This is a genomic window from Micrococcus luteus (genome assembly GCF_022664405.1).
GTDB lineage: Bacteria > Actinomycetota > Actinomycetes > Actinomycetales > Micrococcaceae > Micrococcus > Micrococcus luteus.
Map to the genome: position 1 here is coordinate 1 of NZ_JAKRLB010000003.1, position 56,694 is coordinate 56,694.

General features: G+C 74.8%; 52 protein-coding genes and 1 tRNA gene (1 of these 53 only partly in view). 15 read left to right on the forward strand and 38 right to left on the reverse strand.

What is annotated here, in order from left to right:
* The first annotated feature begins 70 nt into the window (after window positions 1–70).
* Window positions 71–655, forward strand: a complete 585-nt coding sequence (locus MF605_RS01700) for a hypothetical protein (protein WP_063190369.1) — start codon at window positions 71–73, stop codon at window positions 653–655.
* Here MF605_RS01700 and MF605_RS01705 read toward each other — a convergent pair.
* From MF605_RS01705 to MF605_RS01725, 5 genes are all read right to left on the reverse strand, one after another.
* Window positions 642–986, reverse strand: coding sequence for an AzlD domain-containing protein (locus tag MF605_RS01705; RefSeq protein ID WP_036312787.1), 345 nt, complete (start codon window positions 984–986; stop codon window positions 642–644). The genes MF605_RS01700 and MF605_RS01705 overlap by 14 nt on opposite strands.
* Window positions 983–1,810: an AzlC family ABC transporter permease gene (locus MF605_RS01710; protein ID WP_231866374.1), complete on the reverse strand. Its 828-nt coding sequence runs from the start codon at window positions 1,808–1,810 to the stop codon at window positions 983–985. The genes MF605_RS01705 and MF605_RS01710 overlap by 4 nt, the downstream gene beginning before the upstream one ends.
* Window positions 1,811–1,896: 86 nt before the next feature.
* Window positions 1,897–1,970: transfer RNA gene (locus MF605_RS01715), tRNA-Val, on the reverse strand.
* A gap of 15 nt (window positions 1,971–1,985) precedes the next feature.
* Window positions 1,986–2,492 carry a redoxin domain-containing protein gene (locus tag MF605_RS01720; protein ID WP_036312792.1) on the reverse strand — a complete coding sequence of 169 codons (507 nt, stop codon included), beginning with the start codon at window positions 2,490–2,492 and terminating at the stop codon, window positions 1,986–1,988.
* Window positions 2,485–2,916: a DUF3052 domain-containing protein gene (locus MF605_RS01725; RefSeq protein ID WP_036340159.1), complete on the reverse strand. Its 432-nt coding sequence runs from the start codon at window positions 2,914–2,916 to the stop codon at window positions 2,485–2,487. Before MF605_RS01725 ends, MF605_RS01720 begins: the two co-directional genes overlap by 8 nt.
* A 254-nt stretch (window positions 2,917–3,170) precedes the next feature.
* On the opposite strand from MF605_RS01725, the gene aceE reads away from it, so the two are divergent.
* The 6 genes from aceE to fabF all read left to right on the forward strand — a co-directional run bounded on the left by aceE (window position 3,171) and on the right by fabF (window position 11,092).
* Window positions 3,171–5,921, forward strand: a complete 2,751-nt coding sequence (aceE, locus tag MF605_RS01730) for a pyruvate dehydrogenase (acetyl-transferring), homodimeric type (RefSeq protein WP_134416685.1) — start codon at window positions 3,171–3,173, stop codon at window positions 5,919–5,921.
* A 124-nt stretch (window positions 5,922–6,045) separates the two neighbouring features.
* Window positions 6,046–7,248: a PucR family transcriptional regulator gene (locus MF605_RS01735; RefSeq protein WP_095353762.1), complete on the forward strand. Its 1,203-nt coding sequence runs from the start codon at window positions 6,046–6,048 to the stop codon at window positions 7,246–7,248.
* Between the two features lie 107 nt (window positions 7,249–7,355).
* Complete coding sequence (locus MF605_RS01740; protein WP_134416683.1) at window positions 7,356–8,279, forward strand: ACP S-malonyltransferase; 924 nt, start codon at window positions 7,356–7,358, stop codon at window positions 8,277–8,279.
* Window positions 8,280–8,311: 32 nt separating this feature from the next.
* Entirely contained in the window at window positions 8,312–9,364 is a 1,053-nt protein-coding gene (locus tag MF605_RS01745; protein ID WP_134416681.1) for a beta-ketoacyl-ACP synthase III, read from the forward strand.
* 61 nt (window positions 9,365–9,425) lie between these two features.
* A complete protein-coding gene (locus MF605_RS01750) occupies window positions 9,426–9,671 on the forward strand; it encodes an acyl carrier protein (RefSeq protein WP_010078906.1) in 246 nt (81 codons plus the stop codon).
* A gap of 176 nt (window positions 9,672–9,847) precedes the next feature.
* Window positions 9,848–11,092, forward strand: coding sequence for a beta-ketoacyl-ACP synthase II (gene fabF, locus MF605_RS01755; protein ID WP_095353759.1), 1,245 nt, complete (start codon window positions 9,848–9,850; stop codon window positions 11,090–11,092).
* Window positions 11,093–11,126: 34 nt separating this feature from the next.
* On the opposite strand, the gene MF605_RS01760 is transcribed toward fabF, so the two are convergent.
* The 17 genes from MF605_RS01760 to ftsY form a co-directional block, all read right to left on the reverse strand.
* The gene (locus MF605_RS01760; protein WP_060974028.1) at window positions 11,127–11,630 is read right to left on the reverse strand and encodes a DUF3145 domain-containing protein; all 504 of its coding nucleotides are present in this window, start codon (window positions 11,628–11,630) and stop codon (window positions 11,127–11,129) included.
* Between the two features lie 170 nt (window positions 11,631–11,800).
* The gene (locus tag MF605_RS01765; RefSeq protein WP_060974133.1) at window positions 11,801–12,841 is read right to left on the reverse strand and encodes a tyrosine recombinase XerC; all 1,041 of its coding nucleotides are present in this window, start codon (window positions 12,839–12,841) and stop codon (window positions 11,801–11,803) included.
* Between the two features lie 57 nt (window positions 12,842–12,898).
* Window positions 12,899–14,167: a DNA-processing protein DprA gene (locus MF605_RS01770; RefSeq protein WP_036312818.1), complete on the reverse strand. Its 1,269-nt coding sequence runs from the start codon at window positions 14,165–14,167 to the stop codon at window positions 12,899–12,901.
* Complete coding sequence (locus MF605_RS01775; RefSeq protein ID WP_036312821.1) at window positions 14,164–15,768, reverse strand: YifB family Mg chelatase-like AAA ATPase; 1,605 nt, start codon at window positions 15,766–15,768, stop codon at window positions 14,164–14,166. Before MF605_RS01775 ends, MF605_RS01770 begins: the two co-directional genes overlap by 4 nt.
* On the reverse strand, window positions 15,765–16,184 hold the full coding sequence (locus MF605_RS01780) for a YraN family protein (protein WP_012750829.1): 420 nt from the start codon (window positions 16,182–16,184) through the stop codon (window positions 15,765–15,767). The genes MF605_RS01775 and MF605_RS01780 overlap by 4 nt, the downstream gene beginning before the upstream one ends.
* Window positions 16,185–16,318: 134 nt before the next feature.
* Window positions 16,319–16,642 (reverse strand): DUF2469 domain-containing protein, encoded by a 324-nt coding sequence (locus tag MF605_RS01785; protein WP_002853817.1) that lies wholly within the window; start codon window positions 16,640–16,642, stop codon window positions 16,319–16,321.
* A gap of 116 nt (window positions 16,643–16,758) precedes the next feature.
* Window positions 16,759–17,511 carry a ribonuclease HII gene (locus MF605_RS01790; RefSeq protein WP_134416679.1) on the reverse strand — a complete coding sequence of 251 codons (753 nt, stop codon included), beginning with the start codon at window positions 17,509–17,511 and terminating at the stop codon, window positions 16,759–16,761.
* Entirely contained in the window at window positions 17,508–18,107 is a 600-nt protein-coding gene (gene lepB, locus MF605_RS01795; RefSeq protein WP_134416677.1) for a signal peptidase I, read from the reverse strand. The genes MF605_RS01790 and lepB (MF605_RS01795) overlap by 4 nt, the downstream gene beginning before the upstream one ends.
* Window positions 18,104–18,847, reverse strand: coding sequence for a signal peptidase I (gene lepB / locus MF605_RS01800; RefSeq protein ID WP_134416675.1), 744 nt, complete (start codon window positions 18,845–18,847; stop codon window positions 18,104–18,106). The genes lepB (MF605_RS01795) and lepB (MF605_RS01800) overlap by 4 nt, the downstream gene beginning before the upstream one ends.
* A gap of 36 nt (window positions 18,848–18,883) precedes the next feature.
* Complete coding sequence (rplS, locus tag MF605_RS01805; protein ID WP_002853821.1) at window positions 18,884–19,237, reverse strand: 50S ribosomal protein L19; 354 nt, start codon at window positions 19,235–19,237, stop codon at window positions 18,884–18,886.
* A gap of 248 nt (window positions 19,238–19,485) precedes the next feature.
* A complete protein-coding gene (gene trmD / locus MF605_RS01810; RefSeq protein WP_134416673.1) occupies window positions 19,486–20,232 on the reverse strand; it encodes a tRNA (guanosine(37)-N1)-methyltransferase TrmD in 747 nt (248 codons plus the stop codon).
* A 3-nt stretch (window positions 20,233–20,235) separates the two neighbouring features.
* A complete protein-coding gene (gene rimM, locus MF605_RS01815; protein WP_134416671.1) occupies window positions 20,236–20,823 on the reverse strand; it encodes a ribosome maturation factor RimM in 588 nt (195 codons plus the stop codon).
* Window positions 20,824–20,927: 104 nt separating this feature from the next.
* Entirely contained in the window at window positions 20,928–21,167 is a 240-nt protein-coding gene (locus MF605_RS01820) for an RNA-binding protein (RefSeq protein WP_029248213.1), read from the reverse strand.
* Window positions 21,168–21,169: 2 nt separating this feature from the next.
* Window positions 21,170–21,616, reverse strand: coding sequence for a 30S ribosomal protein S16 (rpsP, locus tag MF605_RS01825; protein ID WP_020628324.1), 447 nt, complete (start codon window positions 21,614–21,616; stop codon window positions 21,170–21,172).
* 200 nt (window positions 21,617–21,816) lie between these two features.
* Entirely contained in the window at window positions 21,817–23,403 is a 1,587-nt protein-coding gene (gene ffh / locus MF605_RS01830; protein WP_134416669.1) for a signal recognition particle protein, read from the reverse strand.
* A 123-nt stretch (window positions 23,404–23,526) separates the two neighbouring features.
* A complete protein-coding gene (locus MF605_RS01835) occupies window positions 23,527–24,789 on the reverse strand; it encodes an ammonium transporter (protein ID WP_060973686.1) in 1,263 nt (420 codons plus the stop codon).
* Between the two features lie 194 nt (window positions 24,790–24,983).
* Window positions 24,984–26,192: a signal recognition particle-docking protein FtsY gene (ftsY, locus tag MF605_RS01840; RefSeq protein ID WP_208857718.1), complete on the reverse strand. Its 1,209-nt coding sequence runs from the start codon at window positions 26,190–26,192 to the stop codon at window positions 24,984–24,986.
* A gap of 71 nt (window positions 26,193–26,263) precedes the next feature.
* On the opposite strand from ftsY, the gene MF605_RS01845 reads away from it, so the two are divergent.
* Window positions 26,264–27,568 (forward strand): MFS transporter, encoded by a 1,305-nt coding sequence (locus MF605_RS01845; RefSeq protein ID WP_242821225.1) that lies wholly within the window; start codon window positions 26,264–26,266, stop codon window positions 27,566–27,568.
* Window positions 27,569–27,659: 91 nt separating this feature from the next.
* Here the strand turns inward: MF605_RS01845 and wecB are convergent, their stop codons facing one another.
* Window positions 27,660–28,805 carry a non-hydrolyzing UDP-N-acetylglucosamine 2-epimerase gene (gene wecB, locus MF605_RS01850; RefSeq protein ID WP_134416665.1) on the reverse strand — a complete coding sequence of 382 codons (1,146 nt, stop codon included), beginning with the start codon at window positions 28,803–28,805 and terminating at the stop codon, window positions 27,660–27,662.
* 170 nt (window positions 28,806–28,975) lie between these two features.
* On the opposite strand from wecB, the gene MF605_RS01855 reads away from it, so the two are divergent.
* Genes MF605_RS01855 through MF605_RS01865 form a run of 3 tightly spaced genes read left to right on the forward strand, consistent with a single transcriptional unit; the run spans window position 28,976 to window position 32,600 of the window.
* The gene (locus MF605_RS01855; RefSeq protein WP_043282761.1) at window positions 28,976–29,863 is read left to right on the forward strand and encodes an ABC transporter permease; all 888 of its coding nucleotides are present in this window, start codon (window positions 28,976–28,978) and stop codon (window positions 29,861–29,863) included.
* The gene (locus MF605_RS01860; RefSeq protein ID WP_081304984.1) at window positions 29,860–30,816 is read left to right on the forward strand and encodes an ABC transporter ATP-binding protein; all 957 of its coding nucleotides are present in this window, start codon (window positions 29,860–29,862) and stop codon (window positions 30,814–30,816) included. The genes MF605_RS01855 and MF605_RS01860 overlap by 4 nt, the downstream gene beginning before the upstream one ends.
* Window positions 30,813–32,600, forward strand: a complete 1,788-nt coding sequence (locus tag MF605_RS01865; protein WP_134416663.1) for a glycosyltransferase family protein — start codon at window positions 30,813–30,815, stop codon at window positions 32,598–32,600. The genes MF605_RS01860 and MF605_RS01865 overlap by 4 nt, the downstream gene beginning before the upstream one ends.
* Window positions 32,601–32,619: 19 nt before the next feature.
* Here MF605_RS01865 and MF605_RS01870 read toward each other — a convergent pair whose 3' ends face one another.
* Complete coding sequence (locus tag MF605_RS01870) at window positions 32,620–34,425, reverse strand: hypothetical protein (protein ID WP_065573637.1); 1,806 nt, start codon at window positions 34,423–34,425, stop codon at window positions 32,620–32,622.
* Window positions 34,426–34,475: 50 nt separating this feature from the next.
* Window positions 34,476–36,254: a glycosyltransferase family 4 protein gene (locus MF605_RS01875; protein WP_020628314.1), complete on the reverse strand. Its 1,779-nt coding sequence runs from the start codon at window positions 36,252–36,254 to the stop codon at window positions 34,476–34,478.
* A gap of 226 nt (window positions 36,255–36,480) precedes the next feature.
* On the opposite strand from MF605_RS01875, the gene MF605_RS01880 reads away from it, so the two are divergent.
* Genes MF605_RS01880 through MF605_RS01890 form a run of 3 tightly spaced genes read left to right on the forward strand, consistent with a single transcriptional unit; the run spans window position 36,481 to window position 41,604 of the window.
* A complete protein-coding gene (locus MF605_RS01880) occupies window positions 36,481–37,425 on the forward strand; it encodes a hypothetical protein (protein ID WP_134416661.1) in 945 nt (314 codons plus the stop codon).
* Between the two features lies 1 nt (window position 37,426).
* Window positions 37,427–39,946 carry a CgeB family protein gene (locus MF605_RS01885; protein ID WP_134416659.1) on the forward strand — a complete coding sequence of 840 codons (2,520 nt, stop codon included), beginning with the start codon at window positions 37,427–37,429 and terminating at the stop codon, window positions 39,944–39,946.
* Window positions 39,943–41,604, forward strand: a complete 1,662-nt coding sequence (locus tag MF605_RS01890; protein ID WP_134416657.1) for a polysaccharide pyruvyl transferase family protein — start codon at window positions 39,943–39,945, stop codon at window positions 41,602–41,604. Before MF605_RS01885 ends, MF605_RS01890 begins: the two co-directional genes overlap by 4 nt.
* A 78-nt stretch (window positions 41,605–41,682) precedes the next feature.
* Here MF605_RS01890 and wecC read toward each other — a convergent pair whose 3' ends face one another.
* The 11 genes from wecC to coaD all read right to left on the reverse strand — a co-directional run bounded on the left by wecC (window position 41,683) and on the right by coaD (window position 52,551).
* Window positions 41,683–42,930: a UDP-N-acetyl-D-mannosamine dehydrogenase gene (gene wecC / locus MF605_RS01895; protein WP_043275977.1), complete on the reverse strand. Its 1,248-nt coding sequence runs from the start codon at window positions 42,928–42,930 to the stop codon at window positions 41,683–41,685.
* Between the two features lie 72 nt (window positions 42,931–43,002).
* The gene (locus MF605_RS01900) at window positions 43,003–45,222 is read right to left on the reverse strand and encodes a glycosyltransferase (protein ID WP_134416655.1); all 2,220 of its coding nucleotides are present in this window, start codon (window positions 45,220–45,222) and stop codon (window positions 43,003–43,005) included.
* Window positions 45,215–45,988 carry a hypothetical protein gene (locus tag MF605_RS01905; protein ID WP_134416653.1) on the reverse strand — a complete coding sequence of 258 codons (774 nt, stop codon included), beginning with the start codon at window positions 45,986–45,988 and terminating at the stop codon, window positions 45,215–45,217. The genes MF605_RS01900 and MF605_RS01905 overlap by 8 nt, the downstream gene beginning before the upstream one ends.
* A 134-nt stretch (window positions 45,989–46,122) precedes the next feature.
* Window positions 46,123–47,298, reverse strand: coding sequence for a glycosyltransferase family 4 protein (locus MF605_RS01910; RefSeq protein ID WP_134416651.1), 1,176 nt, complete (start codon window positions 47,296–47,298; stop codon window positions 46,123–46,125).
* Window positions 47,288–48,433, reverse strand: a complete 1,146-nt coding sequence (locus MF605_RS01915; protein WP_134416649.1) for an LCP family protein — start codon at window positions 48,431–48,433, stop codon at window positions 47,288–47,290. The genes MF605_RS01910 and MF605_RS01915 overlap by 11 nt, the downstream gene beginning before the upstream one ends.
* A 50-nt stretch (window positions 48,434–48,483) precedes the next feature.
* Window positions 48,484–49,401: a bifunctional DNA-formamidopyrimidine glycosylase/DNA-(apurinic or apyrimidinic site) lyase gene (gene mutM, locus MF605_RS01920; RefSeq protein WP_134416647.1), complete on the reverse strand. Its 918-nt coding sequence runs from the start codon at window positions 49,399–49,401 to the stop codon at window positions 48,484–48,486.
* A gap of 4 nt (window positions 49,402–49,405) precedes the next feature.
* Window positions 49,406–50,068, reverse strand: a complete 663-nt coding sequence (rnc, locus tag MF605_RS01925; RefSeq protein ID WP_217564700.1) for a ribonuclease III — start codon at window positions 50,066–50,068, stop codon at window positions 49,406–49,408.
* 73 nt (window positions 50,069–50,141) lie between these two features.
* Complete coding sequence (rpmF, locus tag MF605_RS01930) at window positions 50,142–50,345, reverse strand: 50S ribosomal protein L32 (protein ID WP_002856390.1); 204 nt, start codon at window positions 50,343–50,345, stop codon at window positions 50,142–50,144.
* 2 nt (window positions 50,346–50,347) lie between these two features.
* Window positions 50,348–50,920: a YceD family protein gene (locus tag MF605_RS01935; protein WP_002856392.1), complete on the reverse strand. Its 573-nt coding sequence runs from the start codon at window positions 50,918–50,920 to the stop codon at window positions 50,348–50,350.
* A 174-nt stretch (window positions 50,921–51,094) separates the two neighbouring features.
* Window positions 51,095–52,009 carry a UTP--glucose-1-phosphate uridylyltransferase GalU gene (galU, locus tag MF605_RS01940; RefSeq protein WP_134416645.1) on the reverse strand — a complete coding sequence of 305 codons (915 nt, stop codon included), beginning with the start codon at window positions 52,007–52,009 and terminating at the stop codon, window positions 51,095–51,097.
* A gap of 68 nt (window positions 52,010–52,077) precedes the next feature.
* Entirely contained in the window at window positions 52,078–52,551 is a 474-nt protein-coding gene (gene coaD, locus MF605_RS01945; RefSeq protein WP_134416643.1) for a pantetheine-phosphate adenylyltransferase, read from the reverse strand.
* Window positions 52,552–52,683: 132 nt separating this feature from the next.
* Here coaD and MF605_RS01950 point away from each other — a divergent pair, with 132 nt between their 5' ends.
* On the forward strand, window positions 52,684–53,937 hold the full coding sequence (locus MF605_RS01950; protein ID WP_043275981.1) for an aminotransferase class I/II-fold pyridoxal phosphate-dependent enzyme: 1,254 nt from the start codon (window positions 52,684–52,686) through the stop codon (window positions 53,935–53,937).
* Window positions 53,938–54,173: 236 nt separating this feature from the next.
* Here the strand turns inward: MF605_RS01950 and rsmD are convergent, their stop codons facing one another.
* Window positions 54,174–54,737 (reverse strand): 16S rRNA (guanine(966)-N(2))-methyltransferase RsmD, encoded by a 564-nt coding sequence (gene rsmD / locus MF605_RS01955; protein ID WP_134416641.1) that lies wholly within the window; start codon window positions 54,735–54,737, stop codon window positions 54,174–54,176.
* Between the two features lie 3 nt (window positions 54,738–54,740).
* Window positions 54,741–56,694: the 3' portion of an ATP-dependent DNA helicase RecG gene (locus MF605_RS01960; protein WP_134416639.1), read on the reverse strand. The gene runs 239 nt beyond the window's last position; only the last 1,954 of its 2,193 coding nucleotides appear in the window; its start codon lies beyond the right edge, outside the window — the gene reads right to left on this strand; it ends in the stop codon at window positions 54,741–54,743.

Genomic DNA, 56,694 nt, shown 5'->3' on the forward strand with positions numbered 1-56,694 from the left:
GTTGAGTTGTCGCGGGTGCGCGGGCCCGTCACCCGCGACAACTCAACCCGGGATGCGGGAGGGTGGGCCGATGGGCCTGCTCCGCGACCTCCTCACCCGCCGCTCCGCCCGCGACCGCTCCTCCGACCCGCCGGCGACGCTCGGCCGACACCTCGACAACGCCGCGGCGATCGTGGCCGCCGCACGCCGGGCGGACGTTCCCCTCGCGGTGGCGGCGGCCCTGGCCGAGCTCGAGTCCGGTGGCCGGAACGTCTTCGGGCACGACGCCGGCGGCGTGCACAGCGCCCCGCGCGGGACGGACGTCCTCGTGACCCGGGAGCGCTATGAGGAGCTCGTGGCCCGGGTGGCGCAGGGGGAGACGTCCAACGGCGTGGGGCCCGCGCAGATCACGTGGCCGCCGTACTTCGCGCAGGCGGCGGAGCGCGGTCTCCACCTGTGGGAGCCGGAGGACAACCTGGCCTTCGGGCTGGAGATCCTGCGCGGTCACCTGCGCGGCGACCTCTCCGCGGAGGGGATCGCCCGGGCGGGGACGCTCTACAACGCCGGGACGCTGTCCGACGGGGTCACCGCCTACGGCCGGCGCCTCGCCGCGGCGAGCCGCGCATGGGCCGAACGCCTGGGCGAGCCCGCCCCGCCGCCGGTCAGGCCAGGTTGACCAACAGCACGTAGGCCAGCGTGCCGGCGGCGATCGAGACCAGGGTCCGCCGCCCGGCCAGCAGATGCACGACGACGGTCACCGCCGCCGCGAACAGCGCGTGGGCCACCCGCGTCCCGTCCACGGGCTCTCCGGGGGCCAGCGCCGCGGCGTCGAGCAGCATCACCAGGGCCAGGATGGTCAGCACGCCGGCGGGCATCCACACCGCCAGCCGCGCGGCGAGCACGGACTCCCGCAACGGCTGCAGCAGGGCGAACGGCACCGCGCGCAGGCAGAAGGTCACGAGGCCCGCGACGACGGCCGCGGCCACCAGGTACGCGGCGCCGGTCATCGGGGGTCCTCCCCGGCGCCGGGCTCGGCATCCGTGCCGGCCCGCTCCCCCGTCGCGGCGACGACGGGCACCGGTCCGGTGACGGGCACGGGCTCGGGCAGCGGCAGGGCGGTCCCGCGTGCGGCGAGCACGTGGAACGCGATCAGGACCGCGGCGTAGAGGGCGAAGGCGACGACGAGCACCTGCGCCGGCGCCAGCAGCAGGGCCACCCCGACGGCGACCGCGGCCGCCAGCACGAGGGGCAGCTGGGCCCGCGTGCGGGCGGCGTCCATGGCGAGCACGATGAAGAGGGCGACGAGCGCGAACTCCAGGCCCTCCACCGGTCCGGGCAGCAGCCAGGCCACGGCCACCCCGGCGAGGCCCCCGAGCACCCAGTACGCATGCAGCGCGACCTGCATGGCGACCAGTCGGGGGCCGGTCCAGCCGCGAGGCCGGGCGGCGGCGATGGCGTAGGCCTCGTCGATCAGGGCGCCCATCGAGTAGATCCGCGCGAAGCGCCCCCGGACCACGCGCAGCGGGAAGCTGAACGCATAGAACACGTGGCGGAAGTTCACCAGGAACACCGTCACGGCGATCGTGAGCAGCGGGGTGCCCGCCACCACCAGCGAGACGAGCAGCAGCTCGACGGACCCGGCGAACACGACCACGGAGAACAGGGGTGCGACCCACGCGGGCAGCCCGGCCTGGACCACGAGCATCCCGAAGGCCATGCCCAGCGGGAACAGGCCGAGGCCGGCGCCCAGCGTCACGGCGACGCCGGAGCGCACCTCGGCCCACCGCGAGGGCGTAACGGGGGCGCGCAAGGACTCTGTCGAGGAGCTCATGATGGTGAGCATGGTCTCACACGCGCTCGGCGGGCCAGCGACATGACGGGGCGGGGTGTCACGCCATGTCACGGCCCCGCGATCGGTGCACCCGGAGGGACTCGAACCCCCGACCCTCTCGGTGTAAACGAGATGCTCTGACCGACTGAGCTACGGGTGCCGGTGTCCGTCCAGGCTACCGGTCCGCGAGCAGGTCGCGCGTCGCCGCCTCGTGCTCGCTCCGGGTGCGTGCCTGTCCCGGGGCGGCGACCACGCGCGCGGCCTCGACCCCGTCCGCGTCGAGCAGCACGGAGACGCGGCGGGGCCGCCCGGTCTCCACGTCGAAGACGTCGAGGGCACGGCAGGCCGCGCCGTGGGGCCAGAAATCGGAGAGCAGGGTGAGCGGCTCCGGCAGTGCCAGCTCCTCGCGGACGCGGCGCAGCACGGGGGCGGCATCACACGAGACCACGCGGACAGCCACATCGTCGACCGCCACGTCCTCGGCGAGCGCCCCGATCCAGCCGAGCTCGTCCGTGCACACCGGCGTGAACGCCCCGGGCAGGAAGACGAGCCACGTGCCCCGCGGCCCGGCGGCGTCCTGGGGCCCGCGCGTCGGCGGCCACGGCCACGTCTGGCCGTGGTCGTCGCGCAGCGCGGGGACGACGTCGGCGCCCCGCGTCCCGCCGGACGGGGGCTCAGCCACCGCGCTTCTGGACGAGCTTCTGAGCGGCCCAGTCCTCGGAGGCACCGGCCCCGGTGGTGGCGTGCAGGCCCGCGGTGGAGGCGGCCTCGGCGACGTCCGCCGGGCTGACGTGGCCGGGGCGCCCCTTGCGGGGGGTCATGATCCAGACGGGGCCGGCATCGAGGGAGCGCTGGGCGTCCACGAGGGCGTCCGCGAGATCCATGACGTCGCCGTCGTCCGCGCGCCACCAGAAGAGGACCGCGTCCGCCGGCTCCTGGTCGTCCTCGGTCAGCAGCTCCTCGCCGAGCGCGTCCTCGAGCGCGTCGCGGAAGGTGACGTCGACGTCGTCGTCGTACCCCCACTCCTGCACCAGGTCGCCCCTCGAGAGGGCGAGCTCCGCCAGCAGGGCGCTGTCCGTCGAGGTCGGCGTCGACCCAGCCTGCATAGTGTCCGGTCCTCCTTGATGGTGGCGGGCACTGCGGCCCGCGCCGTCGAGCGGGTGATGATGACCACCATACGCCGTGGACGCCGCCGTTCCGGGGCCTCCGGCCGGGCGGACGCGGCGGCTCCGGTCTACTCTGGGGAGGAACAGACGCACTCTCCGGGCGACGCGCCCGGCTCGGCGTCGCGGGCCCGGACCGGATCGTCTGCCCGCAGCCCACCGCGGAGCACCCCTCCGCACGAGAACCAGGAGGCACCGTGAGCGCAGCCGAAGAGAGCTCGCAGATCCGCAGCGGTCTGACCGACCAGCTCCCGGACAAGGATCCCCAGGAGACGTCGGAGTGGATCGAGTCCCTCGACGGACTCATCGAGGAGCGCGGCACGGAGCGGGCGCAGTACATCATGCGCTCCCTCATGCAGCGCGCGAGCGCCCAGTCCGTCGCCCTGCCCTACGTGACCACCACGGACTACGTGAACACGATCCCGGCGGACCAGGAGCCGGAGTACCCGGGCGACGAGGAGCTCGAGCGCCGCTACCGCAACTACCTGCGGTGGAACGCCATGGCCCTCGTGCAGCGCGCCCAGCGCGACGCCGTCGGCGTCGGCGGCCACATCTCCTCCTACGCGGGCCAGGCGACCCTCTACGAGGTGGGCCTGAACCACTTCTTCCGCGGCCAGGACCACCCGGGCGGCGGCGACCACATCTTCTTCCAGGGCCACTCCTCGCCGGGCAACTACGCCCGCGCGTTCCTCGAGGGCCGCCTGACCGAGCAGGACCTCGACGGCTTCCGCCAGGAGAAGTCCCGCCAGGGCCACGCCCTGCCCTCCTACCCGCACCCGCGGATGATGCCGCACTTCTGGCAGTACCCCACCGTGTCCATGGGCCTGGGGCCGATGAACGCCATCTTCCAGGCGCAGACCAACCGGTACCTGCACAACAACGGCATCAAGGACACCTCCGACCAGCACGTGTGGGCCTTCCTCGGCGACGGCGAGATGGACGAGCCCGAGTCGCGCGGTCAGCTGCACGTCGCGGCCAACGACAAGCTCGACAACCTCACCTTCGTGATCAACTGCAACCTGCAGCGTCTCGACGGGCCGGTGCGCGGCAACGGCAAGATCGTCCAGGAGCTGGAGTCCTACTTCCGGGGCGCCGGCTGGAACGTCATCAAGGTCCTGTGGGGCCGCGAGTGGGATCCGCTGCTCGAGGCCGACGACGAGGGCGAGCTCGTGCGCATCATGAACGAGACGCTCGACGGCGACTACCAGACCTACAAGGCCGAGTCCGGCGGCTTCGTGCGCGACCACTTCTTCGGCCGGTCCTCCGTCACCAAGGAGATGGTGGCGGACATGACCGACGACGAGATCTGGGGCCTCAAGCGCGGCGGCCACGACTACAAGAAGGTCTACGCCGCCTACAAGGCCGCCATGGAGCACAAGGGCCAGCCCACCGTGATCCTGGCCCACACCATCAAGGGCTACGGCCTGGGCAAGTCCTTCGAGGGCCGCAACGCCACGCACCAGATGAAGAAGCTGACGGTGGACGACCTCAAGGTGTTCCGGGACCGCCACCGCATCCCGATCTCGGACGAGCAGATCGAGAAGGACCCGTACAACATCCCGTACTACCACCCGGGCGCCGACGCCCCGGAGATCAAGTACATGATGGAGCGGCGCAAGGAGCTGGGCGGCTTCGTGCCGGAGCGGCGCAGCGACTACCACGCGATCCCGCTGCCCCCGGAGTCCGCGTACAAGCAGGCCCGCAAGGGATCGGGCAAGCAGCAGGCCGCCACGACCATGGCGTTCGTGCGCCTGCTCAAGGACCTGATGCGGGACAAGAACATGGGACCGCGCTTCGTGCCGATCATCCCGGACGAGGCCCGCACCTTCGGCATGGACTCGTTCTTCCCGACCGCGAAGATCTACAACCCCAAGGGCCAGAACTACCTGTCCGTGGACCGGGACCTGTTCCTGTCCTACAAGGAGTCCCCGCAGGGGAAGATCTACCACGTCGGCATCAACGAGGACGGCGCCACCGCGGCGTTCAACGCGATCGGCACGGCGTACTCCACGCACGGCGAGCCGATGATCCCGGTGTACATCTTCTACTCGATGTTCGGCTTCCAGCGGACCGCGGACAACATCTGGGCCGCAGGCGACCAGCTCGCGCGCGGCTTCATGATCGGCGCCACCGCCGGGCGCACCACCCTCGCCGGCGAGGGCACGCAGCACATGGACGGTCACTCCCCCGTCCTGGCGTCCACGAACCCGGCCGTGAAGCACTACGACCCGGCGTACTCGTACGAGATCGCCCACATCGTGCGCCAGGGCCTGGAGGACATGTACGGCGACCACGACCGCGGGGACGACGTCCGCAACGTCATCTACTACCTCACGGTGTACAACGAGCCGATCACCCACATCGAGGAGCCCGAGGGCCTCGACGTGGAGGGCCTGCTCAAGGGCATCTACCGTCTCTCCGAGGGCCAGGGCGACGGCCCGAAGGTCCAGCTCCTGGGCTCCGGCGTCTCCGTGCCGTGGGCGCTCGACGCCCAGCGGATCCTCTCCGAGGAGTGGGGCGTGAACGCCTCCGTGTGGTCGGTGACCTCCTACAACGAGCTGTACCGCGACGCCGTCGCGGCGGAGAAGGACGCACTGAAGGACCCGTCCGCCACCCCGCGCGTGCCCTACGTGACGCAGGCGCTGCAGGGGGCCGAGGGCCCGATCGTGGCCACCTCGGACTACTCCACCTCGTGGACGAACCAGATCCGCCCGTTCGTGCCGAACCGCTTCTCGGCGCTCGGCGCCGACGAGTTCGGCTTCGCGGACACCCGCGCCGCCGCCCGTCGGTACTTCCTCATCGACACCCACTCGATGGTGGTCCGCGCGCTGCAGCTCCTCGAGGAGGAGGGCGAGGTCGAGCGGGGCACGGCCGCGAAGGCGCACGAGAAGTACCGCCTGGACGACGTCAACGCCGGCACCACCGGCATCGCGGGTGGCGACGCCTGACCCGCATGCCGCGGGGAGGCCGACGCCCTCCCGTCCCGAAGCCGGCCGCCCGCCTCCGCCACGGAGGCGGGCGGCCGGCGTCGTCGCTGTAGGAACCCCACAACACGCGCCTAGGATGAAGCGCATGCCCGAGCCCCGCCCCGCCGCCCCTCGCCCCGTGAGCACCGACGGGCTGGCCCGCCTCCGGAGCCACCTGGGGGCACTGAACACGGCGGTGCTGCAGCGGCTGGACGCCACCCTGCCCTGGTACCGCCGACTCACCCCGGACGAGCGCAGCGCCCTCGGGCTCGTGGCCCAGCGCGCCCTGCAGGGCTTCCTCACGTGGTTCGAGCGGCCCACCTCCACGGGCCACGTCCTGCAGGACGTCTTCGGGCCCGCGCCCACCGATCTCACCCGGGCGATCTCGCTGCAGCGGGCCCTCCAGCTCATCCGGACGATGGTGGACGTCGTCGAGACGCGGGTGCCGGAGCTGCTGGCCGAGCGCGACCAGGCGCCCGTCCGCGAGCACATCCTCCACTACTCGCGCGAGGTCGCGTTCGCGCTCGCAGACGTGTACGCCCGGGCCGCGGAGATGCGCGGCGCGATGGACTCGCGGCTCGAGTCGGTCCTGCTGGACGCGGTGCTGCGCGGGCAGGACCCGGACGAGATCCGGCATCGGGCCACGGCGCTGGGCTGGCGTGGGGACCACGACGTGATGGTCATGGCGGGTCTCGCCCCGGGGCAGGACAAGCCCGCGTTCATCCCGGACCTGCGGCGGGCCGCGGCGAGGCTCGACTGCGACCTGCTCGTGGGCGTGCAGTCCGAACGGCTCGTCCTCGTGGTCGGCTCGGTGCGGGACGCGCGGGCGGTGGGCGAGGCGCTCGCGCCCTGGTTCGCGCCGGGACCGGTGATCGTTGGACCCGTCGTGGACTCGCTGGTCTCGGTGCACGTCTCGGCGCGGCACACCCTCGCCGGGCTCAGCGCGGCGGCCGCCCACCCCCGGGCGAGCCGGCCCACCCCGGCGGAGGACCTGCTGCCCGAGCGGGCGCTGCTGGGCGACCCCACGGCCCGGGAGGCCCTCGTGGACGGGGTGTTCACGCCCCTGGCCGACGCCGGCACCTCCCTGCTGGAGACCGTGGACGCATACGGCGCGCTGGGCCACTCGCTCGAGGGCACGGCCCGCGAGCTGTTCGTCCACGCGAACACGGTGCGGTACCGCCTCAAGCGGGTGGCCGAGGTGACCGGCTGGGACCCGCTGGTCCCCCGCGACGCGTACGTCCTGCAGACCGCGATCACCCTGGGCCGGCTCGCGGGGGCGCGGCCGACGACCGGGGCAGGGTCGGACTGAGCCGGGGCGGCACACACCCCCCACTTGTAGAAACCCTCCAAACCGACTCGCCGTGCTTCGTGGCGCGATCTGCCCGGGATGGCGGCCGATCCTGACACGATGGAGGAATGCTTGCCATCGTGTGCCCCGGACAGGGGTCCCAGACGCCCGGCTTCCTCGCCCCCTGGCTCGAGCTGGACGGGACCCGCGACCTGCTCGCGTCCCTCTCCGACGCCGCGGGCGTGGACCTGATCCGCCACGGCACCGAGTCGGACGAGGAGACCATCAAGGACACCGCCGTCGCCCAGCCGCTGATCGTGGCGGCCGGCCTGGTGGCCGCCGCGGCCCTCGAAGCGGACGCCGCCGCACCGGAGTCGACCGTCGTGGCGGGCCACTCCGTGGGCGAGATCACCGCGGCCGCCGTCACCGGCGTGCTGTCGCCCGCTGAGGCCCTCTCGCTGGTGCGCGTGCGCGCCACCGGCATGGCCCGGGCCGCCGCGGCCACGCCCACGGGCATGGCCGCCGTCGTGGGCGGAGACCAGGACGAGGTCCTCGCGGCCATCGACGCGGCGGGCCTGACGCCCGCCAATGTCAACGGCGCCGGCCAGATCGTCGCCGCCGGCACCGCGGAGGCCCTCGGCGCGCTCGCCGAGTCCGCCCCCGCCCGCGCCCGCGTGATCCCGCTCAAGGTGGCCGGCGCGTTCCACACGGAGCACATGCGCCCCGCCGTGGACGACCTCGCGGCCCACGTCGCCGACCTCTCCCCCTCGGACCCGCGCCTGCCCCTGCTGTCCAACCGAGACGGCGAGGCCGTCGAGTCCGGCACGGACGTGCTCGCCCGGATCGTGGACCAGGTCACCCGCCCGGTCCGCTGGGACCTGTGCATGGCGGCCATGGCCGCGCGGCAGGTCACGGGCGTCCTGGAGCTGCTGCCCGGTGGCACACTGACCGGACTGGCCAAGCGCGGTCTCAAGGGCACCGCGCAGCTCGCCGTGAAGACCCCCGAGGACCTGGACGCCGCGCGGGCGTTCCTGGCCGAGCACTCGGCCTGAACCCCGCGCACCGCTCGGCAGAGAGAGGCACCATGACCGTCACCCTGAAGCAGCACGAGCGCCCCGCGGCCAGCCGCATCGTGGCCGTGGGCGCCTACCGCCCGGCGAACCTGGTCCCCAACGAGGACCTCGTCGGCCCCATCGACTCGTCGGACGAGTGGATCCGCCAGCGCACCGGCATCGTCACGCGCCAGCGCGCCACGGCGGAGGAGACCGTGCCCGTCATGGCCGTGGGCGCCGCCCGGGAGGCCCTCGAGCGGGCCGGCCTGCAGGGCTCGGACCTGGACGCCGTGATCGTCTCGACCGTCACCTTCCCGCACGCCACCCCCTCGGCCGCGGCCCTCGTGGCGCACGAGATCGGGGCCGTCCCGGCGCCCGCCTACGACGTCTCCGCCGCGTGCGCCGGCTACTGCTACGGTGTGGCGCAGGCCGACGCGCTCGTGCGCTCCGGCACCGCGCGGCACGTGCTCGTGGTCGGCGTCGAGCGCCTCTCCGACGTCGTGGATCCCACGGACCGCTCCATCTCCTTCCTCCTGGGCGACGGCGCGGGTGCCGTGATCGTGTCGGCCTCGGACGAGCCGGGCATCTCCCCCTCGGTGTGGGGTTCGGACGGGGAGCGCTGGTCCACGATCTCCATGACGCACTCGCAGCTGGAGCTGCGCGATGCCGTGGAGCACGCCCGCACCACGGGTGACGCCTCGGCGATCACCGGCGCGGAGGGGATGCTCTGGCCCACGCTGCGCCAGGACGGGCCCTCCGTCTTCCGCTGGGCCGTGTGGTCGATGGCGAAGGTGGCCCGCGAGGCCCTCGACGCCGCGGGCGTGGAGCCCGGGGACCTCGCCGCGTTCATCCCGCACCAGGCCAACATGCGGATCATCGACGAGTTCGCCAAGCAGCTGAAGCTGCCGGAGTCCGTCGTCGTGGCCCGGGACATCGCGGACGCCGGCAACACGTCGGCCGCGTCCATCCCGCTGGCCATGCACCGTCTGCTGGAGGAGAACCCCGAGCTCTCCGGCGGCCTGGCCCTGCAGATCGGCTTCGGCGCCGGGCTGGTCTACGGCGCCCAGGTGGTCCGCCTCCCCTGAGGCGGCGCCGTCTGATTCACTGTCCACGTACACCCCACACCCCTACCGAAGGAGACGCCCCATGGCTTCCAAGGAAGAGATCCTCGCCGGCCTCGCCGAGATCGTGAACGAGGAGACCGGCCTCGACACCGCCGAGGTGCAGCCGGAGAAGTCCTTCACGGACGATCTGGACATCGACTCGATCTCGATGATGACCATCGTGGTCAACGCCGAGGACAAGTTCGGCGTGAAGATCCCGGACGAGGAGGTCAAGAACCTCAAGACCGTCCAGGACGCCGTCGACTTCATCGACGGCGCCCAGGCCTGATCGGCCCACGACGGCGGCGGGCCCGGCCCGCCCCGTCCCCTCGGTGAGCGCCGGGGGCGCGTGAGCGCCCCCGGCCCCCGACACCCTCGACTTCCGGCACCCCGGCGAGCGCCGCGCGTCGTGCCGACGACACCCCTCCGCCCGATCCCCACTCGAGACCCAGAGGCAGCAGACCCATGACCCGCACCGCAGTGATCACCGGCCTCGGCGCCACCACGCCCATCGGCGGCGACGTGCCCACCTTCTGGTCCCACGCCCTGCAGGGCGTCTCCGGTGCGCGCACCATGGAGCACGACTGGGTGGAGAAGTACGAGCTGCCGGTCACCTTCGCGGCCGAGCTGGCCGTGCCCACCTCAGAGGTCCTGTCCAAGGTGGAGCAGAAGCGCCAGGACCCGGCCACCCAGATGGCGACCGTCGCCGCGCGCGAGGCCTGGAAGGACGCCGGCCTCGAGGGCGCGGAGGTCGACGGGGACCGGCTCGCCGTGGCCTTCGGCACCGGCATCGGCGGCGTGTGGACCCTCCTGGACGGCTGGGACACCCTGCGCGAGCGCGGCCCGCGCCGCGTGCTGCCCATGACCGTCCCGATGCTCATGCCCAACGGCGCCGCCGGCGCGCTCTCCCTCGAGTTCGGCGCCCGCGCCGGCGCCCGCACCGTGGTGTCCGCGTGCGCCGCCGGCACCGAGGCGCTCGAGACCGCGCTGCTGCTCGTCCGCTCCGGCCAGGCCGACGTCGTGATCTGCGGCGCCGCCGAGGCCGCCGTGCACCCGCTGCCGATGGCCGCGTTCGCCGCGATGCAGGCGCTGTCCAAGCGCAACGACGACCCGCAGGCCGCGTCCCGCCCCTACGACGTGGACCGCGACGGCTTCGTCCTCGGTGAGGGCGCCGGCGTCATGGTGATCGAGTCGGAGGAGCACGCGAAGGCCCGCGGCGCCCGCGTGTACGCCGAGCTGGCCGGCGCGGGCGTCAGCTCCGACTCCCACCACATCACCGCGCCCGAGCCCGAGGGCCTGGGCGCGACCCGTGCGATGCGCGCCGCCCTGAGGTCGGCCGACATCGCCCCCGAGGACGTGTGCCACGTGAACGCCCACGCGACCTCCACGCCCAAGGGCGACGCCCCGGAGTACCTGGCCATGCGGGCCGTGTTCGGCGACCACCTGGACCAGGTGCAGGTCTCGGCCACGAAGTCCCAGACCGGCCACCTGCTGGGCGCCTCGGGCGCGATCGAGTCGATCCTGTCCGTGCTCGCCGTGCACCACGGCCAGGCGCCCGTGACCATCAACCTGGACCACCAGGACCCGGAGATCCCGCTGAACGTGGTCACCGGCTCCCCCGCCCGCCTGCCCGAGGGGCCGCGCGTGGCCGTGAAGAACTCGTTCGGCTTCGGCGGCCACAACGCGGTGGCCGTGTTCCGCAGCGTCTGAGCCGGAGCGCCGCCCGCGTCGGCCGGACGAAGGCTCAGACGGCGCGGTGCAGCCAGCGCACGTTGGCGTGGGCGGCGGCCAGCCGGAACGGCTCGAGCTCATCATCCCAGGCCTCGCCGAGCGCGAGGGAGAGTTCGTGCATCAGCACGCTGGGGTCGCCCGCGCCGGCCTCGTAGGCGTACCGGATGCGGTCCTCGGAGACCATGATGTTGCCGGAGACATCCGTGGTGGCGTGGAAGATGCCGAGGTCCGGGGTGTGGGACCAGCGCGAGCCGTCGACCCCGGCGGACGGCTCCTCCGTGATCTCGAAGCGCAGGTGCGGCCAGCCACGCAGGGCGGAGGCCAGACGCGCGCCGGTGCCGGCGGGCGCCGTCCAGTGCACCTCGGCGCGGTGCTGGCCGGGCGCGACCGGCTGACCCTCCCACTCCACCGAGGTCGCGGGGCCGAGCACGGAGCTCAGCGCCCACTCCACGTGGGGGCAGAGGGCGGTGGGGGCGGAGAGGATGTGGACCACGCCGCGGGTATGGGTGCTGATCATGGATGCCTCCGAGGGTGCGATGCGGTGCGTCTTCCCCTACGACCACGTCGCGGCTCCGGTGGATCCTGGGGCCATTGTGCACCAGGGATGCTGGGCCGGCAACGAGGCGGCGCGGCGCCCTGCGTGTCGCGGTGGCGCAGGGGAGGGGCCGGGGGCGCTCCGGGGCAGCGTCAGGCGCGTGGGTGGGCCTGCCGGTAGCCCTCGCGGAGGCGATCGATCGAGACGTGCGTGTAGACCTGCGTGGTGCGCAGGGATGCATGGCCCAGCAGCTCCTGCACGCTGCGCAGGTCGGCGCCGCCGTCGAGGAGGTGGGTCGCGGCCGTGTGGCGCAGCGCGTGCGGCCCGCGGGCCGCGGTGTCCCCCAGGCCCTCGAGCGCCCGGTCGACGACGGTGCGCGCCTGGCGCACCCCCAGCCGGCCGCCGCGCGCGCCGAGGAAGAGGGCGGGGCCGGAGTCCGGCCGGGCCAGGCGGGGGCGACCGAGCCGCTGCCACGCCTGGAGGGCGCGGCCCGCGGGTGCGCCGTAGGGGACGGTGCGCTGCCGGTCTCCCTTGCCGGTCAGCCGGACGACGCCGCGGCCGGCCTCGAGGTCGTCCACGTCCAGGGCGGAGAGTTCGGCCACCCGGGCGCCGGTGGCGTAGAGCAGCTCGAGCAGGGCGGCGTCCCGCAGGGCCAGCGCGTGGGCGGCAGGGTCGTCGCCCGCGGCGGCGGCGTCCACACGCTCCTGGGCAGCCGCGAGGAGCCGGGTCGCCTGCTGCTCCTGGAGCACGTGGGGCAGCGTCCCCTCGGGTCGGGGCGAGCGCAGCCGCAGGGCGGGGTCGTCCGAGCGCAGGCCCTCCCGGCGCAGCCAGGCCGTGAAGGTGCGGACGGCGGCCACCCGGCGGGCCAGGGTCGCGCGGGCGAGGCCGGCCCCGCTCATGGCCGCCAACCAGCCACGCAGGTCCTCGATGTCCAGCTCGGCGAGGACGTCCGGTGCGCTGGGCACGTGGCGAGCGGGGGCGTCGTCATCCACGGCGGGCGCCGCCGCGGTGCCGGCTGTGCCGGCGACGTGGTCGATGAGGGCGCGCAGATCGGCGAGGTACGCGCGCACGGTCTGGGGGCTGCGGTTCCGCTCGTGGCGCAGGTGCTCCTCGAACGCCTCGAGCCAGGCCGTGTCCCGGGGCGAGGGGGCGCGCGGGACCGGGACGGGACGGACGGAGGACGACGGGGTCATCCCCCCACTCTGCCATCCGCCCCAGGGCGGCGCCGCCCGGGAGCACGCGGCCGGAGGTCATCCCCGCCGCCACCGGTCCTCGACCCGTTCGGCCAGGCCCGCCCGCTGCAGCCGGGACAGGCACGCCAGGACGGTGGGCAGCGCGAGCCCGGCGCTGACGGTGATCCGGTCGACGGGCACCGCCTGGCGCAGGGGCAGCGCCTCGTGGACGAGGGCCTCCTCCATCGTGAGCCCGTCGGTGGGCCGCGCGGCGGACTCGGGAGCTGCCCGGGTGGAGGTGCTCCCGCCCGCGCCGCCGCTCCGGGCGGGCCCCTGGCCGAGCAGGGCGAGGGCCTCCTGCTCGGTGGTCACGAGACGGGCGGGGCTCTCCTGCAGCAGACGGTGGCAACCGGCGGAGCTGGGCGAGGTCACGGGGCCGGGGACCACGCCCACCTCGCGGCCGAGGCCGAACGCGTGGCCCGCCGTGTTCTGCGCTCCCGACCGCCAGCGCGCCTCGACCACCAGCACGGCCCCCGCGAGCGCGGCGATGACCCGGTTGCGCTGCAGGAACCGGTACCGCGTGGGACTCGCACCGGGCGGCATCTCGGACACGAGCAGCCCGGCGGCCATCACCGCGCGAAGCAGGTCCTCGTGGCCGGCCGGGTAGAACCGGTCGAGGCCGCCGGCCAGCACCGCCACCGTGGGCGGGACGCCGTCGCGATCCGCCGCGTCTTCCGGTGCGGCGGGCGCCTGCAGCGCGGCCCGGTGGGCGGCGCCGTCGATGCCGTACGCACCGCCGGAGATCACGCACGCGCCCTGCTGGACGGCGTGGGCGGCGCAGCGGGCGGTCACGGTCCGTCCGTACGCGGTCGCCTCCCGGCTGCCGACGACGGCGAGCATCCGGTCCGCGGGAGGCAGCGTTCCGGAGCCGCGGAACCACAGGCCCAGGGGCGCCTCCTCGCCCAGGTCCGCCAGGGCGGCGGGCCAGGCGTCGTCCTCGGGGATCAGCAGGCCTCCCCCGAGCCGGTGCAGAGTCACGAGGTCACGCTCCGGCTCCAGCCGGGCGGCCCGGGGCGCCCAGCGGGCCAGCCCCGCGGCCCAGCGCCGGGGCAGCGTGTCGGGCGCGCCGGCGCGATCGGCGAGCAGATCGCGCTCGGCGGGCTGGATCGTCTCCCGGCCCGTGAGCAGGGCGAGCGCCCGCTCCGGCCCCAGCGCCGTGACGGTCTGCACCGCGAGCGCGTCCCCGGGCTCGACCAGCCGGGTCAGGGCGGCGCGGGCGAGCCGGGCGGCGTCCGGCCGGCGCGGCCCGGCGACGTGGTCTGCCGCCGGGGTGACGTAGGTGGTCATGCGTCCTCCTCGTTCTGGTGGCGCAGCGTGAGTGCCACGTCGGTGTCCTCGGGTGCGGGCCGTTCGGCGCCGCGCAGGTCTGCCAGGGTCCAGGCGAGGCGCAGGACGCGGGCGTGGCCGCGCGCGCTCAGCAGGCCCTGGTCGACGGCGTCGTCCGCGGGCCGGCGGGCCGCCCGGGGCACGGCGTACGGGCCGTGCCGCAGCACCCCGGCGGGGACGTGCGCGTTGCGGCGCAGCCCGGACGGGACGAGCCCGCGCTCGGCGGCGGCGGCCCAGCGCCGAGCCTGCCGGTCGGCGGCCGCGGCGACCCGGGCGGCCACCTGCGACGTGGTCTCGGAGGCGGGCGCCCCCGTGAGCTGCCGCGCGTCGACGGGCCGTACGGTGACCTGCAGGTCGACGCGATCCAGCAGCGGCCCGGAGAGCCGCTGGGCGTAGCGCCGGCGTTCGGGCACGCTGCACCGGCATTCGACGCCCGTGCCGCCGCCCTTGCCGCACGGGCAGGGGTTGGCGGCCAGCACCAGCTGGAACCGGGCCGGGTAGACGACGGCGCCGAGGGCCCGGTGCAGCAGCACCTCCCCGGACTCGAGGGGCTGGCGCAGCGCCTCGAGGGTGCGCCGTTCGAACTCGGGGGCCTCGTCCAGGAACAGCACGCCGCCGTGGGCGAGGGAGGCCGCTCCCGGCCGGGCGAGGCCGCTGCCGCCGCCCACGAGGGCCGAGCGGGACGCCGAGTGGTGGGGTGCCTCGAACGGCGGGGTCCGGTCGATGTCACCGTCGAACCCCTGGGCCGTCCCGCCCCTGCGCCGGACACGGGCGTCGCCGCCGCGGAGGGAGCGCAGGGCGGCGCACTCGAGCGCGGTGCGCCGGTCCAGGGGAGGCAGGATTCCGGGCAGGCGCTCGGCGAGCATGGTCTTGCCCGCCCCCGGGGCGCCCATGAGCAGCAGGTGGTGGGCGCCGGCAGCGGCGACCTCGAGCGCGAACCGGGCCTCGGCCTGTCCGGCGACCTCGGCGAGGTCGGGCACCGCACGGGCCGGCTCCGGTTCCGGGGCTGTCACCTGCCGTCGGGCCGGGCGGTGGGGCGGCTCTCCGTCCGGTTCCCCGCCGAAGGCGCGGATGACGTCGTGCAGATGGGCGAAGCCGCGGACCTCGGCGCCGGGGACCAGTCGGGCCTCGGCCTCCGCATCCTCGGCGACGACCACCTCGGAGCACCCCGCGTCGACGGCGGCCATCACCATCGCCACGGTCTCCGGCGAGCGGTGCAGGGCGCCGTCGAGGCCGAGCTCGGCCAGGAACACGGGCCCCTCGACGTTCCGCACCCGCCCGTCCGCGGCGTAGGCCGCCAGGACGATCGCCAGGTCGTGGCACGCACCCCGCTTGTGCACCCCCGCCGGCAGCAGGTTCACGGTCAGGTGCCGCCGGGTCAGGGGCAGTCCGGCGTTGCGCGCGGCGGAGCGGATGCGGTCCCGGCTCTCCTGCAGCGCCTGGTCCGGCAGGCCGAGGAGGGTGAACCCGGGCAGGGACTGGGCGATGTCCGCCTCGACGTGCACGACCTCCCCGCGCAGACCCGCCAGCGTGATGGAGCGGGTGCGTCCGATGCCGCTCACGGCCGCACGTCCTGCAGCAGGTCGAAGCGGATCCCTCCCGTGCGCGGCACCAGCACGGCGACGGCGTCGACGCGCCAGGGCGTGCCCCGGCGGTCCGCGGCGTGGGCCCGCACCCACGCCGCGGTGAGGCGGTGCAGCCGGGTGAGCTTGCGCCGGTCGATCGACTCGAACGGGTCGCCGAAGGCCAGGCCCGAGCGGGTCTTCACCTCGACGCCCACCCACCAGCCGGCGTGGTGGGCCACGATGTCCAGCTCTCCGGCCTCGCCCCGCCAGTTGCGGTCGGCGATCACGTAGCCGCGCTCGGCGAGCCAGCGCGCGGCGGCGTCCTCACCGAACCGGCCCAGCGCCGTGTGCGCGCGGCTGGCGCGCCTCTCTCCGGGCGGCTGCGCCCCGATCCGTTCCGCGGTCCCCGTCATCCCGACCACCTCCTGGGCACCAGGGTGGTCCCGGGCGAGGCCGCGGGGTGGGCGGCGGCGGGGATTGTGCGGGGCCGGACGCCTGTGCAGGAGTGGACGTCTGCGTCCCGTCCTCTGGACCGCTCAGGGGTGGGTCAGCTCGGCAGCTGGCCGTCCGGCGGGACCGTCAGGTCCTCGGTGGGCAGCTCCTCGATGTTCACGTCCTTGAAGGTCAGCACCTTCACGCGCTTGATGAACCGCTGCGTGCGGTACACGTCCCACACCCAGGCGTCCTCGAGCAGGATCTCGAAGAACACGTCCCCGTCCGCCTGGCGGGGCGTCAGCCGCACGTCGTTGGCGAGGTAGAAGCGCCGCTCGGTCTCCACGACGTAGCGGAACAGGCCCACCACGTCCCGGTATTCGCGGTAGAGCAGCAGCTCGGCCTCGGCCTCGAAGTCCTCGACGTCGTCTGCGCTCATGACATGCCTCCTCAGTGTTCGCCGCGCACCCGCGACAGTCCGGGCACGCACGGCCTCCATCCTCCCCCGTCCGGGGGTCGCACGTCGAACGGGCGGCCTCGCCCGGCCCCGGGGGCTCAGTCGAACAGCGTGGGCGGCGCCTGCGCGGGCGCGCCCGGCAGCCCGAGGTTCCAGCTGCGCCGGTGCTGCTCGCTCGCCCCGCGCTCGGCCAGGGCGGCCCGGTGCGCGGCTGAGCCGTACCCCTTGTTCCCGGCCCATCCGTACCCCGGGTGCGCCGCGTCGAGGGCGATCATGACGTCGTCGCGGGCCACCTTCGCGGCGATCGACGCGGCCGCCACCGTCGCGCACCGGTCCTCGGCCCGCACCAGCATCGTGGGCACGGGCGGCACCGGGCGCGGCGCGGGCACGGGGCCGGCGTCGGGATCGGAGCGGCTCAGCCAGTCGTCCCGGCCGTCGAGCACGAGGGCGGCCGGCTCCTGCCCCACCGCGGCGCACAGCGCCGTCCAGGCCCGGCGCCCGGCGAGGCCGAGGGCCGCCGAGATCCCGAGCGCGTCGATCTCCGCGGGGCCGGCCTCGCCCAGCGCCACCCCGGCCGCCCAGTCCTCGATCTGCGGGACCAGGGCGCGCCGGCGTCGGTCCGTGAGTGCCTTGGAGTCGCGCACCGGAGGGATCTGCCCCGCGGCGGGCAGCCACGCGGCGCACACCCCGACGACGACGGGCCCGGCCAGTGCGCCCCGGCCCACCTCGTCCATGCCCGCCACGAGCACCCGGTCCACTCCCCGCGCGGCGAGGACCGGCGCGGCCAGTCCCGCCTCGACGTCCAGGCCGGCGCGCACCGTCGGCCGGCCGCCGCCCCGGCTCGCGGTCACGTGCGGGCCTCCGGCGCGGGCGCGTCCGGCACGGCGGCGAACGCGTCGGGGTCGGCGCCGGCGCCGCCGATCCGGTCCAGGGGCCAGACCACGAGCCGGGCGCGGCCCACCACGTCGTCGAGTGCCACGAACCCGCCCCCGGGCCCGGCGCGGTGCGCGCGGGAGTCGGCCGACGCCGAGCGATGGTCGCCGAGCACCCACAGCCGCCCCGCGGGGACGGTCACCTCGAACGCCTCCTGCGCGGGCGTCTCCCCCGGCGCGAGGTACGGCTCCTCCACGGGCGCCCCGTTCACGCGCAGCGTCTCCTCGCCGGGCGTCCAGGAGACCGTGTCCCCCGGCAGCCCGACGGCCCGCTTGATCACGTGACCGCCCCCGGGCAGCCAGCCCTTCGTGTCCTCGAACACCACCACGTCACCGCGGCGCACCGGGAACGGATCCGGGGTGAGCAGCGTGGCGACCACGCGGTCGCCGGCCTGCAGCCCGGGCTCCATGGACGAGGACGGGATGGCGTACATGCGTGCCAGGAACGCCCACGCGAGCACGCAGGCGAGCACGGTCACGGCGGCCGCGATCAGCGCGGTGCGGCGCCCCGTCACGGCGTGTCCCCGGAGGGGACGTCCACGGTCCCGCGGCGGGACAGGGGCCACACGATCTCCGCGGCGCGGCCCTCGACCCGCTCGAGCGGGATCAGCCCGCCGCCGGGGGCGCCCAGCAGTGCGCGGGAGTCCCGGGAGGCGGCGCGGTGGTCGCCCAGGACCACCATGCGCCCCTCGGGCACCTCGAAGGACCAGGTCCCCGCCGCGGCCGGGTCGTCCGCGGTCACGGGCCTGCCGAGATACGGCTCGTCCAGCGGCTCGCCGTTGCGCAGCAGCCGACCGTCCGGGGCGCAGCACTCGAGGCGGTCCCCCGGCAGGGCCAGCACGCGCTTGACGAACACGTCCTCGGCCGCGCCGACACCCCACCACCGGGCGACGTCCTCGAGGCCGCGCTCGAGCGATCCGGCCGAACGGTACGGCGCCAGGCTGCCGGCGCCGTCGAACACCACCACGTCGCCGTGGTGCAGGCCCTGGCCACCGGCCGCGGCGGCGTCCACCCGCACGCGGTCGCCGGGCTGCAGGGTCGGCTCCATCGACCCGGAGGGGATGAGGTAGACGGGGCCGGTGAGGGCCCGCAGCACCGCGGCCACCACGACGGCGGCCACCACGGTCAGGCCGAGCCACGCCCACCAGCGGCTCGCGCCGGCGGCGTGGGCCGTCGTCGTGCTCGAGGAGGAGCCGGCCCCGGACGCGACGGAGCCCCGTGACCGGCGGGGGTCACGGGGCTCCGAGGTGCGCATGGGTCGATCACCGGTCGGCGGGGCCGACCGGGGTGATCACTTGGCGTCGGCGCGCTTCTCGCGGATGCGGGCGGCCTTGCCGTGGCGGTCGCGCATGTAGTACAGCTTCGCGCGGCGCACGTCGCCCTTGGTGACGACCTCGATCTTGTCGATGACCGGGGAGTGCACCGGGAACACGCGCTCCACGCCGATGCCGAAGGACACCTTGCGGACGCGGAAGGTCTCGCGCACGCCGTAGCCCTGACGGCCCATGACGTAGCCCTGGAACACCTGGACGCGGGCGGTCTTGCCCTCGATGATGTTCACGTGCACCTTGACGGTGTCGCCGGGGGCGAACTCCGGGATGTCGTCGCGCAGCGTCTTCTTGTCGAACGAGTCGAGGATGTGCATGTCGTCTCTCCTGGCGGATGCCACAGGTCAACCGCGTGGTATGCGGGCGCACGGCCCGTCCACGTCCGCATGACGAGGGGGCCGGGTCCCGAGCCGAGGGCCGGGCTCCGCACGTGGGGTGCGGTCCCGGGGTCCGATCCGTTGACGCGCGCCCCCTGTGGCAGGTCGGGCGTCCGGCGGACACGAGGACCCATTATGCCACAGCCGATGACGTCGCGACGCCCCTCCAGCCCGTCGGGCGCGGCGGGTCAGTCCTCGGAGTCGAATGCCGCCCACAGGTCCGGACGCCGCTCGCGCGTGCGCTCCTCCTGCTGGGCCCGACGCCAGGCCGCGACCTTGCCGTGGTCGCCCGAGAGCAGCACGGGCGGCACCGCACGGCCCCGCCAGTCCGCGGGCTTGGTGTAGACCGGGTACTCCAGCAGGCCGTCCTCGTGGGACTCCTCGACGAGCGAGGCCGGGTTGCCCACGACGCCCGGCACGAGGCGGCCGACGGCCTCGATCATCGCCAGCGCCGCGACCTCGCCGCCGTTGAGCACGTAGTCGCCCAGCGAGACCAGCCGCACCTCGAAGAGCTCCTCGGCCCAGCCGAAGACGCGCTCGTCGATCCCCTCGTAGCGGCCGCACGCGATCGCCACGTGCTCCCGGCCCGCCAGTTCCCGGGCGAACCGCTGGGTGAAGCGCTCCCCCGAGGGCGTCGGCACGAGCAGCACGGGGCGGTCCCCCGGCTCCGCCGACGACGACTCGGCGGGGGCCGGTGACACGGGCCCTTGGGCCGCCACGTGCTCGAGCGCGAGCGCCCACGGCTCCGGTTTCATCACCATGCCGGCGCCGCCGCCGTAGGGCGTGTCGTCCACGGTGCGGTGCCGGTCGAAGGTGAAGTCGCGCAGGTCGTGGACGTGCACGTCCACGAGGCCCTCGCGGCGGGCACGGCCCAGCAGCGAGACGTCGAGGACCGCGAGGTACTCGGGGAAGATCGTGACGACGTCGAAGCGCACCGCTCAGTCCTCCGCATCCGCATCGGTGGGCCCGTCTGCGGCGCCCTCGTCCTCGCCGGTGGCGAGCTCGAGCAGCCCCGGCGGCGGGGTCAGCACGAGCACGCCGGCCTCGGGGTCGATCTCCGGGACGATCTCCTCGACGAAGGGCACCAGGGCCTCCTCCTCGACGCCGTCCAACGCGACGTGCAGCAGATCCTGGACCGCCCCGGTGGTCAGGGCCGTGACGACGCCGACGCGCTCGCCGTCGACCCGCACCTCGAGGTCCACGAGGTCCTCCTCGTACCACTCGTCGGACTCCTCGGGCGCGGCGGGAACGGCGAACAGCTGGGCGCCGCGCAGGGTCTCGGCGACGTTGCGGTCCGGCGACTCCGCGAAGCCGACCACGAGGATCTGCTTGTTCCACCGGGCCCGGGTGACGGTGAGCTCCGCCGGCAGGCCCGGGGCGCCGTCGCGCACCACGAGTCGCTCGCCGGGGGCGAAGCGGGCGTCCGGGTCGTCGGTGAAGACCTGCACGGTCACCTCGCCGCGGATGCCGTGCGGCTTGCCGATGCGGGCGACGCGGACGAGGTCGTCCTGGGCTGCGGGACTCATGGGCTCTCCTGGGTGGGACGGTCGGTGGCGGGAGGGGGCGGGGCCGCAGACGACGACGGCCCGCCGGCCCGGTGAGGGGCGGGCGGGCCGTGCGTCACGGGCCGTCAGGAGCGGCGGTCGGTCTCCACCACGTCCACGCGGACGGGGTGGCCGGCCAGGCCGTCCAGCACGGTGCGCAGCGCGGTGGCGGTGCGACCCTGGCGGCCGATCACGCGACCCAGGTCCTCGGGGGCCACGCGGACCTCCAGCATGTCGCCGCGCCGCTGGGAGCGGGCGTCCACGCGGACCGCCTCGGGCGTGTCCACGATGCCGCGCACCAGGTGCTCGAGGGCCTCGGTCAGCATGGTCACTCGGACTTCTCGGCGTCCTCGGCCGGAGCCTCAGCGGCCTCCTCGGCCGGAGCCTCGGCGGCCTGCTCGGACTCGGCCGGGGCCTCCTCCTGCTTCGGCTCCTCCGGCAGGATGACCGAGCCCTTCTCGGGGGCCACGAAGGCCTCCTTCTCGGACTTGGACTTCAGGGTGCCCTCGGCGCCCGACTCGCCCTTGAACTTCTGCCAGTCACCGGTGACCTTCAGCAGCGCGGCGACCTGCTCGGTCGGCTGGGCGCCGACGGAGAGCCAGTACTGGGCGCGCTCCGAGTCGATCTCGATGAACGAGGGCTCCTCGGTGGGGTGGTACTTGCCGATCTCCTCGATGGCACGGCCATCGCGGCGGGTGCGCGAGTCCATGACGACGACGCGGTAGAACGGGGCGCGGATCTTGCCGAACCGCTTCAGACGAATCTTGACAGCCACGAGTGTGGTTCTCCTTCAGTGGATCTGGGGGGCCGGGGCACGACGCCGCGTGGGGGCAGCGGGCGTCGACGACCTGGCACACGGAACGGAGCGCAGCGGAGGATAGAGGGTCGTCCGGGCTCACGCTCAGTACCGTGTCATTGTGCCAGATCGGGCGGGCCGGTGCACACCCGGCGCGCCGCGACCGGGCAGCGGGCGACTCAGCGGTCCTTGAGGTACTTCTCGAAGCCCGCCGGCAGGTTGAGGGTGGACGGGTCGAAGCCGTCCGTCCCCGCGCCGTCGCGGCCGAACACGGCCCCGGCCTGTGCCTGGGCGGCGCGGGCGCGCCGCTCCTCGATCGCCTTGCGCTCGGCCGCGGCCTTGGCGGGGTTGCCGGACTTCACGCGATCGCGCTTGGCGTTCTTGCCCTTGCCCTTCGCCTTGCGGGAGGCGCCGCCCGGCATACCGGGCATGCCGGGGATGCCACCGCCGGCGGCCATGCGCTTCATCATCTTCTGCGCCTCGGCGAAGCGCTCGAGCAGGCCGTTGACCTCGGACACGCTCACACCCGAGCCGCGGGCGATGCGGGCACGGCGCGAGCCGTTGATGATCTTGGGGGCCACGCGCTCGTGCGGGGTCATCGAGTGGATGATCGCCTCGACGCGGCCGATCGACGACTCGTCGAACTGCTCGAGCTGCTGCCGCATGCCCTGGGCGCCCGGCATCATCATGAGCATCTTCTTCAGCGAGCCCATCTTCTTGAGCTGCTGCATCTGGGTGAGGAAGTCGTCGAGGGTGAAGTCCTCCTGGTCCGCGAACTTGCGGGCCATCTTCTCGGCCTCGCTGCGGTCCCAGTTCTGCTCGGCCTGCTCGATCAGGGAGAGCACGTCGCCCATGTCGAGGATGCGCGAGGCCATGCGGTCCGGGTGGAAGACCTCGAAGTCCTTCAGGCCCTCGCCCGTGGAGGCGAACATGATCGGCTTGCCGGTCACGTGGCGGACGGACAGGGCGGCGCCGCCGCGCGCGTCGCCGTCGAGCTTGGTGAGCACGACGCCGGTGAAGCCGACGCCCTCGTTGAACGCCTGGGCCGTGGCCACGGCGTCCTGGCCGATCATCGCGTCGATGACGAAGAGCACCTCGTCCGGGTCCACGGCGGCGCGGATGTCCGCGGCCTGCTGCATGAGCTCGGCGTCCACGCCGAGGCGGCCGGCGGTGTCGATGATGACCACGTCGTGGTACTTCGTGTTGGCCTCGGCGACGCCGTCGCGGGCCACCTGCACCGGGTCGCCGGTGGCGGCCTCGAACTCGGAGGAGACGCCGGGGTGCGGCGCGTAGACCGGGACGCCGGCGCGCTCGCCGCCGACCTGCAGCTGCTTCACGGCGTTCGGGCGCTGGAGGTCGCAGGCCACGAGCAGCGGGGTGTGGCCCTGGGACTTGAGCAGGTGGGCGAGCTTGCCGGCGAGGGTCGTCTTGCCGGCGCCCTGCAGGCCCACGAGCATGATGACGGTGGTGCCCGTCTTGGCGTGCTGGATGCGCCGGGTCTCGCCGCCGAGGATGCCCACGAGCTCCTCGTTGACGATCTTCACGACCTGCTGGCCCGGGTTCAGGGCCTGGGCCACCTCGGCTCCGAGGGCGCGCTCCTTGATCTGCGCGATGAACTGGCGGACCACGGGCACGGCGACGTCGGCGTCCAGGAGGGCGCGGCGGATCTCGCGTGCGGTGGCGTCGATGTCCGCCTCGCTCAGCCGCCCCTTGCCCTTGAGGCTGCGGAAGGTGGCTGTGAGGCGGTCGGACAGGGAGTTGAACACGGCGGGTGTGATCCTTCGAAGCGGGGTCGACTGATCCGGACGCGGTCGGTCGCGGGCGCCGCGGCATCCACCGCGGCGCCCGCCAAGCCTAGCAACCGACCGGCCTCACCCGTCCGCGGCGGCTCACCGCGCCTCGGCGGGGACGGGCACCCCGCCGAAGCCGACGTCGTAGGCCGACTCGTCGTGCAGGGTCAGATCGACGCCCCGCTCCTCGTCCTCCTTGCTCACCCGCAGGCCCATGGTCCCGCGCAGGACGAGGGCGATGGCCGTGGTCACCACGGCGGTGAAGACCACGGCGACGAGCACGGCCACCGTCTGGGCCACCAGGAGACCGGCGTCCCCGCCGTAGAACAGGCCCGCCCGGCCCTCGTCCGGCAGGGCGAAGAAGCCGATCAGCACGGTGCCCAGGATGCCGGCGGTGAGGTGCACGCCGACGACGTCGAGCGAATCGTCGAAGCCGAGGCGGTACTTGAGGTTGACCGCGAGCGCGCTGGCCGCACCGGAGACCAGGCCGATCACCACGGCCCCCAGGGGGCTCACATAGGCGCACGCGGGCGTGATGGCGACCAGGCCCGAGACGATCCCGGAGGCGGTGCCGATCGAGGTCGGCCGACCGCGGCGCAGCCACTCCACGAACACCCAGCCGAGCATGCCGGCGGCGCCGGCGGCGAGGGTGTCCACCCAGATCAGTCCGAGCTCGTCGACGCCGCCCGCCGCGCCCCCGTTGAACCCGAACCAGCCGAACCACAGCAGGGCCGCGCCGAGCATGGTGAACGGGACGTTGTGCGGCCGGTGGCCGGGGTCCACGCCGAAGCCGTGGCGCTTGCCCAGCAGCAGCGCGAGCACGAGGGCGGCCACGCCGGCGCTGATGTGCACCACGAGCCCGCCGGCGAAGTCGAGGGCCTCCCCCAGGCGGGCGCCGATGGCGCCGTCCGCGGAGAGGAGCCCGCCGCCCCACACCATGTAGGCCAGCGGCGCGTAGACGACGGTGGTCCAGACGGGCACGAAGACGCACCACGTGACGAACTTGAACCGGTCAGCCACCGCGCCGGAGATGAGGGCGACCGCGATGATCGCGAAGGTGGCGCCGTAGGCTGCGGCGACGAGCCCGCCCTCGGCCATCGTGCCGGTCAGCCCGAGGTCACCGGCGGGGTTCCCCACCACCCCGGCCCACCCGTCGCCGCCGGTCATCCCGTGGACCCACAGGACCCAGACGACGCCGACGAGGCCCATCGAGACGAAGGACATCATGATCATGTTGAGCGAGGACTTCGCGCGGGTCATGCCGCCGTAGAAGATGGCCAGTCCGGGTGTCATGAGCAGGACCATCGCCGCGCTCGTCACCATCCACACTGTCCCTGCGTCCAGGACGTTCGACTCCTCCATGGGGGTCTCCTTCGGTCCGGGCCGCGAGCCGGGGGCGAACGCCCGTCCCGCGGCGTCGCTGCCCGGCCCCGATCGGGGCCGATGGAGGGACGATACCGGAGAAGTGGGCCACGCCACACGTCGATGACGTCTCCGTGACAGGACAGGGCCCCTCCCGACGTCGTCGGGAGGGGCCCTGGACCGGGTGCGGGACGTCAGTCGGCCAGCAGCGCGTCCACGAAGCCCTCGGCGGTGAACGGCGCGAGGTCATCGGGGCCCTCGCCGAGGCCGATCAGCTTGACGGGCACGCCGAGCTGGCGCTGGATGGCGATCACGATGCCGCCCTTGGCAGTGCCGTCCAGCTTGGTCAGCACGATGCCGGTGACGTCCACGACCTCGGCGAACACCTTCGCCTGGGTCAGGCCGTTCTGGCCGGTGGTGGCGTCGAGGACGAGCAGGACCTCGTCCACCTCGGCCTGCTTCTCGATGACGCGCTTGATCTTGCCGAGCTCGTCCATGAGGTTGGCCTTGTTCTGCAGACGGCCCGCGGTGTCCACGAGCACGACGTCGACGCCCTCGGCGATGCCGTGCTCCACGGCCTCGAAGGCGACGGACGCCGGGTCGGCGCCCTCCTTCTCGGAGCGGACGGTCTCGACGCCCACGCGGGCACCCCACGTGGCGAGCTGCTCGGCGGCGGCGGCGCGGAAGGTGTCCGCGGCGCCGAGCACGACGGTGCGGTCCTCCGCCACGAGCACACGGGCCAGCTTGCCCACGGTGGTGGTCTTGCCGACGCCGTTGACGCCCACGACCATGGTCACGGCGGGGCGGTCGCCCCTGCGGGTCGCGGCGAGACGGCGATCCATCGAGGGATCCACCATCGCCACGAGCTCCTCGCGCAGCAGCGAGCGCACCTGCTCGGGGTCACGCGTGCCCTCGACCGTGACGCGGGCCTTGAGGCGGTCCACGAGCTCCATGGTGGGCTCGGTGCCGAGGTCCGCCATCAGCAGCGTCTCCTCGATCTCGTCCCACACGTCGTCGTCGATGCGGTCCTGGGACAGCAGCGCCAGCAGGCCCTTGCCGAAGACGTTGTTGGACTTGAGCAGGCGGGCCCGCAGGCGGGCCAGGCGCGAGCCGGCGGCCTCGGGCCGCTCGTACTCGGGCTTCGCCGGGGCGGTCTCCACCTCCTCGACGACGGCGGGCTCCGGCTCGGCGACGACGGCCGGCGCCTCGTCGACCTCGGGGCGCTCCAGGACGGCGGTGGAGCCCGACGGGGCCGCGTGCCGCGGGCTCGGGCGCGGGTCGTCCGCGTCCCGCACTCCCTGGTACGAGCCCTTCGGCGGGGCGGGGCGCCGGTCCAGCAGGCCGACGAGCACGCCGCCCAGCAGCAGGGCGGCCACGACTGAGACTATGAGCACGATTTCCACGGGCCCAGTCTGTCACACGGGCCGTCGCCCGCCCCGGGCTGCACACCCGGCGCCGTGCGAGGATGGCGGTCATGCCGTCGTCGTCCGCCCGCTCCTCGCGGGTCCCCCTGCCCCGTGAGATCAAGGTCCTCGTCGCCGCCGCGTTCGTCATCGCGATCGGCTTCGGCATCATCGCCCCGCTGCTGCCGCAGTACGCGGCGACGTTCGACGCGTCCGCCGTCGGGGTGGCCGCCGTCGTGTCCGTGTTCGGGCTGACCCGCCTCCTGTTCGCCCCGGTCTCCGGCAAGCTGACGAACCGGCTCGGCGAGACGCCCGTGTACATGACGGGCGTGCTGATCGTGGCCGCGTCCATGTTCCTGATCGCCTTCGCGCAGACCTTCCCGCAGCTGATCCTCTTCCGCGCGATCGGCGGCATCGGCTCCACCCTGTTCACCGTGTCCGCGATGGCGTTCATGGCCCGGAAGTCCCCGCCCACGATGCGCGGCCGGATCTCGGGCGCCTACGCGTCCGCCTTCCTGATCGGCAACATCGTGGGGCCGATCGTGGGCTCCGCCCTGGCCGTGTTCGGGTACCGGGCCCCGTTCCTCATCTACGGCAGCTCCCTGGTGGTGGCGGCGGCCCTCGTGTTCTTCCTGCTCAAGGACACCCGGCTCGCGGACCGCGCCGTCCGCGACGTCCGCCCCGCCATGCCGGTCCGGGAGGCCCTGGCCAACCCGTCCTACCGGGCCGCGCTGGTCTCCTTCTTCGCCAACGGCTGGGCGACGTTCGGTGTGCGCAACTCGGTGATGCCCCTGTTCGCGGCCACCGCGTTCGCCGGCACGGGGCTGCTGGGCTGGCAGGTGGACGGCGCGATGATGGCGGGCCTGGCCCTGTCCGTGTTCGCGCTGGGCAACGTGGTGGCCGTGTCGTTCAGCTCCCGGCTCTCCGACGTGCACGGACGCAAGCCCCTGATCCTCACGGGTCTGCTCGTGATGGCCGTGACCACGGGCGCCATCGGCTGGGTCGGCACTCCGTCGCTGTTCCTGATCGCCTGCTTGGTCTCCGGCGCGGGCACGGGCATCCTGAACGCCCCGCAGCAGGCGGCCATCGCCGACGTCGTGGGCCAGGGGCGGCGCTCCGGCTCGGTCATGTCCTCGGCTCAGATGTCCGCCGACCTGGGCGCCATCTCCGGCCCGCTGCTGGCCGGCCTCGTGGTGGACACCGCCGGCTACGGGTGGGCGTTCGTGCTCACCGGCGGCGTCATCCTGCTCGGCGCGCTCGCGTGGTGGCGCGCCCCGGAGACCAACCTGCCGATCGTGCCCGGCGGACCCCGCACCGGGTCCCTGCCGCTGGTCCGCCCGGAGGACGCCCGGGTGACCCCGCGCGAGGACGGGTGAAGTCGGAGGCACGCACGAGGCCGCCGTCCCCGCGGGGCGGCGGCCTCGTGGGGACGGCGGGGGGTGTCCCCGTCCGGGGGTGCGGTGCGGCTCAGGCGCCGTCGAAGGCCGGCAGCCGCTCGCCCACGCCGAGCAGCTCGGCGATCGCCGAGACCGTGCGCTCGGCCGCGCGGCCGTCGCCGTAGGGGTTCACCGCCTGGGACATCGCGGTGTACGCGGCCTCATCCGTCAGCAGGCGGGTGACCTCGGTGACCACGACCTCCTCGTCCGTGCCGATCAGACGCACGGTGCCGGCGGTCACGGCCTCGGGACGCTCGGTGTTCTCGCGCATCACGAGGACGGGCTTGCCCAGGGACGGGGCCTCCTCCTGGACGCCGCCGGAGTCCGTCAGCACGACAGTGGCCACGGACAGCAGGTGGGTGAACTCGCCGTAGGCCAGGGGCTCGGTCACGAGCACGTTCTCGCGGCCCTCGATCTCCGGCAGGATCGCCTCGCGCACCACCGGGTTGCGATGCGCCGGCAGCACGAAGGTGACCTCCGGGTGGTCCGCGGCCAGGCGGGCCAGGGCGCGCCCGACGCCGCGCATCGCGTCGCCCTGGTTCTCGCGCCGGTGGGTCGTCACCAGGACGACGCGACGGCCGGACGCCTCCAGCTCGGCCAGACGCTCGTCCTCGAACGGCACCTGGTGGCTGACGGCCTCCAGCAGCGCGTCGATCACGGTGTTGCCCGTGACGTAGACGTCCTCCGCGGCCACGGCCTCACGCAGCAGGTTGTCCCGGCTCACGGTGGTCGGTGGCAGGTGCAGCGCCGAGATCTGGCTGGTGATCTTGCGGTTGGCCTCCTCCGGGAACGGGGAGAGGATGTCGAAGCTGCGCAGGCCCGCCTCGGCGTGGACCACGGGGATGCCGCGGTTGAAGGCGGCGACGGCGCCCGCCGTCGAGGTCGTGGTGTCGCCCTGGACGACGACGGCGTCCGGCCGCTCCTGCTCGAGGACGGCGTCGAGCCCGTCGAGGGTGCGGGCGAACACGCCGTTGAGGGTCTGGCGGGGCCGGATGATGTTCAGGTCGTGGTCCGGGACGATGCCGAACAGCTCGTTGACCTGGTCCAGCATCTCGCGGTGCTGCCCCGTGACGGTCACCACGCACTCGAACCGCTCGTCGGCCTGCAGCGCCTTGACGATGGGGGCCACCTTGATGGCCTCCGGGCGGGTTCCGTAGATGGGCATGACCTTGGGCACAGTTGCTCCTCTGGGTGGACGACGTCCGTGGGCGGCGCCCTTGAGGCGTGCACGGCTCGTCTCGAAGTGTACTGACCGGAGGGGTCGGGCCGGGGTTGCTAGAGTGAGCACTCGCGGCGGGCCGAGATCGGCCCGGTGCGTCCCCCAGAGCTCGAGAGAGGGTGCCCGGCATGGCCGAATCCGGCGATTCCCACAGCCAGGGCGGCACCGTCGTCCTCACGGTGGACGGCTCCGGCCTGGGACGCGTCGGCGCCCGACCGGGCCTCGGGCGGTACCTGGCCTCCCTGTGGGAGTACCGCTCCTTCATCCTGTTCGACTCGCGCTCCCGGATCGCGGGGGCCAACTCCACGAACGCCCTGGGCCGCCTGTGGATGGTGCTCAACCCGATCCTGGACGGCCTGGCCTACTTCCTGGTGTTCGGGCTGCTCCTAGGGACGGGGCGCGGGATCGAGAACTTCCTCGCCTACCTCATCGTGGGCGTGTTCCTCTTCCGCTTCACCACCCAGGCCGTCACGAGCGGCTCGCGGTCCATCTCGGGGAACGCGTCGATCGTCCGCGCCTTCCAGTTCCCCCGGGCCACCCTGCCGATCGCCACCAACATCCGCGAGCTCCTGCAGTTCGGGCCCACCCTGGCGGTGATGGTGGTGCTCGTCCTGGTGATCCCGCCCATGGAGACCATCACCTGGCGCTGGCTGCTCATGATCCCCCTGCTGGCCGTGCAGACCCTGTTCAACGTGGGCCTCTCGCTGATCCTGGCGCGCATCGTGTCCCACTGGGTCGACTTCGGCAACCTCATCGGCTTCGGCATGCGGCTGTGGCTCTACCTCTCGGCCGTGTTCTTCAGCGCCCGCCGGTTCGAGGACATCCCCCCGCTGATGACCGCCATGCATCTGAACCCCATGTTCTGCGTGCTCGACATCGCCCGCCAGTCCATGCTCTACGGCCAGCCCGCCGACCCGGCGCGCTGGGGAGTGCTGCTCGCCTGGACGGCCGCGCTGCTGGTGATCGGAGTGGTCTTCTTCTGGATGGCCGAGGAGACATACGGGGAGGAGCGATGACCCAGTCCGACCCGACGACGTCCGACCGGTCCGCCGCTCCGCGCCACGCCCTCCCGACGCCCCCCCTCCCCCCCGCGCCGGCGGACCGGGTGGAGGATGCCGCCGTCGTCCTCGACCAGGCGGGGATGACCTACACGGTCCGCTCCGCGGAGGCACTCGGCGGCCGGTCCCTGCGCAGTCGGCTGCGCGGTGGCGCGTCCGGCCTGCGCACCACCACGGTGGAGGCCCTCAAGCCGCTCTCGCTCGTGGTCCGCCAGGGGGAGTCCGTCGGGGTGGTCGGCACGAACGGATCGGGCAAGTCCACGCTCATGAAGCTCGTCACCGGCCAGCTCCACCCCACCACGGGCCACGTGTACGCCGCGACCACCCCCGTGATGCTCGGGGTCAACGCGGCGCTGGTGCGGCAGGTCTCCGGCGAGGACAACATCATGCTCGGCTGCCTGGCCATGGGCATGTCCCGGGTCGAGGCCGAGGCCAAGTACGACTCGATCGTCGAGCTCTCCGGACTGGAGGCGAAGGCGCTCCAGCTGCCGCTGAAGGCGTACTCCTCGGGCATGGCGTCCCGTCTGCAGTTCGCGATCGCCACGGCGGTGGACCCCGACATCCTCGTCATCGACGAGGCACTGAACACCGGCGACGCCCAGTTCCGCGCACGGACGCGCAGCCGGATCGACCAGCTGCGCGAACAGGCGGGGTGCGTGTTCCTGGTCAGCCACTCCATGAGCACCATCCAGGAGATGTGCACGCGGGCCATCTGGATCGAGCAGGGGGTCCTCACCATGGACTCCGGGGCCAAGTCGGTCACCAGGACGTACGCCCGCTACACGCGGAAGAAGGCACGCGGGGACCACGAGGGCGCCCTCGCCCTTCTGGAGGCTGAGCGGGGCGTCCTCAAACGCACCCCCGTCACCTGGCCGGACGACGCCCGCCCCCGCCGCACCACGGCGTCATGACGGGCGGCGGCCGCCCCCTCCACGTGGCCGGAGTGCTGCTCGGCCGCACCCGCACCCGCCTCGCCGACGGATGGAATGCCGCCGCCCGCCGAGGCCGGACCTCCACGGGCCGGCTCACCGTCCCCGTGTCGGCGTGGGCCGCCTCCTCCCCCGACGACGCCGCCCGGGACGAGGGTCCGCCGGCGCGCCGCGTCCTCCCGCTCCCCGCCTCGGCCCGGCTCACGCGCGCGGTCACCGGAGCCCGTCGGCCCTCGCTCGACGCGTGGAACCCCCTGGGACCGAGGACGCCGCAGTCCCCCGGCATCCTGCTCCTTCCCGTCGACCCCGCTGAGCCCGGGGCGTGGCCGCCCGAGGACGCCGCCGCGCTGGCCGCGTCCCGTGCCACAGCACTGAGGGGTGAGGGCCTGCACACCGTGGTGACCGATGCGCGGCCCCTGGGGCGGCGGATGGCGCGGCTGCTGCTCCGAGCCCAGGGCCGGCAGGTCCCCGGCGTCCTCATGGTCCCCGAGGCCGCGGTGGGCGCGCCCGCCCCGGCACGCTGGGCCGAGGCGCTCACGCTGGTCGACGCCGTGGTGGTGCCCCACCCGGAGCGGACGTCCCCGGCGCTGCGAGATCTCGCCGCCGCCGCCGGACGCGCCGTCCTGAGCCCGGCGGACGCCGCCGCTCCCCCCGCCGACCTGGCGGCCCGAGGGCGGGCGGCCCGGCTCGAGCTGGTCCACGAGGGCCCACCGCTCACCCCGCCCCCCGCGACGCCCCCGCGCGTCCGCGTGGGGGCCGAGCCGCGCCGGGTGGTCGTGGCGGGGCACGACCTGAAGTTCGCCGGCGGCCTCATCGCGGAGCTCCGCGCCCGGGGGCATGAGGTGCGGGTGGACGAATGGCGGGGCCATGCCCGGCACGATGTCGGCGCGAGCACAGCCCTGGCGCACTGGGCCGACGTCGTGCACTGCGAGTGGTCGCTCGGCAACGTCGTGTGGTACTCCCGTCATCGGCCGGACAGAACCCGACTCACAGTCCGCACCCACCTCCAGGAGGCCTCGACCGAGTTCCCCCGCCGGGTGCGGCAGGACGCCGTGGACTCCTGGGTGTTCGTGGCGGAGCACGTGCGGGCGCAGGTGCTGCGCGACGTCGGCTTCCCGGCGGAGCGCGCGCACTGGATCCCCAACGCGGTCCGGATGCCCGGACCCGCCGCGCCGTCCGCTGCGCCCCCTGATCCGCTGCGCCGGTTCACGCTGGGCCTGGTGGGAGTCCTCCCGGCGCGCAAGGGGCTGCACCGCGCCCTCGACCTGCTCGCCGCGCTGCGCGCGGAAGATCCCCGCTTCCGGCTGGCCATCCGTGGCCACCGCCCGGAGGACGTCGCCTGGATGACGGCCCGCCCCACGGAGGCCGCGTACTTCGCCGAGCAGGCCCGCCGGATGGCCGAGGATCCCCTCCTGAAGAGTGCGGTGACCTGGGACCCGCACGGCCCGGACATGGGTCCGTGGTACGCACGGGTGGGCGTGGCCCTCTCCGTCTCCGACTTCGAGTCCTTCCACTTCACCCTGCCCGACGGGGCGGTGCACGGATGCCTGCCGCGCTCCCTCGCGTGGGCCGGTGCGGACCTGCTCTACCCGCCGGACTGGCTGGCCGCGTCGACGGACGAGCTGGCGCGGGGCCTGCACGACGAGGTCGCCGACTTGGCACGCTGGACACGTCTCACGGCGGAGGCCGCGGCGTACGTGGCGGAGCGCTTCGCCGAGCGGCGCGTGGTGCCCGCCCTGGCGGACGCCGTGCTGGGCCTGCGCTGACCCGGCACGGCGGGGGGCGTCAGCCCCGCAGCCAGGCGCCCCCGAACCACAGGTCCGCCGTGCGGATGCGCCAGAGCGTCTTGCGGAACTCCCGCATGGACACCCCCGCCGGAGGCGCGGCCCTCCCGGACTCCGCCGTCGCCTCGACGGCCCGCAGCCACTCCTCCGAGAACAGCGGTGCTAGCGCTCCGAAGCCCTCCGAGCGAACGATGTCGGAGGCCAGCTCCGCGGCGGCGGCGCCGGAGTGTTCCCCCCGCTCGGCGGCGGGGACCTGGTCGGCTCGGGGCTCGAGCGGGGGCAGCGGGCGCGTCCGCGCCTCGTAGTGCTCCCCGGACCAGGACGGATCGGGACCGGAGAGCTCGAACTTCCAGGGCTTGCCGTCCAGGGGGATGGCCGTCCCCTCGGGCCACACCCGGGCGAGGGCGCCGAAGGCGGCACGGTAGGAGACCTTCTCGGCCATCGCGAGCACGTCCGCCACCGCGGTGACCTCCGCATCGCCCAGGGGGTAGGCGACCATGGCGTCCGCGGAGTAGAGGCTGATGTGGCCCTGCATCCACCGCCCCGACCGGAACTGGCGGGCGAACAGGTACATCGCCTCGACCGGGTTGTTCGCGGGCTGGGTCCGGAACCACTCGCGGAGCCAGGCGTCATGGCCGGCGCGGACGCTAGGGCGCACCGCCCCCGAGCCCGCGGAGAGGAGCGCCTCCTGGGCCGACTCGCTCGTGTAGCGCAGGCTCTTGGCGGCTCCGCCCTTGTAGAGCGGCCAGTTCCCGAGCATCACGGCCTCCCCGGGACCGCCGACGTCCGCACCGAGGTAGCGGCCCGTGTGGGCCTCGGACGGGGGGACGCCCCGACTCCGGCGGAGGGTGGCGCTCAGCTGCTCCGTGACGTCCTCCCCCGGGGCCAGGGGCGGAGTGGACATGCGGAAGGGCAGGCCGGCACGCTCCGAGAGGATGCGTCCGAGGCGGACGTCGAGGTCGTGGTCCTGCCCGTACGTCAGCGTCGAGATCTCCATGCCGCGGCCGCGCAGCAGCCCGATGAGGAGTCGGCTGTCCGCGCCGCCGGACACCCGGAGCTGCAGCGGGCGCTCCCCCACGCGTCGCTGCACGCGATCGGCGGACGCGCGCATCGCGTCCGCCAGCGCGTCGGCGCCCTCCTCGGGCGTGTGGTCGGCGGACAGCGGGTGGGTGAGCCCCGCGGGGGCCTCGACGTCCGTGACCCGGCCGTCATGGACCTGGACGGCGCGGTCCACGGGGAGCACGCGCACGTTCTCGAACGGGGACTGCCCCGTCATGGAGTAGCCGAAGGACAGGTACTCGGCCAGGTAGGACGGGGAGAGGGCCACGGCGTCACGGCGCCCGCCCGCCAGTGCCAGAGCGACGAGCAGCGGCCGGTTCGACAGGTAGACGTGTCCGCCGTCCTTACCCCAGTGGACGGCCTCGAAGGCCGGCACCGTGTTCCAGGCGGTGACCCGGCCGGTCCAGCGCTCCACCAGCACGGCGGCGTAGTGACCCCACACCGGCCGCTCGTAGACCAGGCGCCCCGCCCGCAGCCGCACCGCGTCCGCCAGGTCGGCCGCATCCTCGGCCCCAGCCATCACGGCCCACCGGTCGCCGCGCGCCGGGAGCACGGGCTCGGTGCCCCGCCGGGCGAACACCAGGGCCGACGTCGAGGCGGCCGGGTGCACGAGCGCCGGCTCGGCCTCGTAGTCCATGCCTACGAAGGGCGCGTAGCCCCGTGCCACGGACTCGAGCAGGCGGGCCGTGGCCGCCCTGTCCTGCTCCTCCACCCGGGACGTGCGCACGGCCACCAGGAAGTCGGTCACGGTCTGCTCCTCAATCTCGGACCACACCCGGCACTGGGGGCGGGGCGGCGTCAATCTCGCCCGGGAGGGACCTCCACGCCGAGCCGTTCATAGAGGTCACGATACCGCCGTGCATTCGCCGCCCAGGTGCGGGTGCCCACGGCCCAGGCGCGTCCGGCGGATCCGAGCGCCTCCCGCCGTCCGGGCTCCGCGATGAGGTCCCCGAGGCGGCGCGCCCACGCCGCCGGGTCCTCCGCCGGCACGAGCGCTCCGGTGACGCCGTCCTGCACGAGCTCGGCGAGCGCGGGGAGGTCCGAGGCCACCACGGGCGTGCCCACGGCGGACGCCTCCACCGACTTCATGGGCGTCACCGCGCGGGTGACCGGGAGGTCGCGGCGGGGCACGGTGAATACGTCCAGGCTGACCTGCTCCCAGAGCGCCTCGGACCGGGCGACGCGGCCGGGGAAGCGCACGCGGTCCGCGATCCCGAGGTCGGAGGCGAGGCTGCGGAGGGCCGGAAGGCTGGCCCCGTCACCGGCGATGGACACCCGCAGGTCGGGGTGGCCCGGCATCAGGAGGGCCGCGGCGCGCAGGAGGGTGTCGAGGCCCTCGTATCCCACCAGGGAGGACACGGTGCCGATGTACACGTGGTCCTCGGCCAGCCCCAGACGGCGGCGGGCCTCGGCACGGGTGGGCGGCTCGGCCAGGAACGCCTCGCCGATCGCGTTGGGGCACACCGTGATGTCCTCCGCGGCCACGCCCTGGGCGCGCAGGCGGGCGGCCATGGTCTCCCCCAGGGTCACGACGGCGTCCGCGGACCGTGCCGCCTCCTCCTCCCGCGCCACGAACTCGCGGTAGCGCTGGGAGGTGAGGGCGGCGTCGTCGCGCTGGGACGCCCACGTGTCCGCGAGCTGGCCCCGGACCTCGTAGACCCACGGGATGCCGTAGGCCTCGGCCACGGCCCGCACCGCCACGGCGTTCACGAAGTGGGTGGTGGTGTGCAGCGCCTGCGGCCGGAAGCGCTCGACCTCCGCCGCGAGGAGGCGCGCGTGCTGGTCGATCCGGGCCGCGGTGCCCTGGGCCAGGCGCCACGGGGTGAGGCGGCGGTAGCGGACACCGTCCACCACGTCCTCGCGTGCCGCCCACGGGACGCCCACCTGGGCCGGCCAGCCCGGCCTGGTGACGGCCTCCACATGGATCCCGGCGTCCGCGAGCGCGCGCAGCGTCGAGTGGCTGCGCTGCGCGTAGCCGGACCCGGTGTGGGGCAGCGAGTTGGTGAGCACGTGGAGGACGCGCCCCGGCAGGGGGGTGTAGGACGCGTGGCGGGGCACGCGCGGGCGGCGTCCCGCGAACGCGGCCGCCTCCCCCGCCATGCGCCGGTGCAGGTCGCCGAGTCCGCGCCGGTCCGAGGCGGTGACCGCGGCGTCGAGGTCTCCGCGGTGCAGCGCCAGACGGGCGGCGGCGGCGTGCCACGCGGTGCCGCGGCCATCCTCCGGGACGGCCTCCAGCAGTCCGGCGGCGAGGGCGGCGTCGCCCAGCAGCAGGGCGGCGTCCGCGCGGGCGACGGCGGCGGGCCGGGCATCGCCGGCCGCTCCGGCGCGCTCATCACCGGCGACCCGGGCGCGGGCCTCGGCGGTGCGGCCCTGCATCTCCAGTCCCACGGCGGCGGCCACGGAGCCGAGCCCCGGACCTCGACCGGCGGTGGCGACGAGCGTGCCGAGGGGGCCCCGCCACGCGGCGGGCAGCCGACGGGAGCCCTGCAGGAGCAGCCGCAGCGGATCGTCCACCACGTGCTCGGCGACGATCTGGGCGGTCAGCGCGGCGTGGCGCGCCCATGGGACCTCCCGCACTCGCCCCAGGAGACCGGAGATGCTCCGCTGATCCACTGACCCTCCCGTGTGTCTGGCCCGGACGCCGGTGCACATGGAACGCGTCCGGTGCGCCGCCCACTCTAGCCACGTCGGGCGCGCCGGACGGGTTGCTAGGGTGAGCCCCGGTGCCGCCGCGTGACGCGCGGCACGTCCGGGCGCCGCAGCCGGCGCACCGGCCTGCCGTCCTCCGAAAGGCGAACCTCGCGTGCGACTGCTCCCCCTCAGCGGGCGCCTGGCCCTGGTCGGCCTGGGCCTGCTCCTCCTGGCCGGCGTGTGCGCCGCCCTCCGGTGGGGAGTGGCCGCCGGCGTCGCGGCCGGTCTCGGCGCGGCCCTCGTCGGCGGGTACCTCGTGCTCAGCGCCCGCGCCCTCACCCGCACGCTCGCCACCGCGTCCACCGCCCAGGCGCGCACGGCGCGTCGGCACCAGGACTCCGCCCGGGACCAGGCGAGCCGGCTGGAGTCGCTGGGCGACGACGTCGCCGCCCTGCGCGGAGACCTCTCGGCACTGAGGGACGAGGTCGCGACCATGCGCACCGGGGTGCGCACCGTCGGCACGGAGGTCGCGGCCGTTGACGCACGGGGCGCGCGCCAGGCCGAGGCCCTCCTGTCCGAGGTCGCCGGCCTGCGGGCACGCGCCGAGACCGCCTCCGCCTCCCTGGACGCCGCGACCACGGACCTCGCAGACCTCCGCCGGCGGGTCGGCGCCCCGGCGCCGGCGCGCCAGGGGTGGGACGAGCTCGCCCGACTGCGCCGCCCCGGTCCCTGCCTCGTGCTGCTGCGCAGAGAGGAGCTCGCCGCGGCCCTCGCGGGGGCGGAAGAGACGACGCCGGTCCTCGTCGGCGCCGAGGCGGAGGCCGTGCTCGCCCACGGCACCCCCCACACCGTCGGCGGGGTCCTGTTCTCCCTGGAGGACGCGGCGGGCCTGCCCGACGCGCGGCTCGCGGCCCTGACCGCGGCTCTGGCCTGGCTGCGGCCCGGGGTGCCGGTCCTGGGCGTGGGCCGGCACGCGGTGCTGCTGGACGGCCAGGCGGGCGCCCTCGCCGAGCGGGTCGGCCACGCCGTGGCGCCGCAGCGTCTCGGGCCCCACGTCGTGCGGCTGGCGCCGGTCGGGCCGCCGACGTTCACCTCCGCCCCCGGCGGGAAGGGCTGACATGCGGGTCGTCCTCTTCGACGCAATCCTCGAGTCGCACGTCACGGAGTCGCTGGCGCGCGCGTTCCGCGCGGCCGGCCACGAGGTCCTCTCCACGGGCCGACTCCACCACGGACACCGCTTCCGCACGGACGACGCCCTGGCCCGCACCCTGGAGCCCCACCTGGCCGCCGTCCGGGACTTCCGGCCCGACTGGGTGATCGTCTTCCGACCCGCCACCGCGCCCTGGCCGGTGCTGCGCCTGCTGCGCGGGACCGGGGCCCAGCTGGCCGTGTGGCTGTCCGACGATCCGGTGCTGTTCGAGCACTCCTACGGCCCGGTCATCGACCTCTACGACCTGGTGATGCACTGCGGCGACGCCCGCGTGCTGCGCTTCCACGAGGAGCGTGCGGGCCGCCCCACGGGCGTCAACATCCCGTTCTGGACGGACCACACGGCGTTCCCGCGCGTCCACGGCGCGCTCCCGGCCGAGGCGGACGTCCTGTTCCTCGGCAACGTCACCGGCCCGGTCCGCCGCCGTCGCTACGAGCAGCTCGCCGCCATGGAGAGCCGGGTGCGCATCCACGGCGCCGTCGGCGACGATCCCGCGGGGCTGGGCGGAGGCTACCTCGACACCGACGCCGAGGTGGCGGCCGCCGCCGCCCGGGTGCGCACGGCGCTGAACATCCCCCAGGTCTTCGCCGACCACCGAGGCACGGACACCTGGTTCCCCGGCCTTGACCGGCTCGGCTCCTTCGAGGTGCCCAGCCGCGTGGTCCAGTACGCGGCGCTGGGCCTGCCCACGGTGACCGTGGACCCCACTCGCACCGCGTGCGCCTCCCTCCCCGAGCAGCACGTGGTGCCGGACGTGGCCGCCGCCGACGCCTGGGTGCAGTCCCTCATCCGAGACGACGGCCTCGCCGAGGCCGGGGAGCGCATGGCCGCCCGGTTCGACCGCTCCTTCTGCGCGGCCGCCCGCGTGCTCGCCTTCGAGTCGCTCGTGGCGGACGACTCCTGGCGCCGGCTCGACGCCCAGGAGCGGGCCACCTGGTTCCTGCAGTTCGACGGACGCACGCGCCCCTCGTCGGCCGACGGCGAGGGGTCGACATCGGTTCCAGCGCCGACGTCGACCCCGGCACCGACCCCCGTGCCGCCCACGGTCGGAGGCGGGGTCGTGGGCCGCCCGACCTCCCTCGTCCTCGTCGCCGCGCAGGCCCCGCCGCGCTTCAGCGCCCTCGACGTCCTGGCACGCGAGCTGCGGGATCGGCGGCCCGAGGCGTCCGTCCGCGTCGGGGCGGAGGCCGCGGACCTGCTCACCGCCCTCCCTCCTCGCCCCGGACGGGCCGACACACACGGGATCGACGTGGACGCCCTCCTGGCCGGGATCGACGGCGGGACCGCTCCCGTACTGGTCTGCGGCGAGGGCGCCTGGCCCGATCCGGACGGGGCCGCCCGAATGCGCGCCGCCGGCGGGGCGAGCATCCTGGTGCTGCGGAGCGAGGCGGTGAACCTGGCGGACCTGGAGCGCTTCGACCTGGTCGTGGGCGTCGGCCCGGCCGCCATCGCCCAGGAGGTGCTGGTGCGGGCCCTCCCCCGCGGGGTCATGGGCCAGGGGCTCGTCGAGTCCGCCTTCCTGGACGCCCTCCGCACGATGCCGGTGCGGCCCGGGGCGGTCGTGGTCGGATCCGCCGGCGACCCCCTCGCCCTCGCACCGGACGGGGTCGGCGCCCCCGACGTCCTCACGCCCCGGGACGCGACCGAGGCCGACGTCGCCGCGCTCGCCGAGCTGCTCTCGCGCGACACGGTGCTCCTCGAGCCCACCGTGGCGGGAGCACGCCACATCCCGTCGGCGCTGACCCCCTACGCCCTGTGCGCCGGCGCACACGTAGTCGCCCGGCGCCACCGCTCACCCACCCTGCCGCGCTGGTACCGGGACGAGGTGCGCCGGGCCGCCGACGCCGGGGAGGCCCGTGCGCGACGCGACGCCGACGCCGCGGATCCCGCCCAAGACCCGGGGCTCCGCCTGCCCCGCCAGCGCCGGGCGTTCGCGGCGGCCGCCCAGCTGGACGCCTGGTGCGCCGCCGCGCTCGGCCATGCCGCGGCGCGCCACGACGACGTGCCGGCCTCCGCTGCGGTCCTGCGGCCGGAGGGTGCGGTCACCGTGGCTCCCGGCGCAGAAGTGCGCCTCGACGACGGATGGGGCGAGGCCGTCGTCCCGGCCCGCGGGACCGTGCGGATCGCCCTGCGGCTCGGCCCTGACGAAGCTGTTCGTGCAGTCACCCTGACCTCCGGCGGCGCGACCGTCCGCGCCGTGCTCCCCGGGGACTGCTCCCGCGCCGACCTCGTGCTCCGGCGCGCCGACCTGACCGCCCCCGGAGGAGCCGTGCTCACGCTGGCCGCCGACCCCACCGAGCCGCTGCCGCGGCAGGTCCGGCTCACCGTGGCGGCCGAGGCCTCGACGGATCCGGCCCCGCCCGCCGCGGCCCTCGACTCCCCCCTGATCGTGGTGCGTCCCGGCGCGCCGGAGAGGCGCCACCCATGACCGCTCACCCCACCGACCCCCGCCGCATCCTGATGGTGCGGGGCGGGGACCACCGCTGGGTGCGGCACGACCGCGCCCTGCTCCGCGCGCTGCAGCTGGGCGGGCACACCGTGGTGGACCTGGACCTCGGGCGTCACCCCACCGCCGTGCCCACCCCGTTCACGGAGCCGGCGCCCACCCGGCCCGTGGACCTGCGCGCGCTGGACCGACTCGTGGACCGTGCGCGTCCGGACCTCGTGCTTTTCGCGGGCGAGGCACTGCGGCCCGACCCCGCCACCGCCGCCGACCTCCGCGCCCGCGGCGCACGCCTGCTGGGCATCGCACGCCTGCCCGAGGACGCGACGGACGAGCGAGCCGCCGAGGTGGACGGGCTGCTGGACCTCGTGGGATCCTCCACCGCCGTGACGCGCCCCCCCGGCGGTCCGGTGACGTACGGGGACCGGATCGCCGAGACCCTCGACGCCCTCCCCGCCCCCCGGAGCCCGCGGACGCCGCCGCGCGTCGTGCTGGTCTCCGGGTACTACGGTGCCGGCAACCGCGGGGACGAGCTGCTGCTGGCCACGCTGGCCCGCACCCTGGAGGAGGGCCTGGAGGACGTCCAGGTGGTGGTGGCCGCCAACGACCCCGCCGCCGTCGAGCGGGTGCACGGCCTCCCGGCGTTCGCCCGCGCGGACCTCACCGCGGCGGAGGAGCACGCCGCCCGCGCGACCGCCGTGGTCCTGGGCCCGGGCGGGCACTGGCACGACTACTCGATCGCCGCCGCCGGGGGCCTCGCCGGCGCCTTCCGGGGCACCCGGGTCTCCCCCGCGCACATGGCCCAGTTGCCGCTGCTCGTGGCGGGGTACGGAGGCCGGGTGATCGTGCACGGGATGGGCGTCGGACCGCTGGAGGATCCCGCAGCCCGGGCGGCCGTCCGGCTCACCGGCCGGGTGAGCCACGCCGTGTCCGTGCGGGACGAGGCCTCCCGCGCGCTGCTGGAGCCGCTGGCCGCGGACTGGCCCGCGCCCGTGACCGTGGCCCCGGACGTCGTCTACGGTCTCGACCTGCCGGAGTGCGCTCCGGCAGGGGCGGAGGACGAGGGCTGGATCGCCGTGAGCCTGCGCCCCTGGGGGGACGACGCCGACCGCCGGCGCGAGCTGTTGCGGGAGGTAGTGGCCGCCGCGGCGGGGCGCGGTCTGCGGATCGTGGGCATCCCGATGCAGCCCACGGACACCGCTCCGCTCGACGAGCTGGGCGCCGTGGCGGAGGCGGAGGGCGTGCCCGTCACGATCCTCGCCGCAGACGCCCCCGACGACGACGTCCTGCGCGCCCTCGGGGGCGCCCGGGCGGCCGTGACGATGCGCCTGCACGCCGCACTGCTGCGCCACCGGACACGGGGGACGGCGGTCGGCCTCGCCTACGATCCCAAGGTGCTCGCGCACTTCGCCGAGCTGGGCCGCGCGGAGGACGCCCTCCCCCTCGAGGTGGATCCGGCGCTCTTCCGCGCGCGGCTGGAGGCCGCCCTCGACAGCGTGCGCCTGCCTGCCACGGCGGCCCTGGCCGTGGCGGAGCGGGAGGCGGCGGCGCGCCGGGACACGCAGCGGCTCGTGGAGATGCTCCGCCAGGCGCCCGTGACTCTGCCGGACCCGGCGTGGGTCCGGTACACGCCGCGACGCTGACGCGCCCCGACGCTGGCCCCCGACGCGGACCCGCCGGGGGTCGGCCTTGCCGGGGGTCAGCGTCGGGTCAGCGGTAGGTCACCCGCGGCGCCACTGGCCGCGGGTGTCGATCACGCGCTTGCCGGCCGCGGACGGCGCGAGATCGGCGAACGCGTCATGGTCCACCAGGAGCAGGATGACGTCCGCACGGGCGATCGCGTCCGCGGCGGAGACGAGCTCCACGTTCGCTTTGCCCTGCAGCTTCGCGGGCAGCGCCTCCACGTGGGGCTCGGCCACCAGCACGGCGGAGGCGGAGAACTGGTCCGCCAGCTCCACGGCGATGTTCAGCGCCGGGGACTCGCGCAGGTCGTCGATGTTGGGCTTGAACGCCAGCCCGAGGGCCGCCACCACGGGGGTGCGGCCCGTGGCCTGCTGCACGTCGAACGCGGCGGCCTTCGCCTGGTCGATGACCCACTGGGGCTTCGCGTCGTTGATCTCGCGCGCGGACCGGATGAGGCGGGCGGTCTGCGGGGCGGCGTCCACGATGAACCAGGGATCCACCGCGATGCAGTGCCCGCCCACACCGGGGCCCGGCTGGAGGATGTTCACGCGGGGGTGGTGGTTGGCCAGCTCGATGAGCTCCCACACGTCGATGCCCTGCTCGGCGCAGATCAAGGACAGCTCGTTGGCGAAGGCGATGTTGACGTCGCGGAAGGAGTTCTCCACGAGCTTGGCCATCTCCGCGGTGCGGGTGTCCGTCAGCAGGATCTCGCCCTCGCAGAACGTGCGGTAGAGGTCGCGGGCCCGCTCGGCCGCGCGCCGGGTCGAGCCGCCGACGATCCGGTCGTTGGTCACGAGCTCGACCATCACGCGGCCCGGGAGCACCCGCTCGGGGCAGTGGGCGAAGTCCAGCTCGGACTCGCGCAGCTCAGGACGCTCGGCGAAGATCACCTCGGCCATGTGCTCGGTGGCGCCGGGGGGCGAGGTGGACTCGAGGATGACGAGCTCGTCGCCGGTCAGCTGCGGGGCCAGGCCGCGGGCGGCGGCCTCGATGTAGCCCAGGTCCGGGGAGTGTCCGTCCTTGAACGGGGTCGGCACGGCGACGATGTAGGCGTCCGCCGCCGGCGTCGTCGTCGAGGCGCTGAGCAGGCCCTTCTCGACGCCGCGCGCGACGAACCCGGCCAGGTCCGGCTCCACGAAGGGCACCGTGCCCGCGTTCACAGCGTCCACCGTGCGGTCCGAGACGTCCACGCCGAGCACCTTCACGCCGTTCTCGGCGAGGATGGCGGCGGTGGGCAGGCCGATGTAGCCCAGGCCGATGACGGCCACTGTGCTGATGCTGGTCACGGGGGTCCCTTCTAGGTGCGGCGGCACGCCGGGCATGGCGGAGCGCCTTGGATTCAAGTATACGAGGGCCGCTCAGAGCGCGGCCGGGGCCTCGGGGGGCCGGGGCGGCAGGACGGCGTCCCTCCACAGGTCCGCCACGACGCGCTCGTCGTAGCGCCCCACCTCGGTCCTGGCCAGGTCGGACAGGACGGCCCAGTCCCCCTCCGCGTCCGCCGCGTCGAGGATGCGCTGAGCCGCCGCCTGCGCGTCCGCGACGATCCAGCGGTCGTCGAAGACGTCGCGTGCGCCCTCGCGGTCCCAGACCACGGGCACGGCACCGGAGACCATCCCCTCGACGGGCGCGAGGTGGAAGCTCTCCGTCGCGCTCGGCGAGAGCATCCAGCCCACCTTGGTGTACCAGGTGCCCATGTCCGCCCCGAAGGGCTCGAAGGCCACGGCGTCCCGCAGCGGGCCGGCACCGAGCCGCGCGAAGAGGTCCAGGTACCCCTCGCGCTCCAGCGGCTTTCGCCACACATGGGGGTACTCCCACGGCATGCGGCCGCGGATGTGGAGGGTGAAGCGGTCGTCCTCCGCGCGCAGCCGGCCCAGGAGGTCCAGGGCTCGGTCCGGGCGTTTGAGCAGGGGGACGATCCCCACCATGCCGAGCCGGAACCGACGGCCCTCCCGGCCGGGGCGCGCCAGGTCCGCGAAGGAGACGGCGTTCGGGATGACCCGGACGCGGGAGGGGTCGATGTCGAGGGCGTCGAGCACGTGGCCGCGGTTCATCTCCGAGACCACCACGAGGACGTCGACACGGGAGGTGTCGATGTCCTTCAGCCAGCCTCCGCGCAGCTCGAACATGTGTAGCCGCACGACGAGCCGCTGGTCCGGGCGGACTCGCTGGGAGAACCACACCGCGTTCGGCCCGGCCCACTCGCACACCACGACGTCGGCCCAGTCCAGCAGCTGCTGGGAGGCGGACTCGTCGTGCTCGTGGAGGGTCTCCCATTGGTCGATGCGCAGCTCCACGTCGGGATCGGCCTGCAGCATGTCCACGAGCTCGCCGGCGAACTTGAGGTCGTGGGCGGCCAGCAGGACCTTGGTCCGGTGGCCGGACGGCCGAGCGGACGCGCGGGGTCGCTCCGCGGCGCCCACCCGCTCGAGGATCCGGCGCAGCGCCTCGGCCCGCCGGGTCATGCGGTAAGGCTCCGCCGCCGCCAGCACGTGGGCGGACAGCTCGGCCAGGTGCGGCTGGGCGGCGGCCAGCCGCTCGGCGATCTCCTCGGGGCCGTCCGCCAGGGCGTCCACGAAGAGGGGGTAGTCCCTGCCCAGGAGGTCCTCGTGGATGGTGGTGCGGTTGACCAGCGGGGGCACGCCCAGGGCGCAGCTCTCCAGCACCTTCGTGGAGATCTCGAGGGAGAGGTCGAGCGCCGGTGAGCGCCACCCCAGGGAGACGTGGGAACGGGCCATCGCGGTCATGCTGTCGGCGCGGCTCAGCGCGCCCGTCCAGGTGATGCCCGGTGCCGGGGAGTCCAGCAGCCCCAGCATCCTGGCGGACCATCCCGGGTGCTTCGGCTCCCGGTGCACCTTGTCCCCCACCATGGTCAGGCGTGCGTCGAGGCCGCGTCCGCGGAGCGCCTCGAGGATCTGGGGCATGCGGTCGGTGCGCCAGTCATGGGCGAACTTGCCCGCGTACACGAGGTGCATCTCGCCCTCGGCGCGCTCCTCGGCCGGGAGGGGCCGCACGTCGTCGGGCACCATCGGGGAGAGCAGCTCGGTGCGCCCCGCCGCAGCGGGCACCAGGGCCTCGAGGACGGCGCGGGCGTGCTCGGTCTGGGCCAGCATGAGCCGGCTGCCCTCGGCCACGCGGCTGACCCGGCGGATCAGGGCGTCCGGGAACCCGCCGCCGATGTAGCCGTACTCGGTGATGTAGGACCACAGCTTCCCCTTGAGGCGGCCCCGCTCGACGAGCTCGAGGCACATCTCGCTGCCGCGGACGAGCACGACGTCGAAGTCCAGCTCGGCGTCGAGCGCCTCCAGGGCCTCGGCCGCGCGGGTGTGGGACATGCCGTCCTCCCCGTGACGCACGCGCGCCTCGTGGACCGTCACGCCCCGCAGCCGGCGCAGGGGTCCGCTCAGCAGGTCCCTCGTCTCCGGGGCCTTGAGCTGCACGTGCACCTGGGCACCCGTGAGCGCGAAGGTCTCGGCCAGGGAGGGCAGCCAGATGGCCGAGCCATCCATCACGTTGAGGTTGACGTCCCCGTAGAGCAGGACACGCACGGCGGACACGTTCGAGGCGGGGATCTCAGGCATGGGCGGTCTCCTCGGCGGCGGTGAGCAGGTCGGCGATCCCGTAGGGCGCGTCGCCCGGATCCTCGGAGAAGTGGACCGGCGCGCGGCGCGATCCCGGGTGGAGGGGCATCAGGGTGGACTGGCGCTGGAGCAGCAGGGCGCCGATCTCGAAGCGCTGGTCGCCGCGGACCACCAGCCAGCAGGTGGCCCCGCGTCGGGAGGCGGCGCGCACGGCGGTCATGAGCTCGAGCAGGAGCGCGACGCCGGATGTGGTGAGGGCGCCCGCCCACAGGCCGGTGAACGCCTCGAGGTCCACCACGACGGTCTCCGCCCGCGTGGCCACGGCCACGCTGGTGCCCGGCTGGAGGGCCACCACGCGGTAGCCGTCGGCCTCGAGGGAGGCGCGCAGGTCGGAGGCGAGGAGACCGACGACGGTCCGGTGCCCGGCCTCGGACCGCCCCGTGTCCACGATCCCGAGGGCCCGTTCGAGCCGGTCGCTCGCGTCCGGGTCCGTGCCGATCGCGGCCGCCCCGCGGCCGGGCACGCCCTTGGCCGCGGTGCTGGCCGCGGCTCCTCCGGCGAGGCCGAGGGCGTCGCGGGCGGTCTCGGCGTCCCTCTTGCCCGCCGCGCCCCACCGCACCCCGAAGACCCCGCGGATCTCCTGGGCGACGGGCTTGGGGAGCTGACGCAGCAGGAGGCCGCCGGTGCGGCGCAGTCGGACGCGTGCGTCCGGCGAGAGCGCGCGGGCGGCGCGCCGGAGGCCGCGCTGGATCTTGGGACCTGGCATGGAGGTGACCTGCTCTCCGAGGGGACGGGGGGACGGACGCGGAGGACCGGGGGGCACCTCGAGGGTAACAGCGCCGGTGGTCTCGCCCCGTGGACGCCGGCAGAACCCCGGGCGTCGGGCGGCGCGCGGAGGACTCAGCGCGCGTCGGCGAGCGCCCGCAGCAGGCGCTCGTACCGCGCGGACACGGCCCGCAGGTCCGCGTGCGCGGCCACCCATGCCCGGGCCCCGGTGCCCACGTCCGTGCGGGCGGGGTCGGCGGCAAGGGCGGCGAGGTGGGCCACGAGGTCCTCGGTCCGCGGGCCCACGACGTCGGCACCGCCGGCGTCCTCGAGGGTGCGGGCGGCCTCGCCCGTGACCATGCCGGTCACGTGCCGGCCCACCGCGAGCACCTCGTAGGTCTTGGAGGGCACGGTGTGGCGGAAGCTGGGCCAGTCGGCGCGCAGGGCGACCACCAGGGTGTCCGCCCACGCGTACTGGGCGGCCACGTCCTCCCCCGCCACGGGACCGAGGATCTCCGCGGCGCCGCCGAGCCGGGCGTCGAGCGCCTCCAGGTCCTCCCGCCGGGTGCCCTCCCCCACGATCCGCACCCGGACGCCCGGGTGGCTCGCGCGCAGGGCGGCCGCGGCCTCCACGAGGCGCTCCAGACCCTGGCTCTCCCCCAGGTTGCCCAGGTACAGCACGTGCAGCTCGCCGGCGGCCCGCTCCCGCCGCGGCGCCACCGCCAGGCGGGCCAGGTCCACGCCGTTGCCCAGGGTGCGGACCACCCGCACCCCGCGCCCGCGCAGCGTCTCCGCGAAGCCGTCCGTGACGGTCACCACCAGTCGGGCCGCGCGCTGGCCGCCGGTCACGACACGCTCCATCGCGACGCCCAGCAGGCCCTGGTGCACCCCGGCCTCGTGGGCGAGATCCGGCCAGGCGTCGCGCATCTCCAGCACGAGGGGGCGGCGCCAGAGGCGGGAGAGCACGACGCCGGGCACCACCACGGGCAGGGCGGGCACGGTGGCCACCACCACGTCCGGGCGTCGGGTGGCCATCCCACGGGGGATGGCGAGCAGCGCGTGCACCACCGCCTCGGCGAAGCGGCCGTTGCGGCCGGCCTCCCCCAGGGGCAGGCGAGGCGTGGGCAGGACGTGTTCGCCGTCGGGCCCGGCGAAGGGGCGCACACCCCCGGGCGCGACGACGTCGACGTCCCAGCCCGCCGACCGCAGCGCCGCCACGACCGCACCCCAGCGACGCGCGGGCGGGGTGCGCTCGGGCCGGTAGGAGTGGGAGACCAGCAGGAGGCGGGGGCGGCGCGGCTCAGTCGTCACAGGGGTCCTCCCCGAGGGCGGGTGCGGGCGTGGTGCCGGTCAGCAGGGTCAGCACGGGGGCGGGCCCGCCGGCGGCCTGGGCCTTCTTCTCCTTCTGGGGCTCGTGCTCGTCGACATAGCGCTGGACGTCGTCGTCCGCGAGGGCGGAGCGCAGGTCCGCCAGCTTGTCCTCGTCGAGCTCGACGATGGCGTCGCCGTTCGGCCCCTCCGCGAAGCCCTTGCGAGGCACCGTGAACATCTCGACGTCCTCGCCGCGGACGTCGCGCAGCTGCCACGCGAGCGAGGCGATCACGCCCGACGTGAGCCCCTCGTCCACACCGAGGTGGTCGGAGAACGTGGCGACGACCTCGGTGGTGCGGGCGGGATTGCCCAGGATCTGCGGGCTGAGGAAGCGGTCCATCGCCCCGGCCAGGTAACGCTGCTGGTTCTTCACGCGGGTGACGTCACCGTCGTCGAAGGCGTGCCGTTCGCGCACGTAGCGCAGGGCGGCGGTGTCCTGCAGCAGGATGTGTCCGCGCGGGTAGTACGAGGGGTTGGCCTGACCGGAGGAGAAGGCCTGCGGGTTGCAGACCTCGACGCCGCCCAGCGCGTTCGTCACGCCCCGGAAGCCCTGGAAGTCGACCTCCAGGACGTGGTGGATCGGCACTCCCAGCAGCAGCTCCACCGTGTCCACGGCGAGCGCGTAGCCGCCCGTGTCGAAGGCCGAGTTGATCTTCGCCTCACCGTGGCCGGGCACGGTGACCCACGAATCCCGCAGCACGGACATGACGTAGACCTGGCGTCGGTCCGCGGGGATGTGCACGAGCATCATGGTGTCCGAGCGCTGGCCCATGTCCTGCTCGCCCTCGCCCTCGCGGGAGTCGGAGCCCAGGACGAGCACGTTCAGCGGGCCGTTGCCGGCCGCCTGCTCGAGCGCCCCCACGTCCACCGTCTGCCGGTGGTCGTCGAAGGTGCGCCCGAGCGAGCCCGCGTACCAGGCGCCCAGACCGAGCAGCGCCGCGAGCAGGACGGCGAGCACGCCGACGACCCACGGCCAGCGCCGGCGGCGCCGCGCGACCGGCGGGGCGTCGTCGCGCGGGGACGCGGGGCGCGGCAGGGGCTCGGGCGTCCAGGACGCGGCCGGGGGATGGCTCACTCGTGTCTCCTGCTCGAGGTCGGGGGTCAGCCCAGTCTACGGACGCCTCGTCAGGCGTCGGCCGCCGCGGCCCGGCGACGGCGGGGCGTCGGCTGGCAGCGCGGGCACAGGTGGCTCGCACGGTTCATGAACGGCACGCGGACGATGCGGGAGTCGACCCCCTCGGCGGCGCAGCGGCGACACGGCTGCCCGGTGCGCCCGTAGGCCGCCAAGGAGCGGGCGAAGTAGCCCGATCGCCCGTCCACGTTGACGTAGAGCGCGTCGAAGCTCGTGCCCCCCACCTCCAGGGCCCGGCGCATCACGTCCTGGACGGCCGCCATGAGGCGCAGCGTGTCCGCCCGGCGCATGCGCTCGGTCGGGCGCTCGGGGTGCAGGCGGGCGCCCCACAGGGCCTCGTCCGCGTAGATGTTGCCGATCCCGGAGACCAGCGACTGGTCCAGCAGCGCGCGCTTGAGGGTGGAGCGGCGGCGCGCCAGGCGCGCGTGCACGGCCGCGGGGTCGAACAGGGGGTGCAGCGGGTCCAGGGCGATGTGGGCGGCCGTGGTGGGGATCCGCTCGCCGCCGGCGGCGTCGTCGGGCCGCAGCGCGTCGAGCCACCAGCCGCCGAAGATCCGCTGGTCCACGAACCGCAGCTCGCGGGCGGAGCCGTCCGCCGCGGTGACGGGCAGGCGCAGGCGCAGGTGTCGCTGGTCGGCGGCCCCCGGTTCGTCCACGAGGATCTGCCCGCTCATCCCCAGGTGCACGACGACGGCGTCGTCGCCCTCGGCCAGGGGCAGCCAGAGGAACTTGCCGCGGCGAGCCGGCTCGGCCAGCTGGGCGCCGCGCAGCCGCTCCCGGAGGGCGTCCGCACCGCCGGGGCTGCGACGCAGCGAGCGGGGGTCGAGGACCTCGAGCTCCGCGGCGACGGCGTCCGTGGCCCACCGGGCCAGGCCGCGCCGGACGACCTCGGCCTCGGGCAGCTCCGGCACGGGCTCAGCGCCCCGCGGCCGGCAGATCCGCCTCGAGGGCGGGCCACGAGGCGGCCGCGGCGTCCCGCTCGGCCTGCTTCTTGGAGCTGGCGACGGCGGAGCCGTACTCGCGCTCGCCGACGACGAGGGTGGCCCGGTAGCGGGGGTCGTGCGCGGGGCCCTGACCCTCGATCGCGTAGCGGACGGCGCCGAGACCGTGCCGGCTGGCGGCCTCGGCCACGACCGTCTTCCAGTCGGTGCTCTCGCGCAGCAGGTCCGGCTCGTCCAGCAGCGGCACCACGTGGCGGTGCACGAGTGCGGCCGCGGCCACAGCCCCGTGGTCCACGTAGACCGCGCCGATGAGCGCCTCGAGGGTGTCGGCGAGGATCGAGTCCTTGTCCGCCCCGCCGGTGCGGCGCTCCCCCGTGCCCAGGCGCACGAACGGGCCGATGCCGATCCGGCGCGCCACCTTCGCCAGGGCACGCGTGGACACGACGGCGGCCCGGCGGCGCGCGAGGTCGCCCTCGGCCAGGTCCGGGTACACCGTGAAGATGTGGTCGGTGACCACGTAGCCCAGCACCGAGTCCCCGAGGAACTCGAGGCGCTCGTTGGTGGGCAGCCCGCCCTGCTCGTAGGCGAACGAGCGGTGCGTCAGAGCGCGTTCGAGCGTCTCGGCGGTGATGTGCACGCCGAGACGCTCGAACAGCTCTTCTGGCTCGGGCGCGGGCTCAGGCCCGCGGCGAGCCGATGGGGACGCCATCTCAGGCGTCGGCGACCTTACGGCCCTTGTACTCGAAGAACAGGGGGGTGCCGGCGGCGTCGGTCTTCAGCTCGGCCTGGTGGGGCAGGCGGTACGAGACACGACCGTTCTCGACGGACTTCACCAGGGCGGGCGCGGTGGCCTTCCACTGCGACCGGCGGGCACGGGTGTTGGCACGGGACATCTTCCGCTTCGGGACTGCCACGACTATCTCTCTTCTGTCTCGGTGATGGAGGTCTCTGAGGTGCCCGCGAGGTGGGCCAGGGCGGCCCAGCGCGGGTCCACGCGCTCGTGGGCGTGCCCCTCGGGCGCGTCCTCGAGGCGGATGCCGCAGTCGGCGCACAGGCCCTCGCAGTCCGGCCGGCACAGCGGCTGGAACGGAAGGGCGATGACCACGGCGTCCCGGAACACGGGTTCCAGGTCCACGGTCTCGCGCACCACGAGCGGCTGCTCGCCGGCGTCGTCCTCGGACGTGCCGGTGAGGTACAGCTCCTGCAGGTCCACGGTGATCCCCTCGTGCAGCGGGCGCAGGCAACGGCCGCACTCGCCCTTCAGGGTCGCGTCCGCGGTGCCGGTGACGAGGACTCCCTCGTGCACCGACTCCAGACGCAGGTCCAGTTCGACGGGGTCCCCCTCGGGGATCCCCAGCAGCGGCGTGGAGACGCCCGCGGGGGCGGGCCACTCGGCCGTCAGCTCGCGCTGGACTCCGGCCCCGCGCGTCAGATCGCGCACGGGGATCACCCACGGCGAGTCGGCGCCGTGGTGCTGGATGCTGTCCATGGTCGCTCCTCTCGGCGGGTGGGACGGCGGGGGTACACGGCCCGTCCGCACGCCCTCTGCGGGGATGCGATGCGGCCTGGACACGGGTCCAGCCACGACGGACCGACAGCCCATCCTACCGGGTGGGTCCGCCTCGGCCAAAGCCAGCGGCGGTCCGCGCGTCGCCGGCCCGGCTCAGAGCCCGGCGGTGAACTCCCGGAGCCAGGCCCGCAGGTCGGCCCCGAGGTCCTCGTGCCGCGTCCCGAACTCGATGACCGCCTGCAGGTAGCCGAGCTTGTCCCCCGTGTCGTAGCGGCGGCCGTCGAAGACGACGGCGTGCACGCCGCGGCCCTCGCCCTCCTCCGTGGCCAGCCTCTGCAGCGCATCGGTGAGCTGGATCTCCCCGCCGCGGCCGGGCGGGGTCTCGTCCAGCACGTCGAACACCTGCGGGACCAGCACGTAGCGGCCGATGATCGCGAGGGTGGAGGGGGCGTCCTCGCGGGCCGGCTTCTCCACGAGGTCGGTGACGCGGACGACGTCGTCGCCCTCCCCCGGCACGGCCTCCACCGCGGCCACGCCGTAGGCCGAGACGGCCTCCTCCGGGACCTCCATGAGGGCGATCACGGAGCCGCCGAGGCGCTGCTGCACGTCGATCATGCGCTCGAGCAGCGCCTCGCCGTCGCCGATGATGTCATCGCCCAGCAGGACCGCGAACGGCTCCTCGCCGACGTGGCGGCGTGCGCAGTTCACCGCGTGGCCGAGCCCGAGGGCCTCGCCCTGACGGACGTAGTGGATGTCCCCCACCAGGTCCGACTCGCGGATCTGCGAGAGCCGCGTGGCGTCGCCCTTGCGCTCCAGCGCGGCCTCCAGCGCGGGATGGCGGTCGAAGTGGTCCTCGAGGGCCCGCTTGTTCCGGCCCGTGATCATCAGCACGTCCGCCAGGCCCGCACGCCGGGCCTCCGACACCACGTATTCGATGGCCGGGCGGTCCACCACCGGCAGCATCTCCTTCGGCATGGCCTTGGTGGCCGGCAGGAAGCGGGTGCCCAGGCCGGCGGCCGGGATCACGGCCTTGCGGGTGCGGGGGCGGGAGGGGGGCGGGACGGTCATCGGCGGTTCTCCTGCGGTGGATGCGGTGGGACGAGCGAAGGGATGGCCCGCGGGTGGGCCGGGCGGGGTCAGGCCCCGCCGTCGAGGCCGCGCAGGACCGCGGCCGGGACGAGCTCGGCGACGTCGCCGCCGAGTCCATGGACCTCCTTGATGAGCGAGGAGGACACGTGGGTGTACCGGGCGTCGGCCGGGAGGTAGACCGTCTCGACCCCGGTCAGGTGGCGGTTCATCGCGGCCATCGGGGCCTCGAACTCGAGGTCGGCGCCGCCGCGCAGCCCCTTGACGATCGCGTCCGCGCCGATCTGTCGGCAGAACTCGGCCAGCAGGCCCGGGCCCATGGGCCGGACCGCGACACCGGCGAGGGAGGACACCGTCGCCTCGATCATGGCGATGCGCTCGTCCACGCTGAAGCGGTACGTCTTGGCCGGGTTGGAGGACACGGCGACCACCACCTCCTCGAAGAGGTTCGCGGCTCGCGCGATCACCTCGACGTGCCCCTTGTGGAGGGGATCGAACGAACCAGGGCAGACGGCACGACGCATGGGTGCCAGCCTAGCGGGGGCCGCGCCGAGCGGCGACGGACGCCCGTCCGGTCCGGCACCGGCGCGTCGCGGTGGTGACGGACGCGGCATGCGCCGCCGTGTGCGGTCCGCGGCGATGGGTACAGTGCGGCCATGGACGGAACCCAGCCCACCCCCGGAGCAGCACGGCACGACGTCGACGTGGACGCGCCGTGGCGTCGCACGGCGGCGGCCGCGGGCCTGCTCGGCGACGCCGGCCCCGTGCCCACGGTGTTCGAGACGATGACGGGCCTCGCCGTCGAGCACGGGGCCGTGAACCTCGGCCAGGGCTTCCCCGACGCCGACGGCCCCGACGCGCTGCTGCGGCTGGCGGCCGACGCCGTGCTGGTGGGCCCCAACCAGTACGCCCCCGGCACGGGCGACCCCGCGCTGCGGCAGGCCGTCGCGGAGCACCGCCGGCGCCACTGGGGCGTGACGGAGGACCCCGCCACGCAGGTCATGATCACCACGGGCGCGACCGAGGGCATCGCCGCGACGGTCCTGGCGTTCGTGCGCCCGGGCGACGAGGTCGTCACGGTCGAGCCGTTCTACGACTCGCACGCCGCCACGATCGCCCTGGCCGGCGGCCGTCACGTGAGCGTGCCGGTGGAGGCGCCGGACTTCCTGCCGGACCCGGCACGGGTGGCGGACGCGATCACCGACCGCACGCGCCTGCTCATCGTGAACACGCCGCACAACCCCACGGGCGCGGTCTATCCGCGGGAGCTGCTCGAGGAGCTCGTGGCCCTGTGCCGGTCCCGGGGCGTGCTGATCCTCGCGGACGAGGTCTACGACCACCTCGTCTACGAGGGCGAGCACGTCAGCCTGCGCTCGGTCGCGGGCGCCGAGGACATCGCCCTGACGGTCTCCAGCGCGGGCAAGGCGTTCGCGGTCACCGGCTGGAAGGTCGGCTGGCTGACCGGCCCGGCCGAGCTCGTCGGGGCCGCGCGCGCCGTCAAGCAGTTCCTCACCTACTCCTCCGGCCCCGCCTTCCAGCGCGCGCTGGGTGCCTACCTGCCCACCGACGACGCCGAGCGGCACCTCGCCGGCCAGCGCGAGCGGTACCGCGACGCCCGGGATCGGCTCGTGGCGGGCCTGCGCGAGGCGGGCCTGGACCCGGTCGTCCCGGCGGCGGGCTACTTCGTCGTCGTGGACCTCGCCCCGTGGGGTGTGACGGACGCGGCCGAGGCCGCGGTGCGGTGGACGCGTGAGGCCGGCGTCACGGGCATCCCCGTGGGCGCGCTCTGCCGCCCGGACGGGGGCCACCTGCGGTCCTGGCTGCGGCTGGCGTTCTGCAAGTCACCGGATGCGATCGACGAGGCGATGCGCCGCCTGGCCGAGGCGGCCCCGCGGCTGCGCGCGGCCTGACCCCCGACGCTTTCGTTGACGAAACGGCGGCCCCCGGAGCACTTTCGTTCGGGAAACGGCGGTCTCCGGAGCATTTTCGTTCGGGAAACGGCGGCGCCGTGCTCGCGGTTCCGTGCTGAGCCCAGTCCGTTCCGCCCTCCCGTCTCCCCAGTGAGAACGGGACGAGACGCCGCCGTTTCCCGAACGAAAACGGGCCGAGACGCCGCCGTTTCCCGAACGAAAGCGGGTGGGCGGGGTCAGCGCTCGTCCTGCCAGAGGTACAGGGCGGTCTCGCCGTAGACGCGCACCTCGACCTCCTCGAGGCCGCGCGGCCGGCGCGGCGCCGCGTCCCGGGCCGCCCGCTCGAGCACGAGCAGCCCGCCCGGGGCGAGCCGCTCGGCCGCCGCCTCCACCACGGCCTCGAGCGGCGGGCCGGCGACCGGGTACGGCGGGTCGGCCAGGATCAAGTCCACGGACGCGGTTTCCGCCGCGAGCGCCTGCTCCACGCTCCCGGCGCGCACGCGCACGACGTCGGCCCCGCGCGCCCGGTTGACCAGCGCGGCGTTCGCGCGGCACGCGGTCACGGCCTTCCGGTCCCGCTCGACCAGCAGCACCGATGCCGCTCCGCGGCTGGCGGCCTCGCACCCCAGGGCGCCGGAGCCGGCGTAGAGGTCGAGCACGGCCGTCCCGTCCAGCCAGTCGCGGGCCTCGAGCCAGGAGAACAGGGCCTCCTTGGTGCGGTCCGTGGTGGGGCGCGTGCCGGTGCCGGGGACGGCGGTCAGGGGCCGCCCGGCGGCCGCGCCGGCGATGATGCGGGACATGGCTCAGCCCTTCTCGAGGTAATCAACGGCGGTGAGGTGCTCGGACTCCCAGCGGGCCACCTCGGCGGCGAGCGCCGGGTGGGCGGAGAGCCCCGGGCCGGCCGCCATGACCTGCGCGACGGCGTCGGCGGCCACGGCGATCAGCGGGGCGTCGGCGATGACGTCCACGTGGTGCAGCCCCGAGGCCAGCCCGGACTGGGCGGCGCCGAGCACGTCGCCGACGCCGCGCTGGGCGAGGTCCTCCTGCGCGATGCGCATGCCGTCCTGCTCCTGGGCCAGGACCTCGAGCCGGCGCAGCGACGGGTGCCCGTCCGGCAGGCGCGTGGCCAGCAGGCAGACCGCCGCCCCGGGCCCGCGGCCCACGCGGCCGCGCAGCTGGTGCAGGGTGGACAGGCCGAAGTCGTCGGCGTCGAGGATCGCCATGACCGTCGCGTTGGGCACGTCCACGCCCACCTCCACGACGGTGGTCGCCACGAGCACGTCCGTCGCCCCGCGCGCGAAGGCCTGCATCGCCGCGTCCTGCTCGGCCTGGTCCATGCGCCCGTGCACGGCGTCGATCCGCAGCCCCGCCAGCGCCGGGAGACCCCGCAGCCGGGGTGTCATCTCCTCCACGTTGGCGTGGCCCGGGTCGGTGTCGTCGGGGTCGATGCGCGGGCACACCACGAACGCCTGGTGGCCGGCCGCCACGTGCTCGGCGATCAGCTCCCACACCCGGCCGATCACGCGCGGGCCGTGGGCCATCCGCGCCACGTGCGTGGTGACCGGCTGACGCCCCGAGGGCAGCCCCTCGAGCACCGACAGGTCCAGGTCGCCGAACACCGTCATCGCCACGGAGCGCGGGATGGGCGTGGCGGACATGACGAGCAGGTGCGTGCCGGGGTTGGCCCGCCGCAGGGCCTCGCGCTGGTCCACGCCGAAGCGGTGCTGCTCGTCGACGACAGCCAGGGCCAGCTCGGCGAAGCCCACCTTCTCGGAGAGCAGCGCGTGCGTCCCCACGGCGATCCCGGCCTCGCCGGAGGCCAGGGCCAGCAGCGCCTCGCGGCGCGCGGCGGTCTTGAGCGAGCCGGTGACCAGCGCGACCCTCGTGGCCGGGCCGTCGCCGGCCCCGAGGGTGCCGGCCTCCGCGAGCGGGCCCATCAGGCGCAGCAGGGCACGGTGGTGCTGCGCGGCGAGCACCTCGGTGGGCGCCACCAGGGCAGCCTGGCCGCCGGCGTCCACGACCTGCAGCATCGCCCGCAGGGCGACGAGCGTCTTACCCGCGCCCACGTCCCCCTGCAGCAGCCGGCTCATCGGGGCGTCCCGGGCCAGCTCGGCGGACAGCTGCTCCCCCACCGCCACCTGGCCGGGCGTCAGCGCGAACGGCAGGCGGGCGTCGAGGGCCTCGAGCAGGCCCCCGGGCCGCGGCGGGCGGGGCACGGCGGGCACCGCCCGCTCCCGGTCCCGGCGCCAGGCGAGCGCGGCCTGGACGAGCAGCGCCTCACGCAGGGCGAGCGCGGTCCGCGCCGGGCCGGTGGCGGCGACGTCGTGAGGGGCGTGCAGGTCCCGGTACGCCTGGGCGGTGCCCGGCAGCGGCGCGTCCAGGTCGAGCGCCGCGGCGGCCTCCGCGCGGATCCGCTCGGTGAGCAGCTCGGGGATCCGTCCCAGGTCGACGGTCTCGAGCACCCGGGCGACGGCGGAGCGGACCGTCCACGACGGCAGCTTCCCCGTGGCCCGGTAGAGCGGGACCGGTCGCACGTCCACCTCCCCCGGGGCGACGTCGTCGTCCAGGAGGGCGAAGTCCGGGTTGTTCAGCGTGATCCGGCCGCGGTACTCGGTCGTGCGGCCCTGGAACATGGCGGTCATCCCGGGGGCGAGGCGGCGGCGGGCGTCGTGGCCGTTGAAGAAGGCCATGGACAGGCTCGCCCCCGGCACGCCGGCCACGGACGGGTCAGCGACGGTGACGTCCACGATGAACCCG

Excerpts from the sequence above, each read along its gene's own strand:
- MF605_RS01765 (WP_060974133.1), bottom strand. The coding sequence starts at position 12,841 with ATGACCCCGTCGTCCTCCGTCCGTCCCGTCCCGGTCCCGCGCGCCCCC.
- MF605_RS01890 (WP_134416657.1), top strand. The coding sequence starts at position 39,943 with ATGACCGCTCACCCCACCGACCCCCGCCGCATCCTGATGGTGCGGGGC.
- MF605_RS01855 (WP_043282761.1), top strand. The coding sequence starts at position 28,976 with ATGGCCGAATCCGGCGATTCCCACAGCCAGGGCGGCACCGTCGTCCTC.
- MF605_RS01760 (WP_060974028.1), bottom strand. The coding sequence starts at position 11,630 with ATGATCAGCACCCATACCCGCGGCGTGGTCCACATCCTCTCCGCCCCC.
- MF605_RS01885 (WP_134416659.1), top strand. The coding sequence starts at position 37,427 with ATGCGGGTCGTCCTCTTCGACGCAATCCTCGAGTCGCACGTCACGGAG.
- coaD (WP_134416643.1), bottom strand. The coding sequence starts at position 52,551 with ATGCGTCGTGCCGTCTGCCCTGGTTCGTTCGATCCCCTCCACAAGGGG.
- MF605_RS01835 (WP_060973686.1), bottom strand. The coding sequence starts at position 24,789 with ATGGAGGAGTCGAACGTCCTGGACGCAGGGACAGTGTGGATGGTGACG.
- MF605_RS01770 (WP_036312818.1), bottom strand. The coding sequence starts at position 14,167 with ATGACCACCTACGTCACCCCGGCGGCAGACCACGTCGCCGGGCCGCGC.
- MF605_RS01700 (WP_063190369.1), top strand. The coding sequence starts at position 71 with ATGGGCCTGCTCCGCGACCTCCTCACCCGCCGCTCCGCCCGCGACCGC.
- MF605_RS01725 (WP_036340159.1), bottom strand. The coding sequence starts at position 2,916 with ATGCAGGCTGGGTCGACGCCGACCTCGACGGACAGCGCCCTGCTGGCG.
- MF605_RS01860 (WP_081304984.1), top strand. The coding sequence starts at position 29,860 with ATGACCCAGTCCGACCCGACGACGTCCGACCGGTCCGCCGCTCCGCGC.
- MF605_RS01710 (WP_231866374.1), bottom strand. The coding sequence starts at position 1,810 with ATGAGCTCCTCGACAGAGTCCTTGCGCGCCCCCGTTACGCCCTCGCGG.
- MF605_RS01900 (WP_134416655.1), bottom strand. The coding sequence starts at position 45,222 with ATGCCTGAGATCCCCGCCTCGAACGTGTCCGCCGTGCGTGTCCTGCTC.
- rimM (WP_134416671.1), bottom strand. The coding sequence starts at position 20,823 with ATGAGTCCCGCAGCCCAGGACGACCTCGTCCGCGTCGCCCGCATCGGC.
- MF605_RS01705 (WP_036312787.1), bottom strand. The coding sequence starts at position 986 with ATGACCGGCGCCGCGTACCTGGTGGCCGCGGCCGTCGTCGCGGGCCTC.
- MF605_RS01785 (WP_002853817.1), bottom strand. The coding sequence starts at position 16,642 with ATGAGCGCAGACGACGTCGAGGACTTCGAGGCCGAGGCCGAGCTGCTG.
- MF605_RS01905 (WP_134416653.1), bottom strand. The coding sequence starts at position 45,988 with ATGCCAGGTCCCAAGATCCAGCGCGGCCTCCGGCGCGCCGCCCGCGCG.
- MF605_RS01865 (WP_134416663.1), top strand. The coding sequence starts at position 30,813 with ATGACGGGCGGCGGCCGCCCCCTCCACGTGGCCGGAGTGCTGCTCGGC.
- MF605_RS01935 (WP_002856392.1), bottom strand. The coding sequence starts at position 50,920 with ATGGACAGCATCCAGCACCACGGCGCCGACTCGCCGTGGGTGATCCCC.
- MF605_RS01740 (WP_134416683.1), top strand. The coding sequence starts at position 7,356 with ATGCTTGCCATCGTGTGCCCCGGACAGGGGTCCCAGACGCCCGGCTTC.
- MF605_RS01735 (WP_095353762.1), top strand. The coding sequence starts at position 6,046 with ATGCCCGAGCCCCGCCCCGCCGCCCCTCGCCCCGTGAGCACCGACGGG.
- MF605_RS01780 (WP_012750829.1), bottom strand. The coding sequence starts at position 16,184 with ATGACGGGGACCGCGGAACGGATCGGGGCGCAGCCGCCCGGAGAGAGG.
- MF605_RS01750 (WP_010078906.1), top strand. The coding sequence starts at position 9,426 with ATGGCTTCCAAGGAAGAGATCCTCGCCGGCCTCGCCGAGATCGTGAAC.
- MF605_RS01745 (WP_134416681.1), top strand. The coding sequence starts at position 8,312 with ATGACCGTCACCCTGAAGCAGCACGAGCGCCCCGCGGCCAGCCGCATC.
- MF605_RS01845 (WP_242821225.1), top strand. The coding sequence starts at position 26,264 with ATGCCGTCGTCGTCCGCCCGCTCCTCGCGGGTCCCCCTGCCCCGTGAG.
- rsmD (WP_134416641.1), bottom strand. The coding sequence starts at position 54,737 with ATGTCCCGCATCATCGCCGGCGCGGCCGCCGGGCGGCCCCTGACCGCC.
- galU (WP_134416645.1), bottom strand. The coding sequence starts at position 52,009 with ATGACCGTCCCGCCCCCCTCCCGCCCCCGCACCCGCAAGGCCGTGATC.
- lepB (WP_134416675.1), bottom strand. The coding sequence starts at position 18,847 with ATGCGCACCTCGGAGCCCCGTGACCCCCGCCGGTCACGGGGCTCCGTC.
- MF605_RS01820 (WP_029248213.1), bottom strand. The coding sequence starts at position 21,167 with ATGCTGACCGAGGCCCTCGAGCACCTGGTGCGCGGCATCGTGGACACG.
- fabF (WP_095353759.1), top strand. The coding sequence starts at position 9,848 with ATGACCCGCACCGCAGTGATCACCGGCCTCGGCGCCACCACGCCCATC.
- rplS (WP_002853821.1), bottom strand. The coding sequence starts at position 19,237 with ATGCACATCCTCGACTCGTTCGACAAGAAGACGCTGCGCGACGACATC.
- MF605_RS01950 (WP_043275981.1), top strand. The coding sequence starts at position 52,684 with ATGGACGGAACCCAGCCCACCCCCGGAGCAGCACGGCACGACGTCGAC.